Source organism: Micromonospora thermarum (genome assembly GCF_012034245.1).
In the GTDB taxonomy this organism is placed as follows: domain Bacteria; phylum Actinomycetota; class Actinomycetes; order Mycobacteriales; family Micromonosporaceae; genus Micromonospora; species Micromonospora thermarum.
Genome location: NZ_JAATEO010000038.1, coordinates 1 through 49,214 on the forward strand (window position 1 = coordinate 1; position 49,214 = coordinate 49,214).

At 70.5% G+C, this 49,214-nt stretch carries 36 protein-coding genes, 1 tRNA gene and 4 pseudogenes; 19 read left to right on the forward strand and 22 right to left on the reverse strand.

Annotation, left to right across the window (positions count from 1 at the left end; genetic code table 11):
- A partial coding sequence (locus tag HCJ94_RS25635) for a helix-turn-helix domain-containing protein (protein ID WP_168003612.1) occupies positions 1-638 on the reverse strand: 638 nt, incomplete at its 3' end.
- A gap of 175 nt (positions 639-813) precedes the next feature.
- Between HCJ94_RS25635 and HCJ94_RS25640 the strand changes: the two genes are divergently transcribed.
- On the forward strand, positions 814-1,080 hold the full coding sequence (locus HCJ94_RS25640; protein ID WP_168003613.1) for a flavin reductase: 267 nt from the start codon (positions 814-816) through the stop codon (positions 1,078-1,080).
- 26 nt (positions 1,081-1,106) lie between these two features.
- On the opposite strand, the gene HCJ94_RS25645 is transcribed toward HCJ94_RS25640, so the two are convergent.
- The 5 genes and pseudogenes from HCJ94_RS25645 to HCJ94_RS25665 form a co-directional block, all read right to left on the reverse strand.
- Positions 1,107-2,369, reverse strand: a complete 1,263-nt coding sequence (locus tag HCJ94_RS25645) for a tyrosine-type recombinase/integrase (protein ID WP_168003614.1) — start codon at positions 2,367-2,369, stop codon at positions 1,107-1,109.
- Complete coding sequence (locus tag HCJ94_RS25650; protein ID WP_168003615.1) at positions 2,359-2,550, reverse strand: helix-turn-helix domain-containing protein; 192 nt, start codon at positions 2,548-2,550, stop codon at positions 2,359-2,361. The genes HCJ94_RS25645 and HCJ94_RS25650 overlap by 11 nt, the downstream gene beginning before the upstream one ends.
- A pseudogene (locus HCJ94_RS25655) lies at positions 2,547-3,556 on the reverse strand (replication initiator). Before HCJ94_RS25655 ends, HCJ94_RS25650 begins: the two are co-directional and overlap by 4 nt.
- A pseudogene (locus HCJ94_RS25660) lies at positions 3,553-5,014 on the reverse strand (FtsK/SpoIIIE domain-containing protein). The pseudogenes HCJ94_RS25655 and HCJ94_RS25660 overlap by 4 nt, the downstream one beginning before the upstream one ends.
- On the reverse strand, positions 5,011-5,334 hold the full coding sequence (locus HCJ94_RS25665; protein ID WP_168003616.1) for a hypothetical protein: 324 nt from the start codon (positions 5,332-5,334) through the stop codon (positions 5,011-5,013). The pseudogene HCJ94_RS25660 and the gene HCJ94_RS25665 overlap by 4 nt, the downstream one beginning before the upstream one ends.
- 155 nt (positions 5,335-5,489) lie before the next feature.
- Here HCJ94_RS25665 and HCJ94_RS25670 point away from each other — a divergent pair, with 155 nt between their 5' ends.
- Positions 5,490-6,062, forward strand: a complete 573-nt coding sequence (locus HCJ94_RS25670) for a GntR family transcriptional regulator (RefSeq protein ID WP_168003617.1) — start codon at positions 5,490-5,492, stop codon at positions 6,060-6,062.
- A gap of 899 nt (positions 6,063-6,961) precedes the next feature.
- Here the strand turns inward: HCJ94_RS25670 and HCJ94_RS25675 are convergent.
- From HCJ94_RS25675 to HCJ94_RS25690, 3 genes are all read right to left on the reverse strand, one after another.
- Entirely contained in the window at positions 6,962-13,831 is a 6,870-nt protein-coding gene (locus HCJ94_RS25675) for an RHS repeat-associated core domain-containing protein (RefSeq protein WP_168003618.1), read from the reverse strand.
- 78 nt (positions 13,832-13,909) lie between these two features.
- The gene (locus HCJ94_RS25680; RefSeq protein WP_240944518.1) at positions 13,910-16,969 is read right to left on the reverse strand and encodes a LamG domain-containing protein; all 3,060 of its coding nucleotides are present in this window, start codon (positions 16,967-16,969) and stop codon (positions 13,910-13,912) included.
- Positions 16,970-17,989: 1,020 nt separating this feature from the next.
- A complete protein-coding gene (locus HCJ94_RS25690) occupies positions 17,990-18,877 on the reverse strand; it encodes an NAD(P)-dependent oxidoreductase (RefSeq protein ID WP_309227430.1) in 888 nt (295 codons plus the stop codon).
- 167 nt (positions 18,878-19,044) lie between these two features.
- Between HCJ94_RS25690 and HCJ94_RS25695 the strand changes: the two genes are divergently transcribed.
- The gene (locus HCJ94_RS25695; RefSeq protein WP_168003620.1) at positions 19,045-19,383 is read left to right on the forward strand and encodes a winged helix-turn-helix transcriptional regulator; all 339 of its coding nucleotides are present in this window, start codon (positions 19,045-19,047) and stop codon (positions 19,381-19,383) included.
- Positions 19,384-19,960: 577 nt separating this feature from the next.
- On the opposite strand, the gene HCJ94_RS31275 is transcribed toward HCJ94_RS25695, so the two are convergent.
- The 3 genes from HCJ94_RS31275 to HCJ94_RS25710 form a co-directional block, all read right to left on the reverse strand.
- Positions 19,961-20,269 (reverse strand): hypothetical protein, encoded by a 309-nt coding sequence (locus HCJ94_RS31275; protein WP_168003621.1) that lies wholly within the window; start codon positions 20,267-20,269, stop codon positions 19,961-19,963.
- Positions 20,270-20,671: 402 nt separating this feature from the next.
- Entirely contained in the window at positions 20,672-20,863 is a 192-nt protein-coding gene (locus tag HCJ94_RS25705) for a hypothetical protein (RefSeq protein ID WP_168003622.1), read from the reverse strand.
- A 155-nt stretch (positions 20,864-21,018) separates the two neighbouring features.
- Positions 21,019-22,218 carry a helix-turn-helix domain-containing protein gene (locus tag HCJ94_RS25710; protein ID WP_168003623.1) on the reverse strand — a complete coding sequence of 400 codons (1,200 nt, stop codon included), beginning with the start codon at positions 22,216-22,218 and terminating at the stop codon, positions 21,019-21,021.
- A 488-nt stretch (positions 22,219-22,706) separates the two neighbouring features.
- Between HCJ94_RS25710 and HCJ94_RS25715 the strand changes: the two genes are divergently transcribed.
- Positions 22,707-23,141, forward strand: coding sequence for a hypothetical protein (locus tag HCJ94_RS25715; protein WP_168003624.1), 435 nt, complete (start codon positions 22,707-22,709; stop codon positions 23,139-23,141).
- 40 nt (positions 23,142-23,181) lie between these two features.
- Positions 23,182-25,488, forward strand: coding sequence for a tetratricopeptide repeat protein (locus HCJ94_RS25720; RefSeq protein WP_168003625.1), 2,307 nt, complete (start codon positions 23,182-23,184; stop codon positions 25,486-25,488).
- 1,130 nt (positions 25,489-26,618) lie between these two features.
- Here the strand turns inward: HCJ94_RS25720 and HCJ94_RS25725 are convergent.
- Entirely contained in the window at positions 26,619-27,206 is a 588-nt protein-coding gene (locus HCJ94_RS25725; protein WP_168003626.1) for a nucleoside monophosphate kinase, read from the reverse strand.
- Between the two features lie 820 nt (positions 27,207-28,026).
- On the opposite strand from HCJ94_RS25725, the pseudogene HCJ94_RS30545 reads away from it, so the two are divergent.
- A pseudogene (locus tag HCJ94_RS30545) lies at positions 28,027-28,116 on the forward strand (excisionase family DNA-binding protein); the annotation flags it as partial.
- Positions 28,116-29,335: pseudogene (locus HCJ94_RS31280) on the forward strand (tyrosine-type recombinase/integrase). The pseudogenes HCJ94_RS30545 and HCJ94_RS31280, both read left to right, overlap by 1 nt.
- A gap of 75 nt (positions 29,336-29,410) precedes the next feature.
- Here HCJ94_RS31280 and HCJ94_RS25735 read toward each other — a convergent pair.
- Positions 29,411-29,482, reverse strand: a tRNA-Val gene (locus HCJ94_RS25735).
- Positions 29,483-29,532: 50 nt separating this feature from the next.
- Positions 29,533-30,090: a TIGR02611 family protein gene (locus tag HCJ94_RS25740; RefSeq protein WP_168003627.1), complete on the reverse strand. Its 558-nt coding sequence runs from the start codon at positions 30,088-30,090 to the stop codon at positions 29,533-29,535.
- A 294-nt stretch (positions 30,091-30,384) separates the two neighbouring features.
- Here HCJ94_RS25740 and HCJ94_RS25745 point away from each other — a divergent pair, with 294 nt between their 5' ends.
- Entirely contained in the window at positions 30,385-30,816 is a 432-nt protein-coding gene (locus tag HCJ94_RS25745; protein WP_007457244.1) for an SsgA family sporulation/cell division regulator, read from the forward strand.
- Between the two features lie 117 nt (positions 30,817-30,933).
- Here HCJ94_RS25745 and HCJ94_RS25750 read toward each other — a convergent pair whose 3' ends face one another.
- Entirely contained in the window at positions 30,934-31,710 is a 777-nt protein-coding gene (locus tag HCJ94_RS25750) for an SDR family oxidoreductase (protein WP_168003628.1), read from the reverse strand.
- Positions 31,711-32,006: 296 nt separating this feature from the next.
- Here HCJ94_RS25750 and HCJ94_RS25755 point away from each other — a divergent pair, with 296 nt between their 5' ends.
- The 5 genes from HCJ94_RS25755 (at position 32,007) to HCJ94_RS25775 (ending at position 35,110) form a co-directional block, all read left to right on the forward strand.
- Positions 32,007-33,077 carry a helix-turn-helix domain-containing protein gene (locus tag HCJ94_RS25755; protein WP_168003629.1) on the forward strand — a complete coding sequence of 357 codons (1,071 nt, stop codon included), beginning with the start codon at positions 32,007-32,009 and terminating at the stop codon, positions 33,075-33,077.
- A gap of 7 nt (positions 33,078-33,084) precedes the next feature.
- Entirely contained in the window at positions 33,085-33,540 is a 456-nt protein-coding gene (locus HCJ94_RS25760; protein ID WP_168003630.1) for an RrF2 family transcriptional regulator, read from the forward strand.
- On the forward strand, positions 33,540-34,049 hold the full coding sequence (locus HCJ94_RS25765; RefSeq protein WP_168003631.1) for a GNAT family N-acetyltransferase: 510 nt from the start codon (positions 33,540-33,542) through the stop codon (positions 34,047-34,049). The genes HCJ94_RS25760 and HCJ94_RS25765 overlap by 1 nt, the downstream gene beginning before the upstream one ends.
- Before the next feature lie 170 nt (positions 34,050-34,219).
- Positions 34,220-34,399: a DUF4236 domain-containing protein gene (locus HCJ94_RS25770; RefSeq protein ID WP_168003632.1), complete on the forward strand. Its 180-nt coding sequence runs from the start codon at positions 34,220-34,222 to the stop codon at positions 34,397-34,399.
- Between the two features lie 54 nt (positions 34,400-34,453).
- Complete coding sequence (locus HCJ94_RS25775; protein WP_240944521.1) at positions 34,454-35,110, forward strand: potassium channel family protein; 657 nt, start codon at positions 34,454-34,456, stop codon at positions 35,108-35,110.
- Here HCJ94_RS25775 and HCJ94_RS25780 read toward each other — a convergent pair.
- Positions 35,007-35,981 (reverse strand): hypothetical protein, encoded by a 975-nt coding sequence (locus HCJ94_RS25780; protein ID WP_240944524.1) that lies wholly within the window; start codon positions 35,979-35,981, stop codon positions 35,007-35,009. The two genes, HCJ94_RS25775 and HCJ94_RS25780, sit on opposite strands and share 104 nt — an antisense overlap.
- Before the next feature lie 92 nt (positions 35,982-36,073).
- Positions 36,074-36,601 carry a VOC family protein gene (locus HCJ94_RS25785; protein WP_168003634.1) on the reverse strand — a complete coding sequence of 176 codons (528 nt, stop codon included), beginning with the start codon at positions 36,599-36,601 and terminating at the stop codon, positions 36,074-36,076.
- 49 nt (positions 36,602-36,650) lie between these two features.
- On the opposite strand from HCJ94_RS25785, the gene HCJ94_RS25790 reads away from it, so the two are divergent.
- Entirely contained in the window at positions 36,651-37,112 is a 462-nt protein-coding gene (locus HCJ94_RS25790) for a MarR family winged helix-turn-helix transcriptional regulator (protein ID WP_168003635.1), read from the forward strand.
- Between the two features lie 47 nt (positions 37,113-37,159).
- Positions 37,160-38,923, forward strand: coding sequence for a tetratricopeptide repeat protein (locus HCJ94_RS25795; RefSeq protein WP_168003636.1), 1,764 nt, complete (start codon positions 37,160-37,162; stop codon positions 38,921-38,923).
- A 3-nt stretch (positions 38,924-38,926) separates the two neighbouring features.
- Here HCJ94_RS25795 and HCJ94_RS25800 read toward each other — a convergent pair whose 3' ends face one another.
- Positions 38,927-40,267 carry a sensor histidine kinase gene (locus HCJ94_RS25800; protein ID WP_168003643.1) on the reverse strand — a complete coding sequence of 447 codons (1,341 nt, stop codon included), beginning with the start codon at positions 40,265-40,267 and terminating at the stop codon, positions 38,927-38,929.
- 104 nt (positions 40,268-40,371) lie between these two features.
- The gene (locus tag HCJ94_RS25805) at positions 40,372-41,028 is read right to left on the reverse strand and encodes a response regulator transcription factor (RefSeq protein ID WP_168003637.1); all 657 of its coding nucleotides are present in this window, start codon (positions 41,026-41,028) and stop codon (positions 40,372-40,374) included.
- Between the two features lie 97 nt (positions 41,029-41,125).
- Between HCJ94_RS25805 and HCJ94_RS25810 the strand changes: the two genes are divergently transcribed.
- Positions 41,126-42,208 (forward strand): LolA family protein, encoded by a 1,083-nt coding sequence (locus tag HCJ94_RS25810; protein WP_168003638.1) that lies wholly within the window; start codon positions 41,126-41,128, stop codon positions 42,206-42,208.
- A 174-nt stretch (positions 42,209-42,382) separates the two neighbouring features.
- Positions 42,383-44,680, forward strand: a complete 2,298-nt coding sequence (locus HCJ94_RS25815) for a HelD family protein (protein ID WP_507236339.1) — start codon at positions 42,383-42,385, stop codon at positions 44,678-44,680.
- Positions 44,681-44,825: 145 nt separating this feature from the next.
- Here the strand turns inward: HCJ94_RS25815 and HCJ94_RS25820 are convergent, their stop codons facing one another.
- The gene (locus HCJ94_RS25820; RefSeq protein ID WP_168003639.1) at positions 44,826-45,233 is read right to left on the reverse strand and encodes a hypothetical protein; all 408 of its coding nucleotides are present in this window, start codon (positions 45,231-45,233) and stop codon (positions 44,826-44,828) included.
- 173 nt (positions 45,234-45,406) lie between these two features.
- On the opposite strand from HCJ94_RS25820, the gene HCJ94_RS29715 reads away from it, so the two are divergent.
- Both HCJ94_RS29715 and HCJ94_RS25835 read left to right on the forward strand, forming a co-directional pair.
- A complete protein-coding gene (locus HCJ94_RS29715) occupies positions 45,407-47,449 on the forward strand; it encodes a glycerophosphodiester phosphodiesterase family protein (RefSeq protein WP_205801924.1) in 2,043 nt (680 codons plus the stop codon).
- A 158-nt stretch (positions 47,450-47,607) separates the two neighbouring features.
- Complete coding sequence (locus HCJ94_RS25835; protein WP_168003640.1) at positions 47,608-47,985, forward strand: hypothetical protein; 378 nt, start codon at positions 47,608-47,610, stop codon at positions 47,983-47,985.
- A gap of 74 nt (positions 47,986-48,059) precedes the next feature.
- On the opposite strand, the gene HCJ94_RS25840 is transcribed toward HCJ94_RS25835, so the two are convergent.
- Entirely contained in the window at positions 48,060-48,977 is a 918-nt protein-coding gene (locus HCJ94_RS25840; protein ID WP_309227431.1) for a sporulation protein, read from the reverse strand.
- Positions 48,978-49,214 lie beyond the last annotated feature (237 nt).

The window sequence follows — 49,214 nt, forward strand, 5'->3', positions numbered from 1 at the left end:
AGGCGAGAGCGTAGAGGCCGCAGTTGCGCGCCCAGTGCCCGGTCTCCTGCCGATTCGGCGGCGGTGACGCCGGACAGGTAGAGGCGTTGGGCGTCGGGGTAGCGGCCAGCGTCGCTGGCGACCCAGCCAGCGAGCTGGGCCAGTTCACCGATCACGGTGTACAGCCGTTTACCCGAAGCATCGGTGTAGGAGGCGGTGCGGGCGAGATGTTCGGCCTGGTCGAGTTCGGCGCGGATGACGGGGAGCAGGGTGCGGCTGCCGACGGTGTCGTCGAGGTGGCGTAGTTCGATCACCCGGGATTCCAACGTTTCGATCAGGCTGGCGCCGATGCGACGCCCAGCGCGCAGGCTGCCGGTGGCGGGTGGGTTGCCGAGGAGCCATTCGTGGGTGAGGCGGACCGGGTCGTGTGGGCTGCCGATCGGGACGCCGAGGACGTGTTCGTACCGTTCGACGACGTCGGGGGTGGCAGGGCGGCGGCCGGTTTCGACGAGGCCGAGGTAGGACTTGCTGAAGTGAGTGAGAGCGGCCATCCCGGCAAGACTGTGCCCAGCGGCTTCCCGGGCAGCGCGCAGGTGGGCACCGAGGTCGGCGGTGTCTTCTGTAGACGGGGGAAGACCCTGTTGCGGTTCCATGGTCATCTCTTTCCGCTGATCCTGGTGGCAGGCCCAGCGGGGACGTGCATCGAGTCCGGACCTGGCTGGTGCTGTTCCGGGAGGGCCGGGACCGGTTACGAAGATCGGCATTCTTCATAACCGGGTGCGTGCCCGGCCCTCCCACCGTAGACCACGTACGTGCGCGGAGGGTTGAGCAGCGATGTCGATGCACCTGCCGGTCCGTCCCGTCTGGACCTGCGCCGGGTGTGGGCAGGCGTGGCCGTGCCTCACCCGCAAGCGTCAACTGTTGGCCGAGTTCGCCGGGGCGCGGGTGTCGCTGATGCTCTACCTGTCGCGGTTCTTCGTCGAGGCGTGCGTGGACATGCCGGCCATCACGTCGGGGACGATGTATCGCCGGTTCTTCACCTGGCCGTACGAACCATCCGACGGCCGCCACAGCAACGAGAGCGCCCCGCCAGAGCGGTGATCCCGGCGGGGCACTCTTGGTGAGGTTCAGTCGTCGGAGCCGACGTCGGGCTCGTCCGGTTGCAGCGCCTGGTCCATGGACTCAACGGCGTGGCGTTGCAGGCGGAGCCGGACGTGGGAGTAGACGTCGGCGGTGGTATGGATCTGCGCGTGGCCGAGCAGGTCCTTGATCGTCACCAGATCCACGCCCTGTTCCAGCAGCAGCGTGGCGCAGGTGTGTCGCAGGTCGTGAAACCGGATGTAGCGGACGTCGGCGAGTTCGCAGATCGCCTGGTGGTGGCGGTGCACCGCGGCCGGGTCCATCGGCCCGCCAGTGCTGTTGGCGAACACGAGCCCGGTTTCGGTCCAGTTGTCGCCGGCCTCGCGCCGGTCGATGTCCTGCCGAGTGCGGTAACGCTTGAGTGCGGTGACGCAGTCGCGGGGCAGGACGATGCGCCGTGCGGAGCGGTGGGTCTTGACTGGCTGGAAGGTGGGGCCGCCTCGGGTGCGGGCCAGGGTGCGCCGCACGTACAGGTGCCCGGCGTCGAGGTCGATGTCGTCCCAGCGCAGGCCGAGCAGTTCACCCCGACGTAGCCCAGTGCGTAGCGCCAGTTCGAACAGCGGCCCGTGGCGGTGGTAGGCGGCGGCGAGCAGGTAGCGGCGGGCCTCGCCGGCGGTGAACGGTTGGAAGTCGCTGCGCAATGTGGGTAGCCGTACCGAGCTGGCGACGTTGCGGCCGAGGAGGTCTTCGCGGACGCCGTCGGCGAGGGCGGCCGACAGCACTGCCCGGATGTAGCGGACCGTGGCCGGGCGGATGTGCTTGCGGCAGCAGTTGCCGATCGCGCAACAGCGCGGCCGGCGGGCCTTCACCGGATGGTTCGGGTTCCGGCTGGCGTCCCAGCCCTGCGCGCAGTACTGGCACACGCTTGGGAGCCGGTCGAGGAAGGTCCGCACGTCCCGAACCGTCAGCGTGCCGAGTTTCCGCGCCCCGAGGCCGGGGATCAGGAACCGGCGGACCAGGGATTCGTAGGTGACGTAGGTGGTGGCCCGGAGCCGGTGCCGGGCCACGCCGGTCAACCACGCGGTCAGGTACTCCCCGACGGTCAGGTTCGGGTCGGCGGCCACGACCAGGCCCCGGTTCGAGTCGGCCAGCTTCTCGGCGAGCTTGTCGGCCGCCTCACGGCGGGTGGCGCCGTAGACGTAGATGCGCTTGCGGGTGCCGTCGGCGGCGAGGACGTAGCCGGCGCCGCACCAGCGGCCGTCGGCGCGTTGGAAGATGGTGCCTTCGCCGTTGGCCTTTCTACCGGCCATGATCGGTCTCCTTGGTCAGTGAGTCGAGGTAGCCGGCCAGGGACCGGGCGGGAATACGGCGGCAGCGGCCGATGCGGACGGAGTGCAGCCGGCGGGAGCGGATGAGGTCGTAGACGGTGTGCCGGCCGACTTGCAGGCGGGCCATCACGTCGGTGACGGTCAACAGGTCGGGGTGTCTCATTGGTCCTCCCCGAGCTGTCCGGTGTAGCGCCAGTCCCCGACGGCGAGCAGGTCGGTGGTCGGGTCGACGCCGACAGTGGCGGCGTGGCGGGTCAGCCGCCACCGGTGCCGCTCACCGCGCAGCGCGGCGAACGTGGTCGAGTAGGCAAGTGACTTGCTGGTGACGTGGCCCCGGTAGCCGAGCTGGTGCGCCCACCGGCGCAGCCGCAGCCCCCGCAGGTCGGGCAGTCCGCCGAGCCGCCAGCAGGTCTCCACCAACATGCGGCCGTGCGCGGGGAGCTGGTCGAGGCTGACCCCGGGACGTCGGCCGGTGCCCGAACAGACCCGGCACCAGCGCCGAGCGTCGCCGCCAGGACGCAAGCCGTCGCCTCGGCACACGCGGCAGAACAGCGGTGGCACGTCAACGCCGACGGCCTCGGCGGTCTTCGTGGCGTACTTCGCCACGTACCGGGCCACCACCAGGTCACCGGAGGGAAGGGGCTGGATGTCGACCTGCCGACCCCACCGCAACAGACGCGCATCGACGGTTGCCGCCGCTGGTGTGGTGACGGTGCTGAGGGGGACCGCTCGGCGGATCGCCCGGCAGGTGCCACCGACCGCACCCGGACCGGTCCAGGTGGCAGGCACGAAGGACGCCACCCCGGGCGGGGCCGAGGTGCACCAGCCCGTACGACGGCGCGGTCACCGTCACGAACACCCGCGGCCGAGGTACACCACCTGTCACCTCGTCGCGGAGCCCGGCGGCGATCAGGTGGAATGCGTCGAGCTTGTACAGCGTCGAACACGCCGGACACCGCGCGGCACGCCGGTTACGGCACCGCACCGTGATCGTCTGCCGGTCGCCGGTGTCGGCGAGGACACGGCCGGTGCCGGCCTCGACCAGCAGACCACGGCCGGTCAACCGGATCGGGTGCCCGGCACACACCGACCCGGCCCTCGACCTGCTGAGCGGCGGCGATGTGGAGCAGGGTGTCGAGGTCGACGCCGACAGGGGTGGATGGCATCATCGGCGCAGTTCCTCTCCACTCATGGGAGGGCTGCTTGCGGGGAGAGCGGCGGAGTGTTCTTGGCGGAATGAGCCGCCGCCCTCCCTGTCCTCACCATCCGGCGGAATCGCCCCGGCTGCGTCGGCGAGCAGCCGCAGCGGGTCACGCACCAGTCCGGCGGTGTCCGCCGCGATCCGGTCAGCGGTGGCGTCATTGACGTACGGGGTGCGGACCAGCGTGAACCCGGGCCGGCCTTCGGCCACCATCGAGGCGACCCCGATGTAGGCGGGGTCCTGCAACCGGCGCGGATGCTCGTCCGGGAAGCCGGTGATGTCCGAGCCGAGCACCGCCGTGGCCGCCTCGCTGGTGCGCTGCGCGAAACTGACCGCGACCTGGCAGTTGTCCCGGATCTTCGTCGGGATCGCATCGCCGGTCGCCTTCTGCGTCGCCAGGATCACCTGGATACCGACGTTGCGGCCCTTACGCACCAACTCCTCCACCAGCCGGGCCGTCTGCCGTGCCACCGCATCGTGCTTCTTCGACTCGGCGTCGGTGCCCTTGGACTCGTTGAAGAACGTGTGCGCCTCATCGATCACCACCACGACCAGAGGCCAGGAGGCGGACGGGCCGAGATGCCACACGTTCTTCACCCCGAGCACCGACCGGATACACCGCTGACGGCCCGTCATCAGCTCATGCACCCGCGCGAGATGGTCACGGACCTGCTCCGGATCGTCCTTCGCCGACAGCCACGCCCGGCGGAACAGGTCGTCGTAGTCCGGGCCGCCCTTGCCGTCAATCAACACGAACTGCACCGCCGGACTCGCCGCGAGCTGACAGAACCGGGCATTCAGCAGCGAGGTCTTACCGAAGCCGGCCAGCCCCGCGACCACCACCCCCGACACCCCGGACGAGCGGATGGTGACCGGCTGCCCGTCGGCGTCGACACCCGCCGACCACGTCTCCAGGTGATCGGCGGTCGCGGCCTGCCCATCCCAGGCGGCCGGTTGGGTGAGCGGGTCGACCAGCAACGCCCGCAGCCGGACCAGACCGGGACGGACCTGCGCTACCCGCACCTGCGGCACCCGCCACGCGTCGGCGAGATGCCCGGCGGCGTCCTGGAACTCGACCAGACCGAGCCGGCCGACCGTTGAGGCGTCCACCTCGACACCCCAGCGTCGCGCCCGCACCCGGACCGCCGGAACCAACTCCCGCCGCACCACCACCGTCTGCGGCCGAGACGACCACAACGGCGGACGGACGTGTTCGGTCTGGACCCAGGCCCACCCGCACGGCGGTACGCCGCCACGTCCACTGGATCCGCCAGGCGACACGTATCGCAGGCCGGATCTCGGCGTCGGCCAGCAGATACCGCAGCAGGCGCGCGGCCAGCCAGACGACCACCACGACGGCCGCCGCGCCCAGCAGCACGGCGGGAACCGCGGTGAGGAACCTCAGATGAGTCGGATCGATCGTCATCCAGGCTTCACCGCCGTCAACGCCGACGCACGGAAGATCTGCCACGGCCGGCCGTTCTTCTCCCCCGCCACCAACGTCAGCCCGGTCGCCTTGACCCACTGGCCGACCGCGAGGTCCTTCGGCACCGACGGCTGCGGCACCGACACCCGTAACACCTGCGGGGTCCCACCGTCGGCCGTCAACGCCAGGGGCACCTCCACCAACGGCGCACCAGTGGCGCGGTCCGTGGCGGCAACCCCGTTCTCCTTGTCCTTGAACTGCGGTGTCGCCGCAGCGAGCACCAGCAGCCCCCTACCACCGTCAATCGGCAGTACCAACACGAGCGTTCTCCTTCGTTCGCCCACCACACCCCAACGGCATGGTTACTAGGCTTCCTGAGTTTCACGTGACAATCGTGATCTAGTCAAGGGGTTTAACCCAGGAATCTTGAGTAGCCCGTGTAGCTCAACCAGGACAACACGACTACGATCAGCACATGCCGCACGACGCCGACGACCGACGCGCCCTGTTCCAACGGGTCGTCGACGACATCGTCGACCAGATCCGCACCGGCAAACTCGCCCCCGGCGACGTACTCCCCACCGCCCGGCGCATGGCAGACACCTACAGCGTCGCCTCCATGACCGCCCAACGCGCCCTACGCGAGCTGCAACACCGCGGACTCACCTACGCCGTCGTCGGCAAAGGCACCTTCATCCACCCCCAGGCGCCCGAACGCATCGGCACCGACGCCGACGGCCGGCCCATCGCCGCGACCACCCAGACGCCGGTCATCAGCGACAGCCCGGCCCTGAACCGGCGCCTCGCCCTCTACCTGCTAGAGCGGGACCGCATCAGCGGCAAGATCGTCGACGCCTTCATGAACAAGGACACAGCCGCCGCCTGGCAAGCCACCGAAGAACTCGCCACCCTCCAGCAAGCACACACCGACCTCGCCGACGACCTCGCCGCCTACGAAGCCAACCTCGGACGAGCCGCCGCCAGCGAAACGCCCGCACCCGCCGGACCGCCGACATCGACGAAGCAGCGCCGCGACCCCAAAGCATAACTCAGCAGCCCCGCCACGACGGAGCCACTGGGCTAAAAACTGCTTCATCAGATCAAGAACGGCCCGGCTCACGCCGGGCCGCGCGCACGCGCTACAGCCGTTCCGGCCCGCGCGCACGCACCCACGCAACGGCCACTGAATCCGGCAATGGCGGCGGACCAGCGAACAGCAGACCGTAACGACCCCTTCACGGGTCGAGCCCAACGGAACTTCCGGGGGTCGACGCCCCGCCGCTACGCGACGAGCCAACGGACAGCTCCTCCAGCCGGACGAGCCAGCAGTCAACGCGCCCTGAGCTGGGGCCAGTCACGTCACCCAGGCAACGGCAGCCGTCCGGGCAATATCCATCTATTCGCATGTCTTCCAAGTATCTGACATCAACCGTGACATCAACCGGAGCGCACAACCGCACCCTTCGACGCACAACGGAGTGGCACCAATACGCGAAGTAATGGCACCGCTCCGCCTTTGCGTCATCGTCTATTGACCAGAAGAGTGACGGAAGATCTTCATGATTTCCGCCTTCTGCTGGGCAACAGACACCACATCCTTGCAATCCGCAGGCTCGAATATGTCGACTAAATCGTCGTCGGATACCCGAGCGTTGGGCCGAAGGATATACGCCAATCTACCGTTACTCATCTGCCTCGTCATGCCAGACGGACTTACGTCGCGCCGCGCGCCCTGACAGCACAACAGAAGACCGCACGATTCGAGATGCTCACGGAGAGAGAGCAGGCAGTCAAAAAGATCAACTCCCGGAAACTCTCGTTGCTCATCGCGACCCACCTGAACTAGCAAGGCAGCAGGATGCTCCGACGCCACACTGAGATAAACCTCAACGTTCCCGGTGGCATCTCCGCAGGCCACGAGCCTGACTTGTTTCGCCGCCACGTCTCTCAGCTTCCTCCGTAGTTCGGGTTCGCAACTCGGGTACCGTTAGGTAGTCGACACGACACGATGCATTCAGGGCCAATTCGACCGGGCACCGCAACTTCTAGTTCGTGCGAAAATGGGTTACCAGGGAAAGCCTTGTTCACGTTAATACCATCGGCTCGTACCTCGTAAACGTAACCACCGCGCCCGATAGCGACTCTCTCGCTCGTGGTCGTTGCTACGAATCCGGAATCTCGAGACCATCCCGAAGCGTGTTCCAACACATCCATGTTGTTTCCTCGTGGCGCAAATCCAGTCTCGAAAATTTCACTCGGCGGACGCGTATCGCTTCGGTAGAGCGTCTGGCCACCGCAGTTGTGTACGAGGACCGGGGTGTTGCCGGCCATCACATAGTACGTGTGGATGTCGGCGACGGTCAGGTTGTAGGCCAAGCCACGCTGTAGGGCGTTCCAGTCGAGGCCAATGACCTCGACCTTCCCTCCGGTCGTACGCAGCAAGTCGCCAGCGTCGAGATCCTGGCTCTCCTGCCATTGCTGGTCGGTCTCGTTCCAGAAGGGGTGGTCCTCCGTCGTGGTGAGGTCACCACGATCGACCCGAAGGTCGACCATCTGGTCGTCGTGGACCCAGAGGTGGGTCACTTCGCGAGGACCTTCTTCGCCCGTTTCGGGGTCTGTGGCCCACACCAGGTCCCCGACCCTGATGTCCTTGATCGGCTTGGTGCTGCCGTCTGCCATCAGGACTTCGGTGTCACCGCTGAAACTGTTGTGGCCGCACGAACCACTCTTGTAGCCCTTGCCCATGAAAGTGCCGAGACCGGCGCCGCCGCCGTCCCAGCCGAATCGAATCCACCCCTCCTGCATGGCTTGCCAGAAGGAGCCGTAAAGGGCCCGGTCGTATGCGTAGCCGTATTCGCCAGAGAGAGCGCCCCGCATGACGTCGAGAGCGCCCCACTTCCACACGTCTGCGCAGTCCTCGACGTACACGTATGCGCATCCGAGCGACTGCTCGCAGTGGACGCGGCCATCACCTTCACAGAATCCGACCAGAGCCTTCGCGAGTTCTCCCACGCTCGGACCGGTGGGAACCGGGACGCCGTTCAGGTACAGCGCGCCCGACGTCATGGTGAGCTGGTAGTTCTCGTCCCCGGCGATCACGTCGCCGCCAGGCGGCGGGGGCGGCTTGGGAAGGTTCAACGGCTGACCCGTGACCACGACGCCGCCGCCGGTTTGATAGCCGATCTGGCCGCCTTCGCTCTGGGTGTTTCCCTCGATGTTGATTAGGCCGCTGGGGTCACTGAAGGTAGTGGGATTGTTGTTGGCGTAGGCGTATCCGTGCCACTGCTGAGGGTCGGTGAGGTCCATGATGGGGTCGACGCTGATGAACCGGCCGGTGGTGGGGTCGTACTCTCGGGCGCCGATGTTGGTCAGGCCGGTGGCGTCTGCTGGCTTGTCGAGGAAGCCGTGGTCGCCGGGCCAGGTGGGGTTCGCGCCGCGGGGGTTGCCGAACGGTTCGCTGTAGCGTCGTGTGAGGACGTTGGTGGTGTTGGCGATCGACAGACTTGCGGTGCCGTGGTGGTCGCTGATGAGGGTGGAGACGCCGGCGAGGCCGGTGCCGGTGCGTACGGCGACGGTTTGTCCGGCGAAGGTGTAGTAGCGGGTGGTGCTGGTGGCGCCGGTGGCGACGGTGAGGCGTAGTTCTTGTCCGCCGGGGAGGTAGACGGTGGTGACACCGTTTTCGCGGCGGATGAGGCGCTCGCCGTCGGCGGTGTAGACGTAGGAGCTAGCCTTCCCGTCGGCCGTGGCCGACTGGACCCGTCCTTCGGCGTTCCACGTGAGTGTGTGCGATCCGGTGCCGGTGGGGCAGGTGTTGCTGGCCGTGCCTGCTGGCCGGCAGGTGGTGTTGCCGGCCGGGTCGTAGGCGTACTGGTAGGTCCTTGCGCCGGCGGGCCCGGTTTCGCTGATCTGGGTGACGGCGTGCGGGCGGGCGCTGCCGGGGGTGGGGTAGCTGTAGTCGCGCACGGTGTTACCGGCCGCCGCGTGCCGGGTTTCGATGTCCCGGTTGCCGACGGCGTCGTAGGTGTAGCTGGTCCAGTAGGGGGCGGGGCCGCCCAGGCCGGCGACGGTGGGGGTGGGGCAGGTGGCGTTGGCGGGGGTCCACGCGTTGGTGAGGCGGCGCAGCCCGTCGTAGGTGAAACATTGGGCGTCGACGGCGACGCCGGCGGCCCGGTTGATGATGGAGGTGATGTTGCCGGTCTTGTCGTGGTCGTAGGTGGCGTCGAGGTCGTTGCCCGTGGCGTTCTGGCGCAGCAGTCTCTGGTTCTTGAGCCGGTTGGTGCCGGTCTCGTAGTCGTAGGTGACGTGCTGGAAGTAGGTGTTGCCGAGGTCCAGTAGCGTCGGTTGCCCGAACGCTGACCAGGTCGACCCGGCGACGTAGGCGCCCCAGCCGATGCCACCTGCCATCCATTCGGGCATTGAGGCGGCGTCGTAGTAGGTGGTGACGGTCTCGGCGCCGAGGTTGCCGGTCGACTCAAACGCTAGGGTCTCGGGTTGCCCGTCGACCGTGTAGGTGTAGTTGGTCGTGTAGGTCTTGCCGATGATCCCTTCCCCTGTCGGTGCGTCGGTGGTGGGGAGGGTGACGGACTGGCCGAGCGGGCGGTAGGCGTTGTCGTAGCTGGTGACGGCGGTGGTGTACTGGGCGGTGCCGTCGTAGCGGGTCGATGAGGTGAGCTGCCCCTCAGCAAGGGTGTCGTAGTCCCATTTCGCATGTAGCCTGCCGGTGGCCGAGGTGTCCCGCACTTCGGTCTTGCGGCCGAGGTTGTCGTAGTTGTAGGCCAGGGTCAGGTCACGGCCGACGTCGCGGGTGGTGGTGAGTTGCCCGGCGTCGTCGTAGGTGGAAATGGTTTGGCCGCGGTCGGGGTCGGTGGCGGTGGTTTGCTGGCCGCGCAGGTTGTAGCCGTAGGTCCACTGGTTGCCGGCGGGGTCGGTGACGGAGGCGAGGCGGCCGGCGTGGTCGTAGCGGTAGGTGATGTCCTGGTGGGTGCCGGTGGGGGCGTCACCGAGGTACTGCCACAGCTGGCTGGTGCGGCCGCGGGCGTCGCTGATCGTGGTGGTGGCGGTGCCACCGGTCGGCGGATCGACGGTGACCCGGTCACCGCCGTAGCTGGTGATGGTGCGCCACTGTTCGACGCCCTGCTTGAGGAAGATGTCGTTGGTGGCGCGGCCGGCGCCGTCGTAGAGGTATTCGGTGCGGCCGGGCACCGTGGTGGAGGGGATGAACAGGTCGGTGCCGGGTGCGCCGAGGTCGTGGTACTCGTGGTTGGTGGCGGTCACGAGCCCGCGGGCGTCGTAGCGGGTGTCGGTGATCACCCGCCCACCGTTGTCGCCGACGGCGGCGGCCTGGGTTTGCCGCGGGCGCAGCAGCCCGTCGAACAGCGCCACGCTGGACAGTTGCGACCCGTTGTGGATCAGCTTTTTGGTGGTGACGGCGTTCGGGCCGTTGGTCCGCACGAGGTAGCTGTATTCCAGGTTCGGCGTCAGGGCGGTTGCCCGGCCGGGCAGCCACACCTTGAGCAGCCGGCCCAGCGCGTCGTAGCTGGCCTCGGTGATCTTGCCGTTCGCGTCGGTGACCTTCCTCGGTGCGCCGAAGGCCGGGTCGAGGTCGGTGGTGGTGTCGTGTGTGGTCAGCACTCCGGTGCCGTCCGGGTCCGGCGACTTCACGATGGTCTGGGTCAGTGGGCCGCCGGATGCCGGGGTGTAGGTGGTGGTGGTCGTACGCCCGAGCGCGTCCGCGGCCGACGTGACCCGGCCGTGGGTGTCGTAGCCGGCGGTGGAGGTCGTGACGTAGACCGGTGTCGTCCCGGAATACGACTTGACCTCCTCGGTCTTGGTGACGAGGCCCTTGGTCGGCGCGGCGCCGAAGGTCGTCGAGCCGTCGTAGTAGCTGCGGGTGTCAGAGACCACGTCACCGGGACGCGAGGGCGTGCCACCGCAGGCTACGGAGAGGGTTTCGGTGCGGGAGACGGTGTTGACGATGTGCAGGTTGGTGTTGCGGGCGTACTCGTAGGTGGTGCACAGATCGTCGTCGCCAGTGGTGGTGTCGCCCTGGTCGTCAACCTTCTCGGCCATGCCGTACGTCTGGTCGAAAGTCGTGACGGTCTTGGTGCGTCGCACTCCGCCAGTGAGAGCGGGGGCGGTGGTGCGGGTTTCCGAGGTGCCGGTGCCGAGTAGGAACGCTTTGGTGCCGTCGGCGCCGGTCGCGGTTTCGGTTGACAGCCAGGGGGTGTTGACGGTGGCGGTCAGTTCCGGTCCGGTGGCGCCGTTGTAGGTGATCTGTTCGCGGAGGAAGCCGGCGTACCGGTCGTGGTCGTTGATGCCGTCGACCTGTACCTGCCGGCTGCCGCCGGGCAGGTGGTCACCATGCATACCGCGGAAGTAGCGGTAGCGGGTCTTGGACTGGTTCCCGGGTCCGCCGACGAGCACGTCGACGGTGCCGTAGCCGCGGAACTCGCTCCAGGTGCGGTACTTCGGTTCGATGAGTTCGCTGTCGTCGTAGTGCCAGGCCGGGGCGTCGCCGTACACGTAGTCGGTGACCACCTCCCCATCGCCCGGCACGGCCGGGTCGGAATCGGCGGTCACCTTGTCGACCCGGTACCTGTGGAAGTACTCAAGGATCGGAGTCGAGGCACCCTCCGGGGTCCAGTACACGGGCAGGCAGCGCCGGGTGTTCGACTCCGGCGTGCTCGGCAGGCTCGACGGGCTGCAGTCCGCCGGATCGTAGTTGACGCTGATTCGCCCGCCGGTGCCGTTGTCGATACCCGCGATCCGGTGGCGCATCATCGCCGTACCGGCGTCGCCGCCGGCGGTGTCGACCCGGTTGGCCAGTTGCACCTCCTGGAACGTCACCTTCGGCAGCGTCACCTCGGTGCCGGCCGGGCCCCGAACGCCCTTGTGTTCGATGGTGTGCAGCCACAGCACCGGATTGCTCAACCCATCGCCGGGGGGAGGGAACCGGTGCGCCATGGTCCAGGTGTCGGCGTTGTCGTAGCCGGTGCCATTCCACACCCTCGTGGTAACCACTGTGAGTCGCTTGCGGGTAAAGAACGCCGGCGACACCACGTTCGGGCAGGTGGTCGATGAGTCGCAGATCAGGTCGAACGGCACGTCCGGCCAGTTCGCCTTCGTGGCCTCGGTCAAGCTGGAACAGTTGGACAGGCACCGCTCCCCCGTGCCGAATTCGATGCGCATCGGCGCGGTGGTGGACGCCTCCGACCCGGACCGCTCGCCGTACTCGATTGCAGTGAGCCAGCCGCCGCGGACGTAGCGCGATGCCGCCTGGTTGAGGTTGCGGCCGTAGTAGTTGAGCTCGCGGCTGTAGATGTAGGTCATGGTGTTGCCGCGCGGGTCCACCACGTAGTCGAGGTTCCAGCGCCATGTCTGTGTGCAGTACGAGGCGGCGAAACTTGCCTGGTAACAGGGCTCGTTCGGGTGGTTACCGAACACAGGAACGTCCCATGCCGAGTACAAGCCCTGCGGATCCGTCGCGGAGCGCTTGTCCCGTCCGAAGAAGTACTGCGTACCGTCGGTGCCCGTCACCTTCCAGTACTCGGTGTCGTTGTCCGAGTTCCACGCCCCAGTCAACCGCTCGACCTTCGACCCGTTGTCGTTCTTGAACCGCCACGTGCCGGTGACTTTGTCCTTGACCAGCTCGGAGGCTTCACCGTTGAGGGAGATGGTGGCGTTGTCGCTCTTCCAGCACAGGTCACCGGTCTCGTGCCCGACGTTGTTCGCACCTGTCGTGTCGTCCTCGGCGCAGGGCACGTACTTGCGCTCGACGTAGCCCGGCCACAGGTCCCAGCCGTCACCGACCCACGAGCTTTGATTGTTGGTGGAGGCGACCCGCCCATCAACGGAACTGGACGAATACGACAACGACAACTGCGGCGCCGGCCCGCCCACCGACGGCGGCACACGCAGCGGATACGACCAGGAGAAGTCGCCCGTCTGCGCCGACACCTGCCAGCTCGCCGACGACGACAACGGGGTAGCCGACCAGTCCCCGCCCGACCCCGACGTGCCTGCGGACAACGCGAACAGCGCGCCGGTGGACTCGACGGACGCAGCGGACGCCGTCGACTCTCCGCCCGTCCGCCCGGCGCGGTCAGCGGTGCCACCGGTCAGAGTGACCGTGGCGTCAACCGTTCGCGCCGCGATGTCATTGCGCGACTCCACCAGGGTGCCGGTGCGGCAGGCGGCCCGCTTAGGGGTCGTCGCGGCGCAGTCGGGCAGACGGACCAGACGAAGCCGGGACGCCCAGTCACCACCATAGGCGTAAGCGAACTTCGAATAATCCACGCGCAACTGGATCCGGCCCGATCCCGCCTCCGGCCGCAGCCGCAGCAGCAGCCCCTCCACACCGGCGGCCTTCGCGGCAGAACGATCCAACACGTCCAGCCGGGCACCGACCGGTGCCGGCGCGGCGGAAGCTCCCCCGGCTCGCGACACCTCGACCCGCAACCCACCCGGCGCCGCCGCGCTGGACCGATCCGCGCCGCCGCCGCCGGGGATCGAGATCACCGCCGAACCTGCGGTCGGCCACACCGGTGCCGGCAGGGTGACCGACGGCAGGCGCGGTGGCTGCGGGACGGCGGCCGGCTTCTGCTCCCGGCCAGGGGTCGTCGGCGTGTCGGGGACGTCAGGCCAGGCCGCCATCCGCTTTTCCCGCCACCGCGGGTCCGCCTGCGGGTCACCGCCAGCGGTGGCCGGACTAACCCCGGCCGGCACCACCAACGTCAACCCGACGGTCAACGCCACCGCGACCCCGCCTGCCAGCAGGCGACGAACGCGATCCGTCAGCACCGCACCGGTCCTGTCCACGTTGCTCCTTAACACAAAGCCACAGATGCGGCCGCTGACGCTGAATATCAATCGCTTGCTTAAAGTCGTGCTGCTCGTCTACTGCGGGATATCAGCTGTACCGCGAGAGCCCTGGGAGATCCGGCCAATGGTGTTGTCGTCGAGCGCAACCCTGTACACCCGCACGTCATCCATGTCACCGGACCAGCGCTGCACCGCGCTCGTGCCATCATTCGCGTGGCCGATGCGGAGCCTGCCGACCGCGTCCCACGTCGCCGTGAACGACATCTCCCCCGCCGCTACGCCGTTGACGTACAGCCGCAACTTGCCAGCCCCGGCGTCGTACACCCCCGCCAGATGGGTCCACGTGTCCGGCTTGATCGCGAAGTACTGCGGATTCGCTTTAAGCAGCGGATCCGGCCTGAGAACAGTCCAGCCGGGTTCGGGCACAGCCCTGTCAATGTTCGCCAGCGACAGCGCCCAGCACCTGCTCCCCAGCTCCGTGGGGCAGTCCTTGTCGGTGATGCCGAGCCGGAACCCACTGGCATACACGCCGTCCTGGCTAACCGCCACGCCCGACCCACCGCTGCCGCCGGTCTTGACGAAAGCGGTGACCGTGTAACTGCCGGTGGTCTGCACGACCGGGCCTGCCGTCGCCGCCCCCGTCGTAGCGCCGTCCAGATGCAGCGCCTTGTCCGTCGGATACACGCCGGCCAGCGCACCTGCCGGCCAGCTGGCGGTGCCGGTGACGGTGAGCGGGTTCGCACCATCGATGGCCGAGTCGGTGCCGTCGCCGTCCAGCATCCACCAGGCCGCCTTCGGCGCGGTGTGAACCCAGAACTGATACTCCTCCGGCTCGTCAACGATCCAGCCGGCCTTGTCCACCGTCCACACCCGCAGCGTGTGCATGCCCGGCGACGACGGCGTGTACGAGATCAAGCTCGCCGAATCACCGTTGGCGGCAGCCCCCACTTCGCCGGTGTAGGTGGAGCTGTCGAACGAGTACTGGTACCGGTTCACGTCGGTGACGCCGTTGGGCTTGAACGCGAAGGCGCCCGCCTGGCCCGGCCCGCCGGCCCAGGCGTTCTCGACGTACTTCGCCGTAATTCCCGTGGCCACCTCCTGCGGCACCACCACCGGCGGCACCGCTGGCGGGGTCACGTCAACGGTGAACTGGATGAAGTCCGACCACTGCTTCGACATCAACCCGGCGGCGTCCTTGGCCCACACCCGCACCGTGTACAGGCGGTCTTCCACCAACGCCGGTGGGGCGGTCTGGGGGCTTACGTTCGATACTCCGAGGACCAGGGCGGACTGGCCTTCCCACACCTTCGTGCTGCCCCACCAGATCTGGAACACACCCTGCACCGTCTGCCCGAAGTTGCGGTCCGGGTCCGACACCGTCGCGAACAACTGGGGCGTGGCATCCCGCGTGATGAAGCCGCTCGGCCCCGACCCGACCGTGGTCGACGGGTCCAACGACACGTTGGTCGGGATGTTCGGGTACCGGTTGAACGTGATCGACAACGAGGCGTCGTTGCGGAACTGGCGCCAGTAATCGGGCATGTTGCCCTCATTCATCGCGCGCAGCCCCATCGTCAGCACGTCCCAGTTGTTGTCGGCCGCGGACTGGGCGCCGGCGGTGGCATTCCACTCCTCCCACCCCGTGCACTGCCCGTTGGGGGCCTGCGAGTCGATACTCGGGGCGGTGCCACCGTCGTCCCAGTGGGCGTGGTGACTGCTCCACGTCGTCGACGACGAGATCGAGTTGACTCGGTACAGCCGCACCCAGCCCGGTTGGTTGCAGCTGTAGGCAGTGGTCTTGTAGGCGCTGAACGAGGCCGACGAGACAACCGATCCGTGGATCGACGATGGGATGTTGAACTCCCACACGAGGCGCTTGCGGCCGGTCCTGACGCAGTCCGAGTCGTAGCTCGTCGAACACAGCCCCACACCGTTGCTACCGGAGAAGTTGTGGTAGCTCTGCGTCGGCCACGCCTCCGCGATCATCGTCCACTCGTTGCGGGTCACACCGTGACCAGCGTCGAACGTCGGGTCGATGAACACCGGCCACACCGTCTCCGGGCTGGTCAGCATCCCCTGATCCGGCGTGATCGTCACCGACCGCCCATCGAACTCGGCCGGCATCTCCGCCACCTGATCCTCAGGCGCCGGGGACACCTCCCGCTCCACCAGCACCGGCTCGTCATCGAACCCCAAGGTCCCGAAACTGCCCAGCGATGCGGTCGACGCGTCGACACCGCCAGACGAGTCCCACATCAGCGGAGTCGGAGAGGTGAACACCTCCACCCCGGCACCGTCAACCACACTCAGCCCACCGTCGACCTCCATCACCGACAGCCCACCCTCGGTGCGCAACGGAAAGCTGAGCTGTTCCAAGGCGGGGTTCGCCGCCGCCTCCGGCGTGTGCACCACCAGCACCTCAGAGAAGCCGGTGCCGTCGTCATCCACCGACACCCGCAGATCCACATCGGGCAGCACCGACTCGTAGACCAGCGTTCGCCCCGACACCGACGGCGCCGGCAGCGACCCCACGGGCGAGGACAACTCCAGCGCCCGACCCTCATGCTCGATACGCGCCAACGGCCCGTCCCCACCAGGGCTGAACCTCATCGGCAGCACCGGCGCAGTCGGCGACAACGGCCCTGTCCCCGCCGTGATCGTCGGGTCCACCGAACGCCACTGGCCGCCCACGTTCGTCCGCTCGGCGAGCGTCGCGGCCTTCCACGTCAACTCCCCCGTCGGTTCCGCCGTCGTCGTCACCCACGGCGTACGCGCGGACAGCACCTCCACCCGCTGCCCGCACTCCATCGCCAACCGCACCGCCTCGGCCTCGTCCGCGACAGCGGACACACAACCCGCAGGCGCAGACGCCGACGCCGGTGCCACGCCGCCAACCATCGGCAGGAGCGACGACACCAGCAGGCCGACCACACCGGCGGCAACCGAACGAACGAGCCTGCGCCGCTCAGCCGCGGCGACCTGCCACCGGCCCGCCAGCACGTTCGACCCGAACGCTCGCCCGATAGACGAAACGGGCACCCGGGGTGCCAGCCGGAAAGGGTGGGCGGACGCGCGCGATGCAGCGCCAGACGACAACCGAGCCACCAGGCCCTCCCCCGTACGGTTGATGATCAACGGGGGCAACGTAGCGGCCCAGCCGAACAATGAACAGACCTCACTACAACTGGTGAGGACGGATCAGCCAGGATCGGACAGAAGCGTCGAGGAAGATCACCTAACGCGACGGCAGCACACGGCGATCACCTCAACGTGCCGCTCGCCGCCCATCAGCCGATGACCACTCCCGGACACGTCATGCCCAGCGGCAGCACCACCGAGGTCGCGGACCCCGGTATGCCGGACGGCCACCTCCGCCAGCCAATCGCTGGTCCGGCGATCAACTCTGTTCGGGCCTGGCCATGGACGCCCGCCACAGACCGACGGCCACCTCAACCCGAGTGACACCGTTGGGTCTACACACCCCGCGGAGCCGCCTGTTGCGCGGACCGCCGCCTGCCGGCCACGGCAGAACGGCGGAGCAGCCTGACCCCCTCGGTCTTCCCGAAGAGGTCACTTGAGCAGGCTCAACGGTGCTGACGGGCAACGACCTGCGGAAGCTACAACTCATAGGTATGAGCGGGTGACTATTCAATGCCGTCTAGTGCTCCCAGATGCTCCCAATGCGCTCCCCGATCGAACCCTCGCAAGGGTGTGCTGTGGGCATACGAGTGAAAGCCCCAGCGAGCACGAGCAAGCGGCCATGGCAAGGTCAGATCCGGCAGGCGCCCACGCTGCACGACTGCGCGGTTTCGCAGTTCGTCCCAGTACCCGGGGCTCACTCTCTTGCCGAAGAGGGGATGCCTGATCTTGGCAGCCCTGCCGGGGTCGGACGGCTCAGTTGCAGCCAGCACTCTTGGTTTCAGGCGGGGACGCTTTCGCGCTTCGCATCGCCAAGAGGCGGCTACGTGTCGCCACCCATTCGCTCGGCCGCGTCGATGTGGTCGGCGAGAGCGTTGCGGGACCGATCGAGCCTGCTTATCTGCTCGTCCAGTTGTTGCAGCCGGGACGGCATCGCGGCCATCAGTTCGGGACATCCGAGCAGCTCCGGGGCCTCTTCGATCGCACAGGGCAGCAGGTATGCGATGTCCTCGGAGTTCAGGCCGGCTTTCGGAGCTGCTCAATGATTCGGGACCAGCCGTGGCCGCCATGGCCACTGTCGACGGCTGCGGCTGCGAGGTCGCGCATGACCCGCGGGAATCTGCCGTCCAGGCCGATGTCGTCACTCGTGTCGACGATGTGACCGAGGGCCGCCAGCTCCATGGCTAGGTTGTCCTCGGTTCCGGGGTACGTCCCGGCATCGACGTCTCGAGCGAGGCCGGCCAAGGACGCGGGCAGGATGTCAACCATGGTCTCGGCGAACGGGAGGAAGTCAGTGGCCTTGAGCCCTTGAGCGGTGACCATGGCCGTTGCATGCAGGAATCCCGTCATGCCGGCGAAGAACAGCTCGAGCATGCCGGTGTCGAGCAGCGAGGCCAGGCCGTGGTCGGTGCCTACGTGCCGCGCGTCGCCTCCGAGGACCTTGAGCACGTCCGCATGAATGTCGAACGGTGCCCGCTCGCCGCTGTAGAGGAACAGCGAGTCGGGTTGGCCCACGAGCGGAGTGGGGACCATGATGGCGCCGCTGAGCCATGACATTCTGCGCTCAGCTGCCCACCCTGCCTCTTTGCGTGCCGCATGAGGAGTTGACGTGGCGAAGTTGACGATCGTGCTTGTCCTGAAGGCGTCCTCGGGGATCGGCTCGAGTACCGCGCGTGTCACGTTGCCATCTCTCAACACGCCAAGGACAAGGTCCGCGTCACGGACGGCGGCCTCTGCGGTCGGCGCTATGCGGGCCCCTGCGGCCGCCTGTGCTTCGGCGCGTTGGCGGGTTCGGTTCCAGACGACGGTCGAAACCTTCGCCTTCAGCAGGGCGTGCGCCAGTGCGGCCCCCATGGGGCCCTGTCCTAGCACGGCGACTGTCGGAGTTGACTTCGACATATGCATTCTTCCTCTCCACAGCGGTGGATGTCCGGGTCGGCGTCAAGCGAGCACCGCGCAGTAGCGGGAACTGTGTTGCGGTAGGCGGGGTGTCCCGTTCCAGGCTCATCAACAGCGGTAGTGTCAGACAAGTACCTACTTCAAAGTGCGGTACTAACCGAAAGGTAAGTGGGATGGCGGGACACGGCCCGTACAGTTGTGGTCTGGACGCGGCAGTCGACCTGGTCGGCGGCAAGTGGAAGGCCCTGATCCTGTGGGAACTGCACACGGGTCCCCGACGGTTTGCCGAGCTGCGTCGAGGGCTGCCGGGGGTGAGCGAGAAGATGCTCATCCAGCAGCTACGCGAGTTGGAGGCCGACGAGCTCGTACACCGCGAGGTCTACCGACAGGTGCCGCCCAAGGTGGAATACTCGCTCACGGACTTCGGTGTCTCCCTCAACCAGGCACTCCTCCCCCTCGGCGACTGGGGCGAGCGGCACATGGCGCGTATCACCACAAACCGATGCCGTTAGTCGGCTGCCCACGAGATCTACCCGATCCGCCCCCACATCTGGACCGGCTCAACATCCCGGCGGCGCACCCGGTAGCCGCCTCCTCGATCCATCACCCACCGTCTCGGCAAGACACCCACGGCCAACCACCTGGCGCACTGTCATGCCGCTGACAATGCGCGATGCGCAGCGGCCAGCTCATGGCCAAGCCGTCGGGGAGATCACGCGTGCGCATCTGCCGTACGGCACCCGCCAGGAAGCGTTGCGTAGTCTCGGGGCCGGCCGACGACCCCAGCCGAGCCCGAGCCCTCTGCTGGCCGTCACCCCTGCTGTCGCTGTCGCCGAAGCAGCCGAGTCGACTGAACCGGCACCCAGGCTCTCGAACCACACGGCCGTCACGCACAGACCTCGACCGCGAGACCCGAAGAGCAACGTTTCCCAGCTCATCGCACATCTGACAGATGCGGTTCGCGCACTGCCAACAACTGTCTTACGTTTGCCCAGCTCAGGGGCTATTGGTGGGCGATACTGGGATCGAACCAGTGACCTCTTCGGTGTGAACTGTCGGCGAGCGGGTCGGGTCGGGCTTTATGCGAGGTCAATCGGACTGCTGAGGCGCTTCTCGGCTCGGTTCGGCTGGCACGGTTGCTGTACTTCGCTGCTGTACTGCTGGCGTCGGCAGGTCGGCCGCCCTGACCCATCCAAGGAAGCGGCGGTGCAGCACGCCGGCCGGCGTCCAGGGCATGTCCTCGGCCGCCTGGACGAGGTAGGAGCCGAGATAGAGGGCCAGCAACACCGGAGCATCCGCGTACTCCGCGCGAAGCTCCCGCCTCCGCGTCTGGCAGGGCCACGGAAGGCCGCAACCTCCGCAACTCCAGATCGGCATGACCGGGCCGTGGGTCGTCACGCCTGCCCCCGGAGGAAGCGGTGGGTGGTCGTCCGGGCCTGCCGGCTGGTCGCCCATTCGACCTGCCAGCACGGGTACGGGGCAAGGCGCGACCACCAGGCACGACAGCCAGTACAGAGGCCGTCGGGCGCTTGAACGTGTGCAGCGAGGATCGCCTGCTCCTGACCTTCTTTCACTGCGCCTCCTCTCCCGGCCAGTAGCCACGGTTGATCGGGATGCGGTGCCGGGCACGGCAGGGCAGGTGGGCTCCACAACGGCAGATCCGCCGCCACTTCCGCCAGGACCAGACCGGCCGATGCCGACGGGCAAGAGTCAGGGCGGTGGCGAGGAGGTATTCGTCGTACGGCGGAATGGGACGTCTGCCTGGAACCGGCATGCCACGGCAGCCAGCCTGCACTCGGCTCACCCGTGGTCCCTGGTCCCGTTGCCTGAGTACCGCTGCGTTCTCCGCAACCCCTCCGCCTGGTCGAGCAGCCGCCGCTGCGCCTCCGCCTGCTCGGCCGCCTGGTACCGCTGCCCGATGCCCTGCGGTAGCGGCGCTGGCCGCCGGAGCAACCACCGCATCAGCTTGCACAGCTCAAACCAGACCGCCACGTGCTCCGCCTCTCCGTCGAGCGTCGGCAGGCGGCGGCGAAGTTCCCCCGGCTCTATCGGGTGTCGAGCCGGACCAGAGCACCGCCGCCGCCAGTGACCAGCACGCTACGAGCGGTCACGGACGGCGGCGGGGAGAGGTTGTACCCGAGGGAGCGCTACCCCATCACCCCGATCGCGAGAGCCAGCTCCCGCGCGTCCTCCCCGACCGTGCCAGGCCGGTTCGACAGCTCCAGGGCGGCGGTACGGGCGTACGGATGGTGCCGAACCGTATCCACACTCTCCCGCAACGCTCGTCCGAGCAGATGCACCGCCGCCACCTCACCCCGGTGCAGCACGTGCGCCCGAGCAGCCTCGATCAAGGCAGCGGCCCGCCGCGTACACGACGGCAGTGCCCGGTAATCCATCGTGTCGGCCCGCCGGACGGCCTCACCAGCCCGACACAGGTCAGTCTCGATGGTGACCGCGTACGCCGCGCAGGCGGCCGGACCAAACATCAGCCACGGGTGGGCGTACCCGCTGCCGAGCCGGCTCGCGGCCTCGTCGGCGGCGTCCCACGCACGCCATGCCTGCCCGGCCCGGCCGGCCTTGCTGTGCCCCAGCGCGATGCCGAGCTGTGCCTGCCCCCACCGGGCCAACTGCTCACCGCCGGCGGCCGGGTCGACCAGACCGGCAGCGCCGACGAGCACCTGCTCGGCGGCGTCGATCTGGTTCGCTCCCCGGTAGACGTGGGCGTAGTACCAGGCGGCTACCGCGATCGCGGCAGGGTCGTCGGCGTCCTGGGCGGCGAGCATCGCCCGGTCGGCGGCGAGCCACACCAGTTCCGGATATGGCTGATGGGCCAGGTACAACTGCGCGAGGTGGTAAACGCGCGCCAGCTCGACGAGCGCGTGCCGGCGCGCCAGCCCGTCCAGCCGGCGAGCGCTGCCCTGCGCCTCCACGAGCAGCCCAGGAAGCACCGCGGCGACCGCCGTACGCTCGGCGGTCGATCGGTGCCACAGCGCCCACGCTTGGTCGACCAGGCCGCGCAGCACGTCGACTGGCGTCGGATCGCTGACCGACACGGCGGTGCGCTGCATGACGGCGGCGACGTTGTCGACATCGGGGTGACCGGCACGGGTCACCGACGCCACCGACAGGGACTGATCGCCGGTCAGGTCCGCCAGGTCCGAGATGTCCAGCACCTCAGCCAGGCGGAGCAGCATGGGCAGGCGGGGCGGAAGAAGGCGGCCATTCTCCAGAGCCTTGACCCACTCAGCACTGCGGCCAACCAAGCCACCGAGGACCGGGCGGGTCTTCCCTGCGCGTTCGCGGTAAGCGCGTAGGCGCGCACCGAAGGTCGTCGGGTCCGTCATCATCGTCTCCCAGGTAGCGGTCTGGGCGGCGGCCGCCGGCCGCTACTCCAACGGGCCGCCACAGTCGACGGTACTCCCGTCGCCAGCCTGAACGCGTACCACCGCGACCGGGTGATGCAACAAGAGCCACGCGAGGCACATCGATCTCCTTAACAGGCGCGACGGCCATGGGCGGCCCAACCCCTCGCTTGTAAGTTATGGGCACTTCGTCCGGCGTGGTGCGTCCGCGTCCGCGACCTCGGGCGACTGTTCGTGTCCGCCTGCCGACGGCTGGCCTCGTCCCAGATCGTTGCTGTCACCGTAGCTGTCGACAGTCGCTGCCGGACTCCCACATCGCCAGGGGGACCTCTCGATCTTGCATGACCTGGCGTGCCGTCGCCTTGGCGTTCAGCTGTGCTCCTCTGACCGCAGCCCTCAGCCTCTACAGGGTTTCAAACTGTTGTCTCTGCGTGTACTACTAGGACCACGGTGGGTGGAGCCTGGAGGCGGCGATGTCGGTGGAGTTGTTGGCGGCGGCGGGCAGTGCACTGGTGGGGGCAATGGCTACGGATGCCTGGGGTTGGGCCAAGACCAACTTTGCGCGTCTGTTTGGCCGGAGCGACCCGGCACGGGTGGAGGCCGTGGAGCGGCGGCTGGAGGGCTCACGGGCAGAGTTGGAGGGCTTGTCCGGTCGGGAGCTGGTACAGGCTCGGTCGAGAGTGGCGGCGGCCTGGCAGGCTCGGCTCAGCGACCTGGTGGAGGATGACCCCGACGCGGCTGTACTCCTAGAGGCGTTGGTGAAGGAGGTGGCTGCCCGAGTGCCGCAGACCACTGTCGACTCTGTCCAGCAGCACGCCGTCGCGTTCGACAACGCCCAGCAGGCGGTACAGGGCCAAGGGGTCCAGACAAACACCTTCGGCGGCGGCTCGGATGCAACCGGCCGATAAGCTACCGAGGGAGGTCCCCCGCCAGGCACATACCCATGTCGTGGATCAGTTTGTGTCGGCCGCCAGCCGAGCGCAGCAGGCAGTGCAGGCGTCCGGCACCCAGAACAACTACTTCTTGGTGCCCGCATCGGCCGAGGCGTTGCCGTCGATCGCCCCGCCGTGGGGGCGTCGGAACCCTCATGCGCCGCTGCGGGGCCGGGATAACCTGGTCGACCGGCTGAGCCAGATCGTGAGCGCGCAGAGCGACGGTCTGCGCGTGCACGTCTTGTACGGCCTGGGCGGAGCCGGCAAGACGCGCCTGTCGCTGGAGGTCGCACACCGCGCGGCGGTGCAGGATGTGGAGGTTTGGTGGGTCTCGGCCGTCGACTCCGGAGTCTTTGCCGCAGGAATGCAGGCGATCACACACCGGCTCGGGGCTACCGTCGAACAACTATCGCAGACGAACCCTGCGGATCTGGTCTGGCGGCTACTCCGCCAGCGTACGCAGCGGTGGCTGCTGGTGATTGACAACGCCGACGATCCGCAGCCGGTGCTGGCTCCGAACGCGCAGGTAGCCGACGAGACGGGCTGGCTGAGGCCAGCCGGACCAAACGGGGCCGTTCTCATCACTACCCGCGATGGAGACCCTCGCACATGGGGACCGCAAGCCGTCCTACATCAGGTGCCGGAACTCAGCGGGCACGACGGCGGCCAGGTTCTACTGGATTACGCCGGTCCGGCGGCGGGTTCCCGCGCTGAAGCCGATGCACTCGCCGAACGGCTAGGCGGGCTGCCGCTCGCGCTGCAGCTGGCTGGCTCCTATCTGGCGACGGTCACCATGACACCCGTGGCGTTCCGCGAGCCCACAGCCCCCGTGACGTTCAGCGAGTATCGAGCGGCCCTTGACCGTGACTTTGGCCGGCTGTTCCTGTCGTCCAACCCTTTGAACGGTTCAGCGCAAGAGGTGGGCAGCGCCGTCATCACCCAGACGTGGGAGCTGTCCCTGGCTCTGCTGGAGCGGCGCGGCATCGCCGAGGCGCGGCCACTACTGCGCCTGCTGTCCTGCTTCGAGATCGGACCTATTCCCTACGGTCTACTGCTGCACGTGCCGAGGATGGCCGCCTCCCCGCTGTTCCCCGGCCTCAACGCCGGCCGGCTCTGGCAGGCGTTGACCGCGCTTGCCAGCCTGAGCCTGGTCACTCTCACGCAGGACCCCGCCGCCGCCGAGGAGGCTGCGGATATCCTCGCGCTGCATCCCGTGGTTCGCGACACCAACCGGGCACATCCCGATGTTGCCGAACACCTCGACGCATACATTCCGCTCGTCACCCAGCTGCTGTTGCAGGCCATGGACATCGACAATCGTGACCCAGATGATCCAGCTTGTTGGCCCGTCTGGCAGGCCCTAGCGCCCCACGGCCCGAGCGCCCTGCACCTGCTACCGCCCAACGCCGACCTGCCCCACCAAGCCACAGAGAAAATTGGCTGGCCCGCAACCTACGGCGCTTACTACTACATCGCGACCGGCCGTTATGCACAGGCCGACAGCGATATCCGCAGGGTACTCGCCGTGGAAGCGAGGCTGCTGGGTGAGGAGCACCGCGACACCCTGACCACCCGCGACACCCTGGCTGGACTGCTGCACCTATGGGGGCAACTGGAGCAGTCCGAGGCCGAGTACCGCTCCGTGCTGGCCGCCCGTACACGGATCCTGGGCGAGGAGCACCCTGACACCCTGAACACCCGGCACTCTCTGGCCACCGTGCTGCGCGTCCGGAGGCAGCTGGGACAGGCCGAGGCCGAGTACCGCTCCGTGCTGGCCGCCAGCAACCGAATCCTGGGCGAGGAGCACCCTAATACCCTGAGCACCCGGCACTCTCTGGCTGGTGTGCTGCACGACCGGGGGCACCTGGGGCAGGCCGAGGCCGAGTACCGCTCCGTGCTGGCCGCCAGCAACCGAATCCTGGGCGAGGAGCACCCTGACACCCTGGCAACCCGACACGAGCTGGCTAGCGTGCTGCGCGACCGGGGGGAGCTGGAACAAGCCGAGGCCGAGTACCGCTTCGTGCTGGCCGCGGAAACGCGGCTCCTGGGCGAGGAACACCCCGCCACCCTGACCACCCGGCACAACGTGGCTGGCCAGCTGCACGCCCGGGGGCAGCTGGAACAAGCCGAGGCCGAATACCACTCTGTGCTGGCCGCCCGTAGACGCATCCTGGGCGAGGAGCATCTCGCCACTCTGGCCACCCGACACGCGCTGGCTAGCGTGCTGCGCGACCGGGGGGAGCTGGAACAAGCCGAGGCCGAGTACCGCTTCGTGCTGGCCGCGGAAACGCGGCTCCTGGGCGAGGAACACCCACCACTCTGACCACCCGGCACCGCTAAGGTGGCCTACTGCACGCCTCTTGGCAGCTGAAGCACGCCGAGGTCAAGTGATGCACGAGGCGGTGACGGACCGCGACGGGTTCGCCTCCGCCGACCACCTGCGCAACATCAACGAATGGGTCGAGCGCATCGCCAAGTCCTAACCTGAAGCACGCGCCGGTGACGATCGGGGACCAGGGGGTGCCTCGGGTGGGCGGGGGTGACTTGGGGAGGTTGAAGCGGAACGTAGAGCCGCTGCCTCGCCACCAGCGGGAACGGCTCCCGACGCCTGCTCACACGGCGTCTCCGGCTGCCATCGTTGATGGCTATTTCACGACGTTTCACGGTGTCTTGTGCCCTGTGTGTGCCCCACACTGCCAGGGGGCACTTGGAAACGCCCCTGGCCTGGGCTGGTCGTGACCCTGCGGTGAGACAGGCACTATGCCCGCCAGTCCCCGTCATTTCCCCCACGCCACCCAAACCGAAATCTGCCAAAGCCCGCAGCCCTCTTGGTGGCGGGACTGGTAAGTCCGCAACATGCCGAAGCTGCCCCTCGTGCTCGCCGTCGCACCTCCAGGGAGCACCTCGCCATCCCGTCTGCCCTCGACCCGCCCTCTTGGGGAGCGGGCCGCCGCCCGGCCCGCCACGTCAAGCGGACCTTGACGGCTCGTACGGGCGCTGGCGGGTCGGGCGGTGGTCTGCTCGGCTTGCCCGGGTCGATGGCAGACGGGATGGCCTACCGCAACCACCCACGAACCTTGGCTCGCCGGCGGAGCTCCGGCCATCCTGGAGCCGGAGCGCCCCCGCCGGAGGCGCTCTAACCGCAACCCGGCGACCGCCGCCAGCTCGCCGACGCGGCCGGCGTGCGCTTCCCTACGCCGCGCGGGCTCGTGGCCGCGCGCCCAGCCGGCTGCCGGCCCACCACAACACCGCTAACGTCTGTCGTTCTGCGGCGGGCCCTCCGGGCTTCCCGCTGTCCGCGCCAGCCGCCGGTCATCAGGCGTGACGGCCGCAGAGCGACAGTGGCAGCGGCCGGCGCGCGCCCAGGCGGCGGCGCGTGCGGCCCGTCAAGGGCCGCCTTGATGGATGTACAGAAAGTCCTCCCACGTCGGCACCGGCCTACCCTGGCCGATCTCACGGGTGGCGTTGACCGTCGGAGGCGATCGGGATCAGCCTGGCGGCTACGTCCTCGAAGCCACCGAAGCCACTGACGGTTCGCAACAGGCCATGGGTCCGGTAGTAAGCGCGCAACGGCTCGACCTGCTCCTGGTAGTTCTCCTGCGAGTGCGAGTACATGAGCAAGAGTTCCTGGCGTCGCTCGGCTTGCTGGGAGTCCAGTGCTATCTGCCGTTCCACCCGGCTGTGAACGGCGAGGCGAAGTTGGTCCTCAGTAAGGACAAGTTCGATCACTGCGTCGGGGACATGGCCGTTCTGCGCCAGCAACTCAGCCTGGCGGACCTTGCGCGGGAAGTTGTACAGCACCCAGCCACCGTCGAGGTTGGCTAGGGCGTCAGCGAGGGCTCTGACCATTAGCTCATCCGGGACAAGATGTCCGGCCTGCATGTGCCGGTTCGCCTCTTTGCCCAGCGGCGTCTGCTGCTGCACGTGCTTGCGGAAGACGTTGCCTGCGCTGACGACCTGTAGGCCGATGGCGTCTGCCAGAGCCGACGCAGCGGAACCCAGGTCGACCACCGGCCCGGCGATGAGGGCCACGTTGAGCATGTGCACCCCCATGTCGGTGGGCCGAAGAGCCAAGCTAGCAGCACACGTGGGATGTGAATGAGAGCATCAGCCCGGGATGCGGCAGCGCGGAGCCGACCATCGATGCCGGATTCCCCATTCACGACGGGTTGACGTGACGGTACCCGGTGCTACTCTGACGCTCGTCGAGCACGCCAGCGCGGCCTTCCTGCCGGATCGCTGGACTCGACTTCGGAGATGCCGAGCGGCCTTCCTGCCGCTGATGCGGGTCACGTCCCGCCGGTTCTCGATGGCACCGGCCGCTGAGCCGGTCTCCCGAATCCGTTGAGCGGCCCAGCACGGCCTTTGTCTGCCGTCCACGATGGCCCGGATTCGCACACCTCACGGGTGGGGCAGCCTACGGCAACCAGATGCCGATATCCCAGGCTCCCCACCCGTGCCGGCCCCGATCACCCAGTCCTCGATCACCTGGAAGGACATGACCCATCGGCGGGAAGTGCCACGACCACGACTCCGCCCTCCGGCGTCAGCCGCCCTCTCGGCGGTGCCAGGAGACACGACGAACACCACCAGCGGACCCACGTCCACGGCTGGTGGTGTTTCGTCTCCCGTCCCTGCCACCCCCAGAAGAGGAGACCGTCATGTCCGCCCCGCTCACCATCTACCGTCCCGGCCTTGCCGTCGGTCGGGACGCCCAGGTCCTGCATCGCGCCGCCTCGCCGGAGTTCTTCGGCTGGCTGGAGCACATTCGCCCCGCCGGCGGCTGTGCTCGCCCGATCCGCCTCACCGGCACCATCGCCACCGTCGACGCCGACACCGGCCGCATCACCGGCCAACTGCATCCATCAAGGACGGCAAGTACCGCCGCATCCTCCCCGAATGGGTCGATGACTACATCCGCGAACAGGTCGAACGCCAGGAGGCCGCCTGATGCCCGGACGCACCCGCGCCAACGGCGAAGGCTCCATCTTCCCCTACCGCAACGGCTTCGCCGCGTACGTCTGGGTCACCAAGCCCGACGGCCGGCGTGACCGCAAGTACGTCTACGGCAAGACCCGCGAGGCCGTCCACGACAAGTGGATCAAGTTGCACCAGCAGGCGAAACAGGGGCCAGTGGCGACCAACGCCCCGACGGTCAGCACCTTCCTCACCTACTGGCTGACCGAGATCATCGAGCCGAACCGGGCACCCCTGACCTACGCGACCTACGAGACGTTCGTCCGCCGCTACATCGCACCCGGCCTCGGGGGTAAGCGGCTCGACCGGCTCCAGTCGCGGGACGTGCAGACCTGGATCAACCAGGTGGCCCGCACCTGCCAGTGCTGCGCCCAGGGCAAGGACGCCGCCCGGCCAAAGCTCAAGAGGCGCTGCTGCGCCGTCGGTCGCTGCTGCCAGGCTGTTCCGTCGACTCGCACGGTCAGCGACATCCGGGCCACGCTGCGGGCCGCCCTCACCCACGCCCAGGCCGAAGACCTCATCACCAAGAACCCAGCCGTGCCGGTCACCTTGGCCACCGTCCGCTGACGGCGGGGCAAGTCCTGGTCGAGCGACGAGGCCCGTAGGTTCCTGGAGTCCGCCCGCGCCGCCGAGGACCCGCTCTACGCCGCCTACGCCCTGGTCCTCGTCACCGGCCTCCGCAAGGGCGAGGCCCTCGGACTGACTTGGGAGGACGTCGACCTCGACGCGGGAGAGCTGACCATCGGCCGCCAACTGCAGCGCGTACGCGGGCAGCTCCTCCACCGGGACACCAAGACCCAGGCGTCCGACGCCACACTCCCCTGCCCGACATCTGCCTGACGGCGCTCAAGCTGCGAAGCGAACAGCGCGACGAGGCACGAGCCGCCGCCGGCAACGCATGGCACGAGAACGGCCTCGTATTCACCACCCGCTATTGCACACCCATCGAGCCACGCAACTTCCAACGCTCCTGGCAGACCCGGTGCTACAAGGCGGGAGTCAAGCCGATCACCGTCCACGACGCCCGCCGCACCTGCGCCACCCTCCTGGCCGACCTCGACGTCCACCCGAGAGTCGCCATGCAGGTGCTCCGCCACGCCCGCTTCGCCGTGACGATGGAGATCTACACCCAGGTCTCGTCCAAGGCGACGAGAGAAGCACTCAAGCGGCTCGGCGATTCCCTCGACAAATGACCGCTGCTGTACTTCGCTGCTGTACGGGCAGCAAAAAGGCCACCCCCATCAATGGGAAGTGGCCTTCTACCTGCGTGGGCGATACTGGGATCGAACCAGTGACCTCTTCGGTGTGAACGAAGCGCTCTCCCGCTGAGCTAATCGCCCTCAGCGCCGACGACTCTACCTGATCGTCCGCGCGGACCAAAAACCGGCCCTCAGTGCGTCGCGAGGTAGTGCAGCGCCCGGGCCACCACGTCGATGCCGAGGCTGTACTTGAGCGACAGCCACACGACGGTCGACACGAACACGAGGCCGACGGCGCCGAGCACGAACCGTACGGTGAGCGACTGGCGCTTCACCCACTCGGTCCAGTTGTGGACGTGCCGTCTCGTGAAGGTGAGCAGCCGTCGCGCCCAGTGGAACTCGACCGCCCAGATGCCGAGGCCGGCGATCACCAGGAGCCAGCCGGGCCCGGGCAGCGGGATCAGCGCCAGGCCGATGGTGACGACGAGCGCGCCGGCGATCGCGATGAAGATCTTGAGGGCGACCCGGCCGGTGGGGTTGGCCCGGATAAGCGCGAGGGTGGTGGAGACCCGCTGCCGCCAGCGCGGCCGCTCCCGTCGGGCGGCAAGCGCCGTCCCCCCGGACGACCCACCCCTGTCCGGTGCCGGCCGACCGGGCCGGTCACCATGCTCGTTCGGCACCCCGTACCCCCGCTTTTCGGCTGCCCGAAGCGCGACGTTCGGCGCACCTGGCAGCGTGACCGGATCCATTGAGGATCGCTTCGTCACCATTTCCTCCCCCAGTGTGGCGCGCGCCCGTCACTGCAACCGTGGACTGGACGTTACCGGAGTAAGTCGACGTCTGAACCACCCGATGCCGGGCGGCACCGCGGACTGGGTAGAAGCGGAAATCCTACAGGAATCTTCACATTCTCGAGGACGTTCCGATCACCTTCCCACCACTGGGTGAAGTCAGCGTATGGCGGAGCGTAGCTAGGAGCAGCACCTGAGTATGGGAAAAGCGGGACACGCGCGTTCCGCAGCGGTGCCGGGGGGAGAACGTCCATGAGTGTCATCCGACCGACGACCGTAGAGGTCGAGACGTCGCTAAGGCTCGTCGCACCTGACGCCACGGCCTTGCCGGTGCGTGCAAGTCTGCGTTACGACCCTGCTGACCCGTATGCCGTCCATGTCCTGTTCCACGCGGAATCGGCGGGCGGCGAGGCGGTCAGCTGGTCGTTCGCCCGGGAACTGCTGGTGACCGGCCTCGACGAGCCGGCCGGCATCGGCGATGTGCGGGTCTGGCCGTGGGCCACCCCGCGCGGGGACTTCGTCGCTCTGGCGCTGTCGTCCCCGGACGGCAACGCCCTGTTCGAGGTGCCGCGGAGCGTCCTGGTGCGCTTCCTGCGGCGGACCTACGTCGTCGTACCGCGCGGCCGCGAGGCCGAGCACCTGGACGTCGACACGGCGGTGAACCGGCTGCTCGCCGGCCGCTGAAAAACCGGAACAACCGGCCACAACGGGGCCGCGCGGATCTGCCGAGTCCGCGCGGCTCCGGCTTGCCGGGAGTACGCGGACAGCCTCCCGCCCGGGCCAGGCTCAGCCGTGGCGCGCTCAGCCGTGGGTGGTGATGCCGCCGTCGACCGGGATGACCGCGCCGGTGAGGTAGGCACCGGCGCGCGAGGACAGGTAGATGGCGGTGCCCGCCATGTCCTCCGGACGGCCGATCCGGCCCAACGGCACCTGCTTCTCGATGGCGGCCCGGGACGTGGGGTCCTCCAGCGCGAACGCCATCATCTTGCTCTCGAACGGGCCGGGTGCGATCGCGTTGACCGTGACGTGCTCGCCGGCGAGCTGGTGGGCGAGGCTGCGGGTCAGCATGTGCACGGCGGCCTTGGTGGCGGAGTACGCGTAGACCTCCATCCAGGGCACCCGGATGCCGTCGATCGAGCCGATGTTGATCACCCGGGCCGGGTCGTCGGCGGTGGCGGCGGCGCGCAGCGCCGGCAGCAGTGCGGTGGTGAGCCGGAAGACGGCCTTCACGTTGACCGCCCACAGCTTGTCGAACGCGCTCTCCGGGTACGCCTCCAGCGGCGCTCCCCACGTGGCGCCCGCGTTGTTGACCAGCACGTCGAGCCGGTCGTAGCGCTCCCGTACGGCGGCGGCGAGCGCCTCGGCACCGGCGTCGCCGCCCAGGTCGGCGGGGATCGCCTCGCAGTGCCCCTGCGTCGACAGTTCCTTGGCGACCGCCTCGCACACGTCCGCCTTGCGCGAGGAGATGATCACGCGCGCGCCGGCCTGGACGAAGCCCTGGGCGATCATCAGGCCGATTCCCCGGGAACCGCCGGTGACCAGAACCGTCTTGCCGTCGACCGAGAACAGATCCGCCATGCCCATCCTCTCGCGGTACACCCCTACCGCCCGGTAACGTAACCGCCCCCACCCGCCCCCACAACCCCACCGACCCCACCGCGCCGCCCAGCCACACCGGGTTGGTGGGCGCACTTTCCGGGAAAGAGAGCCCATCCGAGCGGCCTGGGAGCGGCCGGAGGCCACTTCTTCCGTGAAAGTGCGCGCATGACGGCGGGCCCGGGACGAGCGGTGGGCGGGGCGCGGGACAGGGAATGGTGCGTCGGATGCGCGCTCAGAGATGCGATGATCGTCGCCCCGGGCTACGGTCGCAGGTGATGGTTTCTCCTGGTCAGCCCTCCCCTGTTCCGTTCTCCGCGCCACCCGAGATCGAGACGCTCGCCCTGGGTGACCTCGTGGCCGACCCGGCGTGGCGGCGTCCACTCCTGCTGGAACGGGACCTGCTGGTCCTGTTCACCGGCGGGCACGGCGGCGCTGAGCTGGACTTCCAGGCCCTGGCCTGCCGGCCGGGCACGCTGCTGCGGGTCCAGGCCGGCCAGGTGCTCCGCTGCGCGGTTCCCGAGCTGGACGCGACGGTGGTGCGCTGGGCGCCGGAGGCGCTGCGCGGGCTGGACGTCGACCCCGATGCCGTCCCGGCCTGGCTCCAACTGGCCGGTGAGGACGAGGACGCGATCATCACCGAGGTCAGCCAGCTCGCGGTGGACTGCGAGCGGCACCGGGGCGTGGCCGACGCCGCCGGCCTGCTCCGCCACCAACTGGCCGTGGTCCTGCTCCGCCTGGCCCTGCTGCCGGACGCAGCCCGGCCCGCACCGCGCGCCGAGACGGTCACCTTCCAGCGGCTCTGCCGGGAGGTCGAGCGCGGCTACCAGCACACCCGCCGGGTGGAGGACTACGCCGCCCACCTGGGCTGCTCGGTGCGTACCCTCACCCGGGCCTGCCTGGCGGTCACCGGGCGCAGCGCCAAGCAGGTGGTCGACGACCGGGTCGCCCTCCAGGCCCGACGGCTGCTCGCGGCGACCGACGAGCCCGTGGCGCGGATCGGCCGCCGTCTCGGCTTCTCCGAGCCGACCAACTTCGGGCGGTTCTTCACGCGCGAGGTCGGGATGAGCCCGGGCGCCTTCCGCGCCGCCCGCGACCAGCCGCTCACCGGAACACCGGACCACCGGGCCGGCGGGCCCTCCGGCCAGGGCGGCACGCCCGCACCCGGCGCACCGGCCAGCGTCGGTACGGGGCAGCCCGGCTCCGGCGGCCGGCCCGCACCCGAGCCCGGCCGACCCCACGAGTCGCCGGACACGCCGGCCGTTCCGGCCCGGGAGACCGGGGCGACCGGGCGGGTCGTCCGCCCACGCCCACCTGCCGACACCGCCGGGGACCGGCGCCCGGCATGATGGCGTAGTGCAGATCTCGGCGCGCGGTGACTACGCGGTACGGGCGGCGTTGAGCCTCGCCACCGCGTACCCCCGGTTGCTCTCCACCCAGGCCATCGCGGCGGAGCAGGACATGCCCCGCAAGTTCCTGGAGGCGGTCCTGGCCGATCTGCGACGGGCCGGCATCGTCCGCGCGCAGCGGGGCGCCGAGGGCGGCTACACCCTGGCCCGGCCGCCCCGCGAGGTGACGGTCGGCGCGGTGCTGCGGGCCGTGGAGGGCCCGCTCGCCGGGGTGCGCGGCCTGCGTCCGGAGGAGACACGGTACGAGGGCGCGGCGGAGAACCTGCCCGGCCTGTGGGTGGCCGTCCGGGCGGCCGTGCGGCGGGTGGTCGACGAGGTGAGCCTCGCCGAGATAATCAGTGGCCGGCTCCCCGCGCACGTGCGCAGACTGACCGCCCTGCCCGACGCCTGGGAGCCCCGCTGATGCCCACCCCCGTGCTGCACACCGACCGTCTCCTGCTGGAGCCGTACCGTCCGGACGACGCCGAGGACTTCGTCGCCCTCTTCACCGACCCGGAGGTGGGCCGGTTCATGGGCGACGGTCCGCTCGGCGCCGCGGAGGCGGGCGCGCTGTTCGGCCGCGTGTTCAGCAAGGTGTACGCGAACGACCTGTTCGACGTGTGGGCCGTCCGCCACGACGGCCGCTACGTCGGGCACGCCGAGATCAAGCGCACCGACCAGGTCGACGGGCACGAGATCGTGTACGCCCTCGCCAAGTCGGCCTGGGGCGGCGGCCTCGGCACCGAGCTGGCGAGGGCCCTGGTGCGGTACGGCTTCGACACGCTCGCCCTGCCGGCGGTGTACGCGACGGTCGCCGACGCGAACCACGCCAGCCTGGCCCTGCTGGGCAAGATCGGCTTCGCCCACGAGCGCGACATCGCCGAGGACGACGGCACGACCACCCGCGTCCTCGCCGTCACCTCCGCTGGCTGAGCCCGGCCGGCGTGGACCGACCGGGTCCGCGCCACCTCCTCCGTGGACAGCGGCGGCCGGCGCTGTTGCCGGGCGTCCACGGTGGAGGCGCGCCAGGGTTTCGCGAAAAAGCGATCCGGGCATGTTCAGGTTCGACACGCCAGGGAAGGGATACCGAAGGGAGCCCCGCGATGGGTCTCATGTTCCGCAAGCGCAAGAAGATCGGCCCGATCATCCTGAACTTCACCGAGAACGGCTTCTCCTCCTGGAGCATCAAGATCGGCCGCTGGTCGTGGAACTCGCGGGCGCGAGCCCACCGCGTGGACCTGCCCGGTCCGCTGTCCTGGAAGCAGGACAAGTCCCGCACCTGACGGCTGCGGCACGACGAAGGGACCCGACCGCCGCTGCGGAAGGGTCCCTTCGCCATGTCCGGCACAGCCGGCAGCCCCCTCGCCGAAACGGCCGTGGCGGCGGACGGCGCGACGGAGAATCGCGGCATGACCCGGCCCTGGCGGCGCGAGCGCCGCCACGCCCTGCTGGCCTGCCTGCTCCTGCTGGTGGCGTACTTCGTCGTACCGGTGGAGTCCGATCCGAACGGTGCGCGCCTGGCGGTGCGCAGCCTGGCCACCCTGCTGCTGGTGGCGTGGGTGGCCTGGCTGGTCACCACACAGGTCCGGCGGCAGCTCGCCGCGGGCGGCACGGGCCCCGCGGCGGAGGTGCCGGCCCTGCTGCGGCTGGCCGTCGCCCTGGTGGCCGGCCTGCTGGCGTTCGCGCTCGCCGACTACGTCATCGCCCGCAGCTCGCCCGGGCAGTTCGTCGACCTGGACACCCGGATCGACGCGCTGTACTTCGCGCTGGCCACCCTCACCACGATCGGGTACGGCGACGTGCACCCGCAGGGGCAGATCGCCCGGGCCGCGGTCAGCGCGCAGATGGTCTTCAGCATCGGGGTGATCGCCACCGGGGTGTCGCTCGTGGTCAGAGAGCTGGCTCCGGGCCGGCGCCCGGATCCACGCCCGGCCGGGCGGCCGGCGGGTCCGCCGCCGCCGGGGGCGGGGCGGCCGGGTGCGCCGCCGCGATGAGCACGTCCCCGCCGAGGCGGCCGTGCCCGGGGTCGCGGGTGACCGCGCCGGAGTGGAGCAGGCCGGCCAGTGCCCGCTGCACGTCGGCGGACCGGTACACGGTCGCGGTCAGCGCGTGCCGGCGCAGTTCGGTCACCGTACGCGGGCCGGAGCGGGCCAGCTCGGCGAGCAGTTCCCGGCGCAGCGGCCCGGGCTCGGGGTCCAGCGCGATGTCCAGCAGCCGCCCGGCGGGGTCGGCCGGGTCGCGGTAGCGCACGCCGGCGTACTCGTCGACCGCCCACAGCAGGTCCTTGAACGCTTCGAGGCTGCGGTCGTACCCGGTGCCGAAGGCCAGCCGCCGTGCCGGCGACCCGTCCCCGGGCACGAGGTCGACCTCGGCCACCAGCGGGAACCCGGCGTTGCCGAGTGCCGCCCGGAGGGACACGTCGGCCGCGGCCCCGGTGACGAGGAGCACCTCGGCGGAGCGGCCGGCGGCGGCCGTCAGCACTGCCGGGTCGGTCGCGCCCGGACCCTCCAGGTACGACAGCAGCGGCGCCCCGGCGGCGCCGGCCGCCTTGAGCGCGACGGGCAGCCGGGCCGGCCCGCCGGGCACCAGGTGGACGGCGACCTCGGCCGGCAGCGCCGCCTCGACGGGACCGAGCCGGGCCGGCAGGTCCTCGGTGGCGTCGGCGAGCACCAGCACGCTGAGCTGCCGGCCGCGCAGCCGGTCGGCGTACTCGGCGATCACGCCGAGCACCGCCTCCGCCGACGCGGCCGCGGACTCACCGTCCCCGTACGCGAGCGCGACGACACCGCGCCGCCCCCGCCCCGACACCCGGGGCACCCACACCTCGGCGTGCCGGACGAGCACCTCTCGCAGCACCTCGTCCATCACGCCCTGGTTTCTACCCCATGCCGGCCAATCTTGGAGTGGTGGCGGGTGACAAACGCGCACCGGCACCACGACTCCGTGATCGGCGGGGCTCAGCTCGCCGCGGGGACGCTGATGCCGATGCCGCCGCGGGTCTGGCCGCCGTAGCGGCGGCGCTCGGCGTCGAGGTCGAGGCGGCCGATGCGCGTGCGGGCGGCCAGGGCGGCGTCGTCGAGGCGGTCGGCGGGCACCAGCCAGACAACCTCGAACTCCAGCCCGTCCGGGTCCTGCCCGTAGAGGCTCTTCGTGGTGCCGTGGTCGGAGGTGCCGACCAGCGCCCCGACGGCGGCGAGCCGCTGCGCGGTGGCGGCCAGGTCGTCGAGGGTGTCGACCTCCCACGCGAGGTGGTACAGGCCGACGGTGCTCCGGCCGGCGGCGGAGCGGCCGGCGCCCGCGCCGATCTCGAACAGGCCGAGGTCGTGGTCGTTGGCGGAGTCGGGCGCCTGGAGGAACGCGGCGCCCCGGAAGCCGTCCGGGGTCATCGGCACCCGGCGGAAGCCCAGCACGTCGGTGTAGAAGCCGACGCTGCGCTCCAGGTCACTGACGTAGAGGACGGCGTGGTTGAGGCGGTGGATTCCCATGCCCCGACGGTAGCGCGATTTAGTTGAGCGTTCAACTAGATGGCGTACGATGGTGGTCATGACCCGCTGGCTGGACGAGGACGAGCAGCGCACCTGGCGGGCGTTCCTCACCGCCACCCGGGGGCTGATGGACACGCTCGACCGCGAGCTGCAACGCGACGCCGGGATGCCGCACGCGTACTACGAGATCCTGGTGCGGCTCTCCGAGGCGCCGGAGCGCCGGCTGCGGATGAGCGACCTCGCCGACGCCACCGGGTCGTCGCGCAGCCGGCTCTCCCACGCGATCGCCCGGCTGGAGGCCGCCGGCTGGGTCCGCCGCGAGGAGTGCCCGACGGACCGGCGGGGGCAGCTCGCGCTCCTCACCGACGAGGGCTTCGCGACCCTGGCGGCCGCCGCGCCCGGCCACGTCGAGGGCGTACGCCGGCACCTGTTCGACGCGCTCACTCCGGCGCAGGTCGACCAGCTGCGGCGGATCAGCGAGACCCTGGTGGACCATCTCCGGGAAACCTGACCGGCGCGGGTCTTGTACATACCGTCGCCGGATGAGCACGATGGGGCGTGCCCTCCGGCTTCGGTGACCTGACTGACCACGCGCACCACCTGGTATCGACCGGCGATCTCGCCGGCGCCCAGCGGCTGCTCGCCGACGCGCTGACCGACGCCGATCCCCGCCCCGCCACCGCCACCCCCGAGCTGGCCGAGGCGGCGGGCCTCCAGGCGCGGGTGCTGGTGGCCCTCGGTGACCCGCACGCCGCCCGGGGCTGGGCCGCGTACGCGTACGCGGCGACCACCCGGCTGCACGGCCGCTCCGACGAGCGGACGGTGGCCGCCGCCGCCACCCTCGCCGCGGTGCTGCACCGGGTCGGCAGCTGGTCCCGCGCGGCCCGGCTCTACCAGGAGGTCATCATCGAGCTGACCGCCCTGGACGGTCCCGAGTCGCTGCGCGTCCTCGCCGCACACGCCGACCTGGCCACGGTGGAGTACGCGCGCGGCCAGTGCCAGGTCGCCCGCGACCGGCTCGCCGACGCGTGGGAACTGCACCGCGAGGTGTACGGCGACGGGCACCCCAGCGGCATCAAGATGCTCGCCCGGCTCGGCGCGATGCACCGCGACTGCGGGCTGTTCGCCGAGGCGCACGACCACCTCGCGCTGGCCGAGGAGCTGTGCCGGCAGCACCTGGCCCCGGACGACCCGCTCGCCGCGCAGGTGGCCGCGCTCGCCCGGGCGGCCGCCAACCCGGACCACACCTGCGCCGACACGGCACCGGTCGGCCGGGACACCCCGATCGTGCCGTCCGCCCGGACGCCCCCGCCCGGCGACGAGGCGCACCACGTCCCCGACCACCCGTCGCAGCCCGGCTACCGGCCCGCCACCCCGTACGCCCCGACCGAGCCCGACCCGGAGGGGCCCGACCCGGACGAGCACCCCGCGACCGGGTACGCGCCGCCGCCCACGGTGCCGACGCCCCGCCAGCCGCTCGACGGCACGGCCCGGCCGGCGGCACCGGACCCGCCCGCCGACGAGGCCTGGCGACGGCCCGAGCACGGCGGCGCCGACCACCGGCCCCCGGATCCCGACGCCGACGACCGGTGGCCGCCCGAGCAGGACCTCGGGGACGGCTGGCCGCCCGAGGCCGGCGCCGACGCCCCCTGGCGGCCCGGGCCACCGGCCGGGGAGCACACCGACGATCCCTGGCGGCCGCCAACCGAGGATCGGGCCGCCGTACCCCCGTCCGTCCTGCCCCTCGCCGGCGGCGACGAGGCCGCCGGGGTCCACCGCGTCCGGCACGACGCGACGCCCGACGATCCGGCGTACCAGCCGTCCCGGCTGCTGCCCGTGCCGGTGCACCACGCCCCCGCGCCGTCGGCCAACCGGCTGCTGCCGCTCGTGGTGGGTGGCGTGGCGGTGGTGCTGCTCGGGACGGCCGCGGTCATCGCCGGGGTGGCCCGGTTCGACGGTGCGCCGCCGGTCGCCACCGGCACGGCGGGACCCGCGACGGACACACCGGCCCCGGCGACGTCGAGCGCGACACCCCCGGCCGCCGCCACGCCGGGCACCCCCCCGGACGCGGTGACGCTGCGCGACAACCGCGACAACGTCGCGCTGCGCTGGACGTACCCGGCCGGCGGCGAGGGACCGGTCGTCATCTCGGGCGGCCGGGCCGGGCAGCCGCAGACGGCCTTCGCGAACCTGCCCGCCGGCACCACCGACTTCGTCGTCTACGGCCTCAGCCGCAGCACCGACTACTGCTTCACCGTGGCGGTGGTCTGGTCGACCGACACGATCGCCCGGTCGAAGGAGGTCTGCACCGACCGGAGCTGAGCGTCAGGTCGGATCGGGGTCCTCGGTCAGCGCCGGCAGCAGCAGCCGTACCCGCAGCCCCGGCGGCGGATCCGCGTCGCCGAGGTCGACCTGCCCGCCGGCCCGCCGCACCAGCTCGCGCACGATGGCCAGGCCCAGGCCGGCGCCGCCCGCGTCCCGGTCCCGCGCCGGGTCGAGCCGGGTGAACCGGCCGAAGACCCGCTCCCGGTCCGCCGCCGGGATGCCGGGCCCGTCGTCGGTCACCGTCACCCGGTGGTACGCCGAACCGTCCGGCGCGGCGGCGAGCACCACCCGGGTACGCGCGTGCCGGACGGCGTTGTCCACGAGGTTGGTCAGCACCCGGCGCAGCTCGTCCGGGTCGCCGACCGTCCACAGCGGCTCCGGCGGCGGCACCACCTCGACCGGCCGCGCGGGCTGGCGGCCGGCCACCTCGGCGAGCAGCGCGCCCAGCTCGACCGGCCCGGTGGCCCGCGCCGGCGGGGCCTCGTCGAGCCGGGCGAGCAGGAGCAGGTCGTCCACGAGCCGGCCGAGCCGCTCGGTGTCGGCGAGGAGGTTCGCCGACACGGCGGGCCAGTCGGTCCGCTCCCCCAGGCGCTGCGCGACCTCCAGCTCGGTGCGGATGTTGGCCAGCGGGCTGCGCAGCTCGTGCGCGGCGTCGGCGACGAACGCCCGTTGCCGGTCCCGGCCGGCGCGCAGCCGGTCCAGCATGTCGTTGAGCGTGACCGCGAGCCGGTGGATCTCGTCCTGCGAGGCCGGTACGGGCAGCCGCCCGGTCCCGTTCCGCCCGGTGATCTCCTCGGCGCCCCGGCGCAGCGCCTCCACCGGCCGCAGGGTGGCGCCGACCACCCGCCAGGCCACGACCGCGAGCACCGCCACCAGCAGCGGGAAGCTGACCAGCAGGATGGTCCGGACGACGTGCGTGCTCTGCCGCACGTCGACCAGCGACCGGGCGACCAGGACGGTGAGCGGGTCGCCGTCGGTGCCGGCGGGGACGGCCACCACCCGGACCGGCCCGACGAGCCCCATCCGCTCCCCCGCCACGGTGATCCCCTGCCGGGCGTCCCGGTCGACCCGCTCCGGCCGGACCATCGGCACCAGCCGGTCGGCGTCGATCGAGGCGGCCCGGACCCGCCCCTGCGCGTCGACCACCTGCACCCGTACCTGGCCGCCGGCGACCGGCAACGGGTCGGGCAGCGCGTCCTCGGCGGCCAGCAGCGCGACCGCGTCGGCGGTGCGCAGCGCCTCCGTGTCGACGTTGCGGTGCAGGGCCCAGGTGAGCACCGCGAGCAGCACCAGGCCACCGACCGCGAGGCCCACCGACACCCCGAGCACCCCGATCGCCATCAGCCGACCGCGCAGGCCGAGTGCCGCCAACAGCCGCCGGCGCGGCCCGGGCGCAGGCGTCAGCGGGTCGGCCGTCGGCTGCCGGGGGTCGGCGGTACCGCGGGTCATGTGGTGAGCCGGTAACCGGCGCCGCGGACCGTCTCCAGGCGCTCGCGGCCGAGCTTGCGGCGCAGGTAGCCCACGTAGACCTCCACCGCGTTCGGGGCGGTGTCCACGCCGGCGTCCCACACGTGGTCCAGCAGTTCGGTCTTGGAGACGACCTGCCCGGGGCGGCGCATCAGGTAGTCCAGGAGCGCGAACTCCCGGGCGGTCAGGGCCACCTCGGCGCCGTCCCGGGTCACCCGCCGGCGCGCCGGGTCCAGCCGCAGGTCGCCCACCGCCAGGACGGTCGGCCGCTCGGGCGCGCCGCGCCGCAGCAGCGCGCGCAGCCGGGCCAGCAGCACCACGTACGAGAAGGGTTTGGTCAGGTAGTCGTCGGCGCCGCAGTCCAGCCCGTCGGCCTGGTCGTACTCGCCGTCCTTGGCCGACAGCATGAGCACCGGCAGCCACCGGCGCTCGGCCCGCAGGCGGCGGACCACCTCGTACCCGGAGAGGCCGGGCAGCATGACGTCGAGGACCATCGCGTCGTACTCGACGTGCCGGGCCGCCTCCAGGCCGGCCGGGCCGGTCGCCGCCACGTCGACGACGAAACCCTCCGCCTGGAGGCCGCGTTGCAGGGCGGACGCCAACCGGGCCTCGTCCTCCACCACCAGCAGCCGCACGGGTCAAGGGTGCCACCCCGGCGCCCGTACCCGATCGGGTGTCCTCAGCGCCCTCACAGGGTGGGGCGGGCACGATGGTCGGCAGGAGGTGCCACCCATGTCCGTCCTGACAAGCCGTCCCGTACTGCGCTGGCTGGTCCCGGTGACCGCCGTCGTGACCGTCGTCGGCGGGGGCGCCGCGCTCGGCCGCTTCGCCGCCCAGGCGGAGCCGAGCCTGCCGCCCCGGACCGCCGCCCAGCTCCTCGTCGACCTGCAGACCGCGCGCCACGACGGCTTCTCCGGCACCGTCGTGCAGCGCGCCGACCTGGGCCTGCCGCCGATCGCCGGGCTGGCCGCCGGGGACGGCCCCGCCGACCTGCTCACCGGGACCCACACCCTGCGGGTCTGGCACTCCGGGCCGGACAAGCAGCGGGTCGCGCTCGTCGACACGCTCGGCGAGCGGGACATCGTCCGTAACGGACGCGACCTCTGGACGTGGAACAGCCGGAGCAACACGGCCACCCACCGCACGCTGCCCGAGGAGAAGGGCCCCGACGCCCCGCCGGAGCTGCCCGACACCCCGCAGGAGGCCGCCGACGCGGCCCTCGCCGCCGTCGACCCGACCACCGAGGTGAGCGTGGGGCGGGCCGCCACGGTGGCCGGGCGGGACGCGTACGAGCTGGTGCTCACGCCACGCGACGCCGCCTCACTGGTGCACCAGGTACGGATCGCCATCGACGCGACCGAGCACCTGCCGCTGCGGTTCGAGGTGTTCGCCGACGGGGGTGACCGCCCGGCGTTCGAGGTGGCGTTCACCCAGATCGACTACGCGCGGCCGGACGACGACCAGTTCCGGTTCAACCCGCCGCCGGGCGTAAAGGTCACCGAGGAGGGGACCGACCGGGCCCGCCCGGCCAGGCCGGAGAAGCCGGCCGGCGACGAGCGGCCGGACGTCCGTACCGTCGGGGAGGGCTGGACCACGGTGGTGGTCGCCAAGGTCGACGGCGCGTCGCGCCCCGCCGACGCCGGGGATGGTCCCGACCTGGACGTGCTGGCCAAGCAGTTCCCGGCGGTCAGCGGCGACTGGGGCAGCGGCCGGCTGTTCCGCAGCGACCTGGTGACCGCGCTGCTGACCGACGACGGCCGCCTGATCGCCGGGGCGGTCACCCCGGAGCGGCTCTACGAGGTGGCCCGGGGCTGACGACGCCAACCCGACGAGGGGGTTCGCGCGTGGCGCGGGCCCCCTCGTCCCGTGACATGGCCGGGAAAGCTTGGGGCGGCGGCTCGTCGCGCGGTATCTTTCTCAGTTCGAGGCAATAAAAAAGAACGGCTCAATGGCCGTTCTGAGAGAGATACTAACCAATTGGGAGACGGCTTGTCAAGGCAATCCGGCAATTCCGGTGACCTGCCCGCGGGCGACGAGATCGGCCACGAGCAGGAGTACGTCTCGATGCTCTACCACCGGCTCGACGGGCTGCGTGAGCAGGCCTCCCGGCGGCTGGGCGAGGAGCTGCGGACCACCGGCGGCACCCTCCAGGCCCGTTCCCAGCGCGACAGCGCGGTCCGCATGTACGCCGACCAGGTGGAGCAGTTCTCCGCGGTGGAGAACGGCCTGTGTTTCGGCCGTCTGGACACCGACGGCGACGGGCGGCACTACATCGGCCGGATCGGCATCTTCGACACCACCGGCGACTACGACCCGCTGCTGATCGACTGGCGGGCGCCGGCGGCCCGCGCCTTCTACCTCGCCACCGCCGCCAACCCCCAGGGCGTCCGTCGCCGGCGGCACCTGCGCACCCGGCAGCGCAAGGTGGTCGGGATCAACGACGAGGTGCTCGACCTCGCCACCGCCTCCCCCACGGCGCACGAGGAGCTGACCGGTGAGGCGGCGCTGCTCGCGGCGCTCACCGCCGGCCGTACCGGCCGGATGCGCGACATCGTGGAGACCATCCAGGCCGAGCAGGACCGGATCATCCGGGCCGACCTGCCGGGCGTGCTGGTGGTGCAGGGCGGCCCGGGCACCGGCAAGACCGCGGTGGCGCTGCACCGGGCGGCGTACCTGCTCTACACCCACCGGCGGGAACTCTCCAGCCGGGGCGTGCTGCTGGTCGGGCCCAACGCGACCTTCCTGCGCTACATCTCCCAGGTGCTGCCCGCCCTGGCCGAGACCGGCGTGCTGCTGCGTACCCAGGCCGACCTCTTCCCCGGCGTCTCCGCCCGGCGCGTCGAGTCGGCCGAGGCGGCGGCGCTGAAGGGCCGCGAGGTGATGGTCGACGTGCTGGCCGCCGCCGTCCGTGACCGGCAGTGGGTGCCCGACGAGCCGCTGGAGATCGAGCAGCCGCAGCGGGAGATCCTGCTGCTGGACCCCGACACGGTGCGGGCGGCGCGGGACCGGGCCCGCCGCTCCGACCGCCCGCACAACCTGGCCCGGGCGCTGTTCGACGTCGAGATCGTGCACGCGCTCGCCGCGCAGGTGGCCGAGCGCATCGGCGCCGACCCGCTGGGCGGGGAGAACCTGCTCGACGAGGCCGACCTGGCCGAGATCCGCCGCGAGCTGCGGGAGGACCCGGAGGTCCGGGCGACACTGGACCAGCTCTGGCCGGTGCTCACCCCGCAGCGCCTCCTCGCCGACCTGTACGCCGACCCGGACCGCATCGCCGTCGCGGCGCCGATGCTCACCGACGCCGAGCGGGCCCTGCTGCACCGGGAGCCGGGCGGCTGGACGCCGGCGGACGTGCCGCTGCTGGACGAGGCGGCGGAGCTGCTCGGCGAGGACGACCGCGCCGCCGAGGCGCGCCGGGAGCGCATCCGGGCGTTCCAGCGGGAGTACGCCGAGGGCGTCCTCGAGATCGCCCGGGGCTCCCGGTCCATCGACGTCGAGGACGAGGCCGACGGCGGCGAGATCCTCGGGGTGACGGACCTGATCGACGCCGACCGCCTGCTGGAGCGGCAGGAGGAGGCGGAGCACCTGACCACCGCCCAGCGGGCCGCCGCCGACCGGGGCTGGGCGTTCGGCCACGTCATCGTCGACGAGGCGCAGGAGCTGTCACCGATGGCGTGGCGGCTGCTGATGCGCCGCTGCCCGAGCCGGTCGATGACGATCGTCGGGGACGTGGCGCAGACCGGCGCGCTCGCCGGCACCGCGTCCTGGGCGGAGGCGCTGGAGCCGTACGTGGCGCAGCGCTGGCGGCTGGAGGAGCTGACCGTCAGCTACCGCACCCCCGCCGAGATCATGGCGGCCGCGGCGGACGTGCTCGCCGAGATCGACCCGGCGCTGCGCCCGCCGCGCTCGGTACGGTCCACCGGCGTGCCGCCCACCGACCGGGCGGTGCCGGCGGGGCGGCTCGCGGCCGAGCTGGTCGACGCGGCGCGGCGGGAGGTGGCCGACCTGACCGACGGCCGGCTCGGCATCATCGTGCCGGCGGCCCGGATGGACGACCTGGGCGCCGCCCTGACCGGGGCGCTGCCCGAGGCGGCCCTCGGCGCCGACCCCGACCTGGAGAGCCGCACGGTGGTCCTCACCGTCGCCCAGGCCAAGGGCCTCGAGTTCGACTCGGTCCTCCTGGTCGACCCGGACGGCATCGCCGCCGAGTCCCCGAGAGGCCGCAACGACCTCTACGTGGCGCTCACCCGCGCCACCCAACGCCTGACCATCCTCCGCCCAACCCCCTGACCCCTGACCCCCCGGCCCCGGCCCCGGCCCCGGCCCCGGCCCCGGCCGGAGCCTCGGCGATCATGAAGTTAGCGGGTGATCCGGAGATCAAACCACCCGCTCACTTCATGATCGACAGTGCTCCGGCCGGGGCCGGCGTAGTTGGTCAGTCGCGGGAGACGTTGGCGATGTGGGTTGCCGGGCCCGACTGGTCGCTCGTGGAGCCGGAGGTCGGGGTGCTCAGGCCACCTGTTCCGGCGTCGCCGGTCGTCGTCGGGGCGACCTTGCCCGGGTGCCGTTCCGGCTGGCGGGCCACCCGGCGGACGCTGGCCGGGCCGGCGGTGCCGCCGGTCGTCGTGATGGCACCCTGGCCCCGGGTCGGACCGCCGTCGCGCAACACCTGGGGATCGACGCGGACGTGCGCCGGGTCGTCCGGGTCCTCGTCCTGGATGACCCGCTGCACGTCGGTCTGCGGCACGGTCACCTCGTCCAGGACACCCTCGCCGTACACCCCACCGGCGATCCGCTCCTCGGCCCGCCGGGCGGCCTCGTTCCGCATGTCGTCCTCACGCATGCTGTCTCACCTCGCAGAAATCGTCGGTGTCCCACTGCGTGCCCGACCCCCGGGCGGCCAAACCCGCACGGCCGGTTCACCCGGATGTCGCCCCGTGCTCGCCCGCCCGCCGTGCGCGCTGCCGATGCTGAGCGGCGGACCAGCGGGACACCCCCGCGGGAGGGAGAAAGAGCGTGCGCACCGTACGCCGTACCGCCGTCGCCGCCCTGGTGGCCGCGACCGTGACAGCCGGGCTCGCGGCACCCGCCGAGGCGAAACCCCGACCGGACCGGACGTTCGACCTGCAGGCCCACCGCGGGGGCCTCGGGTTGCGGGTGGAGAGCACCCTCGCGTCCTTCGGCAACGCGCTCCAGTTGGGTGTGGACACCCTGGAACTGGACGTGCAGATCACCGAGGACGGTCAGGCGGTCGTCACCCACGACCGCCGCGTGAGCGGCGCCAAGTGCGTCGACACCGCGCCGGTGACCCCCGGCGACCCCGAGTTCCCGTACGTCGGGAAGTACGTCAAGACACTGACCCTCGCGCAGGTCCGCACGCTGGACTGCGGCTCGAAGACGCTGGCCGACCGACCCGGCCAGCTCGCCGTGCCGGGCGCCCGGATGCCGCTGCTGCGCGAGGTGCTCGCCCTGGTCAAGCGGTACCGGGCGGACGGGGTGACGCTCAACGTCGAGACGAAGGTGGAGGCCGGCGCCCCCTCGGAGACGGCCCCGCGCGAGCAGTTCGTGCAGGTGACGGCCGCCGAGATCCGCGCCGCCGGCCTGCTGAAGCAGGTGACGATCCAGAGCTTCGACTGGGGCGCGCTGATGCGGATGCGCCAGGTCGAGCCGCGGCTGCCGCTGGTCGCGCTGACCAACTACGACTTCCTCCAGACCGGGCAACCGGGCGCCTCGCCGTGGCTCGGCGGGCTGGACATCGACGACTTCGGCGGTGACCCGATCGCCGCGATCCGCAGCTTCGGCGCGACGGCGTTCTCGCCGGTGCACGGCTTCCCGCAGAACGGCACCGTCACCGACCCGGGCTACCGCCCGTACGTGACGAAGCAGCTGGTCGCGCACGCCCACCGCAACGGGATCACGGTCGTCCCGTGGACCGTGAACGACGTGCCCACCATGGCCAAGCTCCTCGACGACGGGGTGGACGGCATCATCACCGACTACCCGGACCGGCTGCGCGGCCTGCTCGCGCAGCGCGGGATGCGCCTGCCCGAGGCGTACGCGTCGCCGTTCGACGTGCAGGCCCACCGCGGCGGCCGGGCGACCCGGCCGGAGAACACCCTGCCCGCCTTCGCGCACGCGCTGGAGAACCCGGCGATCTCCACCCTGGAGCTCGACACCGGCGTCAGCGCCGACGGGCACCTGGTCGTGCTGCACGACCGGACCGTCAACGGCTCACACTGCGAGGACACCACGCCGGCCTGGCCGGGTGACCCGGAGTTCCCGTACGTCGGCAAGCGGGTGCACGACCTCACCCTGGCGCAGCTCAAGACGCTGGACTGCGGCTCGAAGACCCCGGCCGACGCGCCCGACCAGGTCGCCGTGCCGGGGGCGCGCATCCCCACCCTGGACGAGGTCTTCGCCCTGGTGCGCACCAGCGGCCGGGACGACGTCCGGATGAACATCGAGACGAAGATCAGCCCGGTGGCGAACGACACCGCGCCGTACGACGTCTTCACCCGCAAGCTCGTCACGGCGCTCCAGCGGGCCCGGTTCACCGACCGGGTCACCGTCCAGTCGTTCGACTGGCGGACCATCCGGTACGCCCGCGAGCTGGACCGCCGCATCGACACCGTCGCCCTGGTCTGGCAGTACGGACCGGCGGAGTGCGCGAGCCTCGCCGACGAGTGCTCGCTGCGGGCGGTCTACGGCGACCCGTCGGTGAAGAGCCCGTGGACCGGGGGGCTCGACTGGTGGCGGTACCGGGACCTCGGCAAGCTGGTCCGGGCCGCCGGCGCCGGGACGGTCTCGTCGAACTGGCAGGTCCACGACCCGGCGCAGGGCACGGTCGCGTCCGCCGACTGGTACCTGCGGGAGAACCCGGCATACTTCCACGGACCGGACGTCCGCACCCTCCAGCGGCGGTACGGGCTGAGCGTGATCCCGTACACCGTCAACGACGCGAGGGTCATGCAGCGGGTCATCGACCTCGGTGTCGACGGAATCATCACCGACGACCCGGACCTGCTGATCGGCGTGGCGATCCGCAACGGCCTGCGCTGACCGCGAGCCCGACTTTTTCGGCCGGGGGTGGTGTTACTGCCCCCGGCCGGTCGGGTAGACGCGGGGTGCCCCCGCCAGGAACGTGAACCGTGCCGTGGCCGACACGCGGTAGCGGGGCGAGGGATCGCAGGTACTCATCAATCCTTGAGGGAGGACAGATGAGCACGCAGGCTGCATCCACCAGGCCGATGAACCGTCCCGCGACGGACGTGCAGAACCGCGCGGCCATGCAGGAGACGCCCACCCGCCCGATGGCGGCGATACCGGACGGTCGCCGGGAGCCGGTGCAGGCACCGGGTACCGAGACCAAGCCGTCCCTGCGGACCACCGAGTTCTGGGTCTACATCGCGGCCGTGATCGGTGTGCTGGCCGCGTCGCAGTTGGCCGGTAAGAACTCCGCCGGCGTGGACATCTTCCGGGCCGACAACGCCTGGCTGATGGTGACGCTGCTGACGATCGGTTACCTGGTCAGCCGTGGTCTGTCCAAGGCCGGCAGCAACTGGCGTACCGCCGAGGAGCGTAAGGCCCGGCACTGACCGGCCACTCCCGTGCGCGACACGTGTGGCGCCCTCCGGGATCCCGTCCCGGAGGGCGCCACACGTGTCGGGTCCTACTCCTCGAAGCCGCCGAAGTCCCCGCCGAAGTCGCCCTCGACCGCGTCCTCGATCATCTCGCCGGCGATCATGCCGCCGGCCATGCCGAGTGCGGCACCGGCGACCACCCCGCCGACGCCCATTCCGCGGCCGTGGTGCCCGTGGCCGTGCTGGTGCGGCATGCCGAAGCCCTGCGCCCGCAGGCTGCCGTAGCGGGAGGTCGTCTCCCGCAGCCAGCCGTCGACCACCTGCGCCCAGTCGACGCGGTCGGCGTCGGCGTGCGAGACCTGGTAGCGGCCGAACACGTCGTGCCCCGAGCTGAAGAAGCCGCCGCGCTTGTCGCACTCCAGGATCACGTCCACCCCGTGCGGGCTGGTGACGAACGTCAGCTCGACCTCGTTGATGGTCTGCGCGTACTGCGGAGCGGCGAAGAACTCGATCTCCTGGTAGAACGGCAGCGTCTGCTGCGTCCCCCGGATGCGGCCGCGCTCCAGGTCGGCGTGCTTGAACCGGAAGCCGAGCCGCTGGAACGCCTCGAGGATCCGCTCGTGCACCGGCAGCGGGTGCACGTTCACCTGGTCCAGGTCGCTCTTGTCGACGGCCCGGGCGATCGCCAGCTCGGTGCGCAGACCCATCGTCATGCCGTGCAGGCGCTGGCCGTACACGTCGGTGATCGGGGTCTCCCACGGCACCGGCAGCTGGAACGGGATCGACAGCTGCTGCTTCGCGGCGAGCTGGAGCGGCCCGGAGACGGGCATCCGGTGGAACTCCATGATGCCCGCGTACTCGGTGTCGTGACCCTCCATCTCGACCCGGGTGACCAGGCCGACGACGATCTGCTCGATGGCCGCCGGCGCGTCCCCGCCGAGCAGGTTGACCTGCCCCTCAAGGGTCAGGCCGGGCCGGGTGTTCGGGTTCGCGAGGACGGTGTCCACGCTGGGGCCGCCGACGCCGAACGCGCTCAACATCTTCTTGAAGACCATCGGAACTCCCGCTGGGTCTGGTGCCCACGCTCCGCCGGAGCGGGACGATTGACGGAGGCACGGTATCGGGCGGCGCTGTGAGGTCGCTGAAAGTCTCCCACCGCCGGCAGTCCCGGGACCAGCCGCAACGCCGGGTCAGAACCGCCGCAAGGTCAACTCGACATCGCTGAAGTCGGGGTGTCCCGAACG

Bases quoted from the DNA above. Each gene is read 5' to 3' on its own strand.
- HCJ94_RS25640 (WP_168003613.1), top strand. From the start codon at position 814: ATGTCGATGCACCTGCCGGTCCGTCCCGTCTGGACCTGCGCCGGGTGT.
- HCJ94_RS25645 (WP_168003614.1), bottom strand. From the start codon at position 2,369: ATGGCCGGTAGAAAGGCCAACGGCGAAGGCACCATCTTCCAACGCGCC.
- HCJ94_RS25650 (WP_168003615.1), bottom strand. From the start codon at position 2,550: ATGAGACACCCCGACCTGTTGACCGTCACCGACGTGATGGCCCGCCTG.
- HCJ94_RS25670 (WP_168003617.1), top strand. From the start codon at position 5,490: ATGCCGCACGACGCCGACGACCGACGCGCCCTGTTCCAACGGGTCGTC.
- HCJ94_RS25690 (WP_309227430.1), bottom strand. From the start codon at position 18,877: ATGCATATGTCGAAGTCAACTCCGACAGTCGCCGTGCTAGGACAGGGC.
- HCJ94_RS25695 (WP_168003620.1), top strand. From the start codon at position 19,045: ATGGCGGGACACGGCCCGTACAGTTGTGGTCTGGACGCGGCAGTCGAC.
- HCJ94_RS25710 (WP_168003623.1), bottom strand. From the start codon at position 22,218: ATGATGACGGACCCGACGACCTTCGGTGCGCGCCTACGCGCTTACCGC.
- HCJ94_RS25715 (WP_168003624.1), top strand. From the start codon at position 22,707: ATGTCGGTGGAGTTGTTGGCGGCGGCGGGCAGTGCACTGGTGGGGGCA.
- HCJ94_RS25725 (WP_168003626.1), bottom strand. From the start codon at position 27,206: ATGCTCAACGTGGCCCTCATCGCCGGGCCGGTGGTCGACCTGGGTTCC.
- HCJ94_RS25740 (WP_168003627.1), bottom strand. From the start codon at position 30,090: ATGGATCCGGTCACGCTGCCAGGTGCGCCGAACGTCGCGCTTCGGGCA.
- HCJ94_RS25745 (WP_007457244.1), top strand. From the start codon at position 30,385: ATGAGTGTCATCCGACCGACGACCGTAGAGGTCGAGACGTCGCTAAGG.
- HCJ94_RS25750 (WP_168003628.1), bottom strand. From the start codon at position 31,710: ATGGCGGATCTGTTCTCGGTCGACGGCAAGACGGTTCTGGTCACCGGC.
- HCJ94_RS25755 (WP_168003629.1), top strand. From the start codon at position 32,007: ATGGTTTCTCCTGGTCAGCCCTCCCCTGTTCCGTTCTCCGCGCCACCC.
- HCJ94_RS25765 (WP_168003631.1), top strand. From the start codon at position 33,540: ATGCCCACCCCCGTGCTGCACACCGACCGTCTCCTGCTGGAGCCGTAC.
- HCJ94_RS25770 (WP_168003632.1), top strand. From the start codon at position 34,220: ATGGGTCTCATGTTCCGCAAGCGCAAGAAGATCGGCCCGATCATCCTG.
- HCJ94_RS25775 (WP_240944521.1), top strand. From the start codon at position 34,454: ATGTCCGGCACAGCCGGCAGCCCCCTCGCCGAAACGGCCGTGGCGGCG.
- HCJ94_RS25780 (WP_240944524.1), bottom strand. From the start codon at position 35,981: ATGGACGAGGTGCTGCGAGAGGTGCTCGTCCGGCACGCCGAGGTGTGG.
- HCJ94_RS25785 (WP_168003634.1), bottom strand. From the start codon at position 36,601: ATGGGAATCCACCGCCTCAACCACGCCGTCCTCTACGTCAGTGACCTG.
- HCJ94_RS25790 (WP_168003635.1), top strand. From the start codon at position 36,651: ATGGTGGTCATGACCCGCTGGCTGGACGAGGACGAGCAGCGCACCTGG.
- HCJ94_RS25800 (WP_168003643.1), bottom strand. From the start codon at position 40,267: ATGGCGATCGGGGTGCTCGGGGTGTCGGTGGGCCTCGCGGTCGGTGGC.
- HCJ94_RS25810 (WP_168003638.1), top strand. From the start codon at position 41,126: ATGTCCGTCCTGACAAGCCGTCCCGTACTGCGCTGGCTGGTCCCGGTG.
- HCJ94_RS25820 (WP_168003639.1), bottom strand. From the start codon at position 45,233: ATGCGTGAGGACGACATGCGGAACGAGGCCGCCCGGCGGGCCGAGGAG.
- HCJ94_RS25835 (WP_168003640.1), top strand. From the start codon at position 47,608: ATGAGCACGCAGGCTGCATCCACCAGGCCGATGAACCGTCCCGCGACG.